Below are 57,671 nucleotides of genomic sequence, written 5' to 3'. Positions count from 1 at the left end.
ACGCATCGCCGTACTAGGCGCGACAGGCTCGATTGGCGATAGCACATTAGCAATATTAGCGGCGCAACCGCAACATTATGAAGTCTACGCATTGTCAGGCTACCACCGTTTAGATAAGCTGTTTGCGCTCTGTCAGCAGTTTTTGCCTAAGCGCGTCAATGTGCCAACGGCAGCTGTGGATGATTTTGCCAAAAGGCTCAAAGCAGTAGGAATTGATAGTGATGTAGTAGGGGGCGAGGAAGGTCTAGTAGATATAGCCACTGATTCACAAACTGATACTGTTGTTGCTGCCATCGTAGGCGCGGCAGGACTGCCTTCTACCTTAGCAGCAGCACGCGCAGGTAAGCGTATTTTGCTCGCCAATAAAGAAGCGCTGGTGATGGCAGGGCAGGTAATGATCAATGCGGTCAAAACACATAACGCTACGTTGTTACCCCTCGATTCTGAGCACAATGCCATTTTTCAGTGCTTACCACTTGCTATTCAGCAAGACAATACGCAAATTCATCAGCCAAATCATGGTGTCCGTAAACTATGGTTAACAGCCTCTGGTGGGCCATTTTTGCAGCAGTCTTTTGAACAGATGCAGCAAGCAACTGTCGCAGAGGCAGTCAAGCACCCTAACTGGTCAATGGGTCAGAAGATATCTGTCGACTCAGCCACAATGATGAATAAGGGGCTTGAGCTGATCGAGGCTTGTCATTTATTTGATTTGCCTGAAAATAAAATAAATGTGGTCATTCATCCACAAAGTATCATTCACTCAATGGTAGAATATAGCGATGGTAGCTTTTTAGCACAGCTTGGCAGTCCAGATATGAAAACCCCAATTGCCCATGCGCTCAGCTATCCTAGCCGTATCGATAGCGGTTCGCAGCCATTAGATTTATATGCACTTAGTGGTTTGGAGTTCATCGAGCCTGATCTGCAAAAATTTGCCTGCCTACGTTTGGCTCGTCAAGCAATGCAAGCAGGTACGCAGGCGACTATTGTATTGAATGCAGCTAACGAAATTGCAGTAGCAGCATTTTTGGATGGACAAATTCGCTTAACTGATATCGCTGATATCAATGAGCAAGCCTTAAACGATATACAGCTGCCACCATTAACTGAAACGGCTGATATAGAAGATATATTAGCCATTGACAAGATAGCACGTCACCTTACGGATAAACTTGTGGCAAAGTTGGCGTAATCGCGGCAATCATTAGCAATAGATAGTCTCTTAATTAAAAGATGGTGCTAATAAACGATATTAGTGAAGATGTCGATGTTAATGTTGATAAAAGATACTAAGCAACAATACTGAGAAAAGATCATGACGTTTTTATTAACGCTTCTTGCGGCAATATTTGTCTTAGGTCCACTCATTGCCTTACATGAGTGGGGGCACTATATCGTGGCACGGATGTGCGGCGTCAAAGTATTAACATACTCTATCGGTTTTGGCCCTAAACTGTTTGGTTGGACCAGCAAAAAAAGTGGAATCGACTATCGTATCTCGGCATTGCCACTCGGCGGCTATGTCAAAATGCTTGATGAGCGTGAAGGCAATGTCGCAAAAGATGAACGGCATCTTGCGTTTAATTATCAGCATCCGCTCAAGAAGATTGCGATTGTCGCCGCTGGCCCTATCATGAATTTCATCATTGCCATTGCGCTCTTTTGGGTGTTGTTTATGACGCCGTCTGAGCAGTTGGCTACGAAAATCGGGCAAGTACTGCCAGATACCCCAGCTGCGATGGCGCAATTACCTGTTGGTGATAAGATTGTTGCGATTGATGGACACGACGTACAGACGTGGGAAGGTATCAATTATCGCCTTGCAGGACGGATGGGTGAGACAGACAATGTGAGTATTACACTACAGTCAGACGCCCAAACCAATCAGTCGATCAAAACCTATCAAGCACCAGTCACACAATTTATGCAGGGTGATGCACAAGGTAAAGATGCATTGACCAGCTTTGGTATGTTACCGTGGCAGCCACAGATTGCCCCGATTGTCGGTGAATTGGCGCCTGATGGTGCGGCTAGCCGTCAAGGTCTACAGGTGGGCGATCGTATTACTGCCATCAATAATCAAAACATTGACGATTGGATTAGCGCCACGCGTATTATTCGTGATAATCCCGAGGTGTTACTTAATTTTACCGTATTGCGTGATGACAAAACGGTGCAATTGCAAATTATGCCGCAAGGTAAAAAAGACAACTTGGGTAATGATTACGGTCAAATTGGCGCCATGGTAGACCAGACTGAGATTGTTATTCCTGATGCTTACAAAACCACCGTGGTTTATGGCCCTGGCGAGTCATTGGTTAAATCATTTGAAAAGACTGAGCAACTAGCCGTGATGACAGTAAGCTCGATGGGAAAAATGCTCTCAGGTATGATTGGTCTGGATAACTTGTCAGGTCCGATTACCATTGCCAAAGTTGCCAAGCAAAGCTTTGATATCAGTTGGCAGATGGTATTATCGACGGCTGCATTGATTAGCCTGAGTCTTGCTGTATTGAATCTTTTACCGATTCCAGTATTGGATGGTGGTCATATCGTTTATCATTTTATCGAACTGATTCGCGGTAAACCGCTCTCTGAAGGGGTGCAAATGGTGGGGTTAAATATCGGTTTACTCTTACTGGCAGGTTTCATGGTGTTAGCAATTGGTAATGACATCAGTAGGCTGTTTTGATCGGTTAATGAGTAATATAATCAATAAAGCACGATATACTAATGGTTTAATGGCGCTTACGCTTTGATTGTTGCTATTATACGCAAGATACTTTGTGTCATAGCCTCTGTACTAATCGTAATTTTTAGTTTATTTTGTGATGCTTTTTATATAAAGTGTTTTGAGTCAGCCACGCATGGAGTTGCGACTTTGTGCAAATGGGCTGGACAACATGTGCTTTTTAACTTAACTTTAGCAAGTTTTTTATTGACGGATAGTGTTTATGCGTACGCCTTTATTTATGAGCGCGGCTGGGTTGCCGTTAGTTGTAACGATGATGAGTATGCCGGTACAGGCTGCAGAATTTGTAGTGACTGACATCGGTTTCAATGGCTTGCAACGCCTAACCCCTGATAGCCTCTATCCGGTTCTACCTATTACGGTAGGAGATACGGTAAATGACAGTAGCTTAGCTGCCAGTATCAAGGCACTGTATGCGACTGAAAACTTTGCTGATATTCAAAGCCGTGTCGAAGGTGGCAATCTAAGGTTTGATGTTATTGAACGTCCAACCATTGCCGAAGTGAATTTTGAAGGTAACAAACTCATTCCCAAAGAAGGGCTTGAGCAAGGCCTTGGGAATGCTGGACTGTCTGTCGGTAATGTACTGAAGCAATCGACCCTGCAAGGCGTTGCTAATGAGCTACAACAGCAGTATATCAGTCAAGGCTATTACAACAGTAATATTGAAGTAGATCAGACAGTACTTGATGGTAACCGCGTCAAGCTTGATGTGCGCTTTATCGAAGGTAAGCCTGCTAAAGTTGTTGATATCAATGTGATTGGTAACAAACATTTTAGTGATGAAGAAATCAAAGATGTCTTTGCTGTAAAAGAATCATCATGGACACGCTTACTATCAAAATCTGATCGATATGCACAAGAAAAACTGGCTGCCAGTTTAGACAATTTAAAAGCATTGTATCAAAACGATGGTTATGTGCGTTTCGCAGTAGATAACGCGGTACTTAATATTAGTGAAGATAAACGTAGTGTGTTTATCGAAGTCAGTTTGAGTGAAGGGGAGCAATATCAGTTTGGTGACGTCAATTTCTTGGGTAAGCCTACTTTCGATAATAACGAACTAGAAGAGCTGGTTACTTTTGCGCCTAATGAAAAATATTCACAAGCCAAACTGGATGACACAACAGCCGCGCTCAAAAGACGCTACGGTAACGAAGGGTATTATTTAGCTCAAGTTAGACCCGTACCACGCATTAATGACGACACCAAAATGGTTGACGTGGATTATTATATCGATCCTGCACGTCCTATTTATGTTCGCCGTATCAACTTCACAGGTAATATCAAAACTCAAGATGAAGTATTGCGCCGTGAGATGCGTCAGTTGGAAGGGTCTCTTGCCTCTAGCGAAAAAATTCAACTATCGCGTACGCGTCTTATGCGTACCGGTTTCTTCAAAGCTGTTAATGTTGACGTAAAACCAGTACCCAATCAGCCAGATCAAGTAGATGTCAACTATACAGTAGAAGAGCAACCTTCTGGTAGTTCAACGATTGCAGCAGGTTACTCGCAGAGCGGCGGTGTTACTTTTCAGTTGGATTTAACCCAAAATAACTTTATGGGTACTGGTAACCGCGTTAAAGCCGCACTATCACGTTCAGAGACACGCGATTCGTATAGCTTAGGATATACCGATCCATACTTTACAGAAAATGGCGTCTCGCAAGGCGTGAGTGCTTACTATCGCGAAACCAAATATGATGATAGAAACGTTAGTAATTATGTCACTGATGCCTACGGTGCGACATTAAATTACAGCTATCCTGTGGATGAGACCAAGCGTGTCAGTGCTGGTCTAAATGTTGATAATACGTCAGTTCGTGGTGGTCGTTTCCTTGGTATATCAAACGCGCAAGAAATCATTGATGATGGTGGTACTGTTGAAAACTTTACTGGGGATTTTGAAGGTCGTACTGGCTTTAAAAATGACTATCAGACTTACAACTTGCTGTTTGGGTGGGATTACAGCACATTAGATCGCCCAGTGTTTCCAACCAAAGGTATGAGTCACACTGTTGATGCCACCATTGGTCTTGGCGATGCTAATTATCAGAAACTTGTTTATAGCGGCAATGTGTATTACCCGCTTTATAAAGACTTGGTGGCGCGTGGTTATACGAAACTGGGTTATGGTAACGACTTACCATTCTATGAGAATTTTTACGCGGGCGGTTATGGTTCAGTACGTGGTTATGAATCTTCAACGTTAGGACCTAAGTCACAAGGCTACTTCGATGCCATCAGTTCTGATAGACGTTTTAAAGATGAAGAGGTCGGTGGTAATGCGTTAGTTACCTTCGGTAGTGAGCTGATCTTACCGATGCCGTTTAAAGGGGATTGGGCAGATCAAGTGCGTCCAGTACTATTTGCTGAAGGTGGTCAGGTATTCGATACGAGTGATAAAGAAGATCGCACTTTTATCGACCCTAATACTGGTGATCCTGCTGTGAATGCAGATGGTTCTGAGATAAAGCTACTAACTCAAGATAATAATTTCCGTTTTAGTGCAGGTGCAGGTGTGACTTGGTATACACCAATTGGTCCAATTTCACTCAGTTATGCCGTACCTTTTGGTGATAAAGAAGGGGACGAAACTGAAAAAGTCCAGTTCCAGATTGGTAATACATTCTAGATCGTCAATATTATCTAAATATATCTAATCGTTCTCAAATATTTGTCTAAGTAAGTTAGAATGTCATTAGTTCCCAGTAGGTCGTCAAAACACATTGTTATTTTGACGACCGTTTTATATATAACAATAGTCTATTAATAGTCATTATGATAACGATTGAGCAACTTATCACTCGGATTGAGCAGCGTCAGCCCATTATCAATAAGGCTGATATTAGTGCTGAGCAGTTACGTCACCCATTTAACAGTGTTGGAAGTTTAACCACTGCTGACCAAAAGCAGCTAAGCTTTTTGGCAGACCCTCACTATATCTCTAGTTTGTCCGGTAGCCAAGCAGGTGCAGTATTGGTCACCCAAGAGTATCGTGACCAAGTACCTGAGTCAGCCTTAGCGTTGGTTGTCTCTAACCCATACCTAGCTTACGCTAGCGCTAGCCAACTATTTGCCCGTCAGTCACTATCTGCTGGAATCCATCCTAGCGCTGTGATCTCTGATAGCGCTGTGATTGGTGATGATGTCAATATTGGTCCTTTTTGTGTCATTGGCGACTATGTGCGAATAGGGGCGCGTAGCTCACTTGATGCCCATGTGGTGATTGAAGCGCATTCTGAGATCGGTACTGACAGTGTTATCAAATCGCAAGTGGTTATTGGCCATGATTGTGTCATTGGTAACTACGCAAGATTGCATGCGGGTGCGAGTATTGGTGCCGAAGGGTTTGGCTTTGCTCCTACCAACAATCCTAGTGTTTCAGGCTGGGAGCGTATCGCTCAGCTAGGCCGTGTGATTATTGGTGATTATGTACGCATTGGTAGCCACACCTGCATCGATCGCGGCGCCATTAATGATACGGTTATTGGTAATCATGTTATTATTGATAATTTGGTTCAAATTGCCCATAACGTACGTATTGGTGATGGTACTGCCATTGCCTCCCAAACGGGTATTGCCGGCAGTACGACTATAGGTAAACGCTGCATTATTGGTGGTGCTGTCGGTATCACAGGGCACATCGAAATTACAGATGATGTGGTTTTATCAGGTATGACCATGGTTACCAAATCTATAAAAACTGCTGGTTCTTACTCTTCTGGAACTGCTGCTATGCCAACTGCTAATTGGCGCCGTGCAGCGGTACGCTTTCGTCAGCTTGGTCGTGATTAATGCGAACACATACAAACAATAAACATCCAAAACATAGCAAGGAAGCCTCATTATGAGCAATAACCATATAGATATCCCAACTGATGAAGACATCAAAAGCTTGGCTGAGCAAGGTCTTACCCTGCCACTGACGTATCATACGATTAAGCATTATTTACCACATCGTTATCCTTTTATGTTGGTCGATAGAGTGGTTGCTTGTACACCAGGAGAGTGCATTACGGGTATCAAAAATGTGACCATTAATGAAGAGTTTTTTAATGGGCATTTTCCTGACGAGCCAATCATGCCAGGGGTATTGATGGTAGAGGCAATGGCACAGGTTTCAGGCATACTTGGGTTCATTACTGCAGGTCTGACTTCAGAAGATGGCTATCTGTATTTATTTGCTGGTGTGGATAAAGTACGTTTTAAACGCCGAGTCATTCCTGGTGATCAACTCATCATTCGTGCCAAGACAGTGATGCAGCGCCATGGTATTTATAAGTTTGATTGTACGGTGCATGTCGAAGACGAACTTGCTGCGAGTGCTCAAATCATGATTGCGCGTCAAGAACAGCAAAAAATCAAAGACAGTAAAAGTGCCTAAGTTGGTAATGAGTTAGCATTCATAAGGCGCTATATCGAATCGATCTTCACAATTATAATGAGCTATTATATTGATATTTAACAAAGCAGCGGATATTGGCCTCATTCATGAAGCCAAACCAGCTGCATTTGGCTGACTATTTATTTGCATTAAATGATACAAGGGCCCACATCATGAGTCAGATTCACCCTACAGCACTCATCTCACCATCTGCACAGATTGATGAGACTGCCATCATTGGTCCTTACTGTATCATTGGTGATGAAGTGTCAATTGGACCACATACTGTGTTGCATAGGCATGTCGTTGTAACTAGGTTGACTCGTATTGGCGCGCATAACCAGTTTTATCAGTTTGCGAGTGTTGGAGAAGATCCTCAGGATCTAAAGTATGCAGGTGAGCGTACTTGGCTCGAGATTGGCGATCACAATACGATTCGCGAAGCTTGTAGCCTACATCGCGGTACTGCACAAGATAGTGAGCTGACCAAGATAGGTAGTCATAACTTGTTAATGGTCAATACTCATGTGGCGCATGATTGTGTGATTGGCGATCATAATGTACTGGCAAATAATGTGGGCGTTGCAGGTCATGTGACTATCGGTAGCCATACAATCATCGGTGGTAATTCAGGTATTCATCAGTTTTGTACAGTAGATGATTACAGCTTAATCGGCGGTGCCAGTTTGATTTTAAAAGACGTGGCAGCGTTTACGATGGTGTCTGGTAATCCAGCAAAAGCTCATGGCCTGAATATCGAAGGCATGCGCCGAAAAGATTGGTCGAAAGAAACTATTGATGTCTTACGCCAAGCGTATCGTACCGTCTTTAGATCGGGTCTGACCACAGCAAAAGCGTTGGAGGTTCTGCAAGGTGAGCTACTATCTCAAGAGCCAAAAGTCCAATTACTGATTGATTCACTACAAAAAAGTCGTCGCGGGGTGGTGCGTTAAACACATATTGAGCTACCGTAGAAGCTAGGCTAGATAGTTGTTTTTTACAGTTTTAATCTGCCTAAATTTTATTAATAAAAGATAATATTGTCAAAAGCCATAACCAATTGTTATGGCTTTTTATATTTATGAGTACTTGACTTTTTTGGTCGCTTAGCAGAAACTGAGCGTTTATGATATTGTAAACAATTCTTTCTTAATGTTACGGGGCACTTCACATTTAAGTGTTCACTAAATAGTTTGATAGTAGTAGTGACTATTTATGATGATCAAGGAGGATTGTCAGTAGCGTTATTTGAAGTACGAGGACGCAAAAAATGGCTATCAATAAACAAGAACATGCACAATGGAGCTCAAGTTTTGGCTTCGTGTTAGCGGCAGTAGGTTCAGCAGTTGGTTTGGGAAATATATGGAAATTTCCATATATGGTGGGCGAGAGCGGTGGTTCGGCTTTCGTTATCGCTTATTTATTCTGTATCGCGCTAGTCGGTTTTCCAATACTAGTTGCTGAATGGCTCATTGGTCGCCGTGGACAAAAAAACCCAGTCAACACGTTCGCGGATGTGGCTGCTAGCGAAGGTAAATCTCGTAGCTGGACCATCGTTGGTGCTACTGGTATTTTGGGTGGCTTTTTAATTCTATCGTTCTATAGTGTTATCGGCGGTTGGGCACTTAACTATATTACTAAGGTTGCGTCAGGCAGCTTTACAGGTCAAGACAGTGATTCAGTGGCTGCGACCTTTGATGCGATGCTAGCATCAGCCGGTACATTGACGATTTGGCACACCGTATTTATGATTTTGACTGCTGTCATCGTTGGTATTGGTGTAACGAGTGGTATCGAAAAAACAGCCAAGATTTTGATGCCACTATTGGGTGTGATCCTTTTTGTTATCGTTGGTTACAACGTAATGAATGGCGGTTTTGGTGAGGCAGTTGCTTATTTGTTCACGCCAGATATGAGCAAGCTGACGGCTGATGTTATGCTTGCAGCATTAGGTCATGCCTTCTTCACGCTATCGATTGGTATGGGCATCATGGTTGCTTATGGTTCGTATTTGGGCCGTGAAGTGAACTTGCTAAAAACAGCACGTACTGTTGTTATCTTGGATACGGTTATCGCTTTGGCGGCCGGTCTAGCCATCTTCCCAATTATCTTTAGTAATGGTCTAGATCCTGCGTCAGGTCCTGGTCTAATCTTTGTCAGCTTACCGATTGCTTTTGGTAGCATGGGTGCGGGTACTATCATTGGTGCATTGTTCTTTTTGCTTATCACCTTTGCAGCTGTCACTTCATCTATCTCATTACTAGAGCCAACGGTTGAGCTGCTAGAAGAGCGTACATCAATGAGCCGTACTGTATCGACTATCGTTGCCAGTACTGTGATTTGGCTATTAGGTATTGCCGCGTTGCTATCGTTCAACCTATGGTCTGAATTTACTATCATGGGTAATGGTATCTTTGATGCACTAGACAAGATTACCAGTAAATTCCTATTACCTCTAACAGGTCTTGCGGCCATCGTATTTGTTGGTTGGAAAATGGATCAACGTAGCATTCAGCAAGAGCTTGGTTTATCTAATGCTACATGGCAGCTTTGGCAAATTGTTGCAAAGTTCATCGCGCCAATCGCTGTGATCGTGGTATTTGTTACCTCACTGATGGGCTAATAGTTATTTATAATGATTTAGACATTTAAATCATCAAGCGATAAAAGCAGCACACATAAAAAGGGCTTAAGATAATTCTTAAGCCCTTTTTATGTCTAATAATATCAATAAATACTAAAATGGATTAACGTAAATTTAACTCAGGAACGGTTTGTCCACGCTTACTATAAAATTCGCTAACGAATTCATCAAACTGATCTTGCTCAATGGCGTCTCTGATACCTTGCATCAAACGCTGGTAATAGCGTAAGTTATGAATAGTTGCCAATTGTGCACCCAGCATCTCTTTACATTTATTAAGATGATACAAATAAGCACGGCTGAAGTTTTGGCAAGTGTAGCAATCACATTCAGGATCTAATGGGCCTTCGTCGTTACGATACTGGCTATTACGGATACGCACCACACCAGCATTGTCTGCATCGCCCGTCACAAAGTAATGACCATTACGAGCATTACGAGTTGGCATCACACAATCGAACATGTCCACACCGCGGCGTACGCCTTCAACTAAATCCTCAGGCTTACCAACGCCCATTAGATAGCGCGGCTTATCTGCTGGCATATCATCAGGCAGGTAGTCTAGGACGTCTATCATCTCTTCTTTTGGCTCACCAACCGAAAGACCGCCGATAGCATAACCATCAAAGCCGATATCTAGCAGACCTTCGAGTGATTGCTGACGCAAATCAGGATACATACTGCCTTGTACGATACCAAATAATGCGTTGGTGCTGCCCAGTCTATTGTGCTCATCAACGCAGCGTTGTCCCCAGCGTAATGATAGCTCTAGAGACTTTTTCGCTTCATCATGAGTCGCTGGATAAGGCGTACACTCATCGAACTGCATGACGATGTCTGAGTTCAAGCTGTATTGAATTTGCATGGATTTTTCAGGAGAAAGAAATACTTTGGCGCCATCGATAGGCGATTTGAAGTTAACCCCTTCTTCGGTAATTTTACGCATGGCACCCAGACTGAATACTTGGAAACCGCCTGAATCCGTCAAAATAGGTTTGTCCCAATGCATAAATTTATGCAAGCCGCCAAATTTGTCGATCACTTCCGTGCCTGGGCGTAACCAGAGATGAAAAGTGTTGCCTAAAATGATATCAGCACCAATGGCTTCGATATCACGTGGTAGCATACCTTTGACCGTACCATAAGTACCAACAGGCATAAAAGCAGGCGTTTGCACGTCGCCATGATTGAGATGAACGGTACCGCGGCGTGCACGCGTTGCACCGCTGGCTGTTTTATGTAAGACAAATTGCATATGTTAACCGATATATGAGCTATGAAAATGGCGCTAATTATAGCATTGTTAGGTTTTTTTTTGGACATGGATATTTACGGGCATTCATACACCTGCCTGAGTCATGAATCAACATCACTTTGCATAACCAAAAGACACAGACAACCGTCATGCCCAGTTGGTACAGTAAAATCACAAGGGTGATAGTTTCACAATCATCAGGGCATACTTCAAATAATTAGGAAAATAATATGAAAAAGACAGGTTATTTATTACTACTGGGCGGCTTGGTATTGATATCAAGAAGCGCTATGGCTTCTGAAACAGAAGAGCCTGACTATGCGCTATTGGCACAAACAGGTAATTTTGAGCTGCGTCGTTATGAGGCGCAACTGGTCGCTCAGACATGGATAAGTGGTGACAAAGAAGACGCCAGCCGTGCAGGATTCAAAGTGCTGGCAGATTATATCTTTGGTAACAATACCGCGCCCACGGGCGGTAGTAGCAAAATTAGTATGACCGCGCCTGTGACGATGCAGCCCGATAGTCAAAAAGAGGCGGGTGAGTCACAGAAAATTGCGATGACCGCACCAGTGAGCATGCAACAAGATGACGGCAAATGGCGCGTACAGTTTACGATGCCCAGCAAATACACAATGCAAACCTTACCGAAGCCGAACAACCCAGACGTTGAAATTATAGAAGTACCTGCACAAACTTATGGTGTCATCAAATTTTCAGGATTGACGGGTAGTAAAAAAGTCGCGACTAAAACGCAGGAATTGCGAGCGTGGATGGAAGAACAAAACGTAACCATCACGGGCGAGCCTGAATTGGCCCGTTATAATCCGCCTTGGACATTACCCTTTATGCGTCGCAATGAAGTGATGATCGCTTATGAGCAAAAGTAATCGTATGATCGGTAGATAATAGGGCTATCAATCACAAGTTAAGAGTATAAAAAAAGACAGCCATGGCTGTCTTTTTTGTGTGATATCTGAATCAATTTGTCTAGCTGTTTTGCTCACGAACAATATTAAGCATACGGCGCAATGGTTCTGCTGCGCCCCACAGTAGCTGATCACCAACGGTAAAGGCACCTAAATACTCAGGGCCCATTTTAAGCTTACGTAAGCGGCCTAATGCAACTGTTAATGTACCAGTCACTGCGACTGGCGTTAAGCGGTTCATAGTGGCTTCTTTATCGTCTTCGACCAAGTCTAACCACTCGTTGCCGCTATTTTTTAGGGCGGCTTCAATCTCTTCTAGAGGGATGTCTTTTTTGAGCTTGATGGTTAGACCTTGCGCATGGCAACGCATTGCCCCGACACGTACACACATACCATCGATAGGAATCGTGTTAGCTTCGTCATTACCAAGAATCTTGTTAGTCTCAACGCCGCCTTTCCATTCCTCTTTTGACTGCTTGTTTTCTAACTGTACATCGATATAAGGAATCAAGCTACCAGCAAGCGGTACACCAAAGTGCTGTGTAGGAAAGTCTGCTGAACGCTGTGTCTGAGCAATTTTCTTATCAATATCAAGAATGGCGCTAGCAGGGTTGGCTAGTTCATCTTGTACAGCGTCATGCAAAACACCCATACCTGAGATAAGCTCACGCATGTTATTGGCACCAGAGCCACTAGCCGCTTGATATGTCATCGCGCTGACCCATTCAACCCAGCCCTTATTGAATAGCTCACCAATCGCCATTAGCATCAAAGATACGGTACAGTTGCCACCGATAAAGTCTTTTTTGCCATCAGCTAGGGCATCATCAATGACGCTGCGATTGACTGGATCAAGAATGATGATGCTATCGTCTTTCATACGTAGCGTACTTGCTGCATCAACCCAATAGCCAGTCCAGCCGCTATCACGTAGTGGTTGGTAAACTTTCGAAGTGTAATCACCACCTTGGCAAGTAATAATCACATCACAAGCAGCGAGTGCTTCGATATCATGAGCATCTTTTAGTTGGCCAGTTTCAATACCGTCGAACTTTGGCGCATCACCACCAGCATTACTGGTTGAAAAGAAGACAGGCGTAATACCGTTAAAGTCATTTTCTTCTTGCATACGTTGAATCAATACTGACCCTACCATGCCGCGCCAGCCTACCAAGCCTACTGTTAAATTACTCATGAAATTCAGTCCTATTGACAATTATTTGTTGCATCACCAACCGATAACAATGCCGTGAATGGTACAAAAAAGCAAGGCGTTTTGGCTATTATTTACTCGTTTTCTATACACTATTAACTATGTGTACTATAACTTTACGTTATTATTAGAGTCGCGCTTAGGTATTGGCAAAATATATTTGGTTGTCCGTAAAGGATAAGGCTCTCGATAAAATACTTATTATTTTGATTGGGTAGGTATTGTAAATTTTTATGGCAGTTGTTGCAGAATCGCGACTCATATATAGGCGAAAATCTTATGAAATGCTAAAGTAAGCTTCTAGCATTAATACTTGACGTCAGTTCAGTTAGAACTCAGTTCATTTAAAACAATGATGTGTGTTGTCATGGAATGAATGGCATATATCATCATTGGCCCCATTATCATCTCAATAAACGGTTATTACATACTATGGATCTCTCACTATTATATTACAGCTTACAATGGCTAGCAGGATTCATCGCATTTGTAACGATCTGGGGTTGGGTGCCACTTGATAATTGGTGGGTACGTGGCGTCGAATTCCCACGTATTCAGATAATGGTGCTTGGTGTCATTGCATGGGTTGGCATGATCATGTTTTTCTCAGAGTGGCAACTGGGTCAATGGTTATTATTTATATTGCTTAGTATCACGTTAGCGTTCCAGTTAAGAATGGTATTGCCGTATACCAAGCTATGGAAAAAAGAAGTTCAAAAAGCAAAAGACAAGCCAGAAGGGCAAGTACATCAATTAAAAATCATGGTTTCAAATGTGTTAACACCCAATGATGAAACACAAAAATTGGTTGATTTGGTCAAGCATAGACAGCCCGATATTTTAATTACGCTTGAAACTGATAAAAAGTGGGAGAAAGCCTTACAGCAAATTGAGTCTGATTATCCATATACGGTGAAGGTTCCGCTGGACAATCTATACGGTATGCACCTGTACTCTAAGCTTGAGCTCATAGATCCTGAAGTAAAGTACCTAATGATTGATGACATACCTTCTATTCATACGCAGTTACGCCTGCAAGGTGGTCGAGTGATTTGGCTATACTGCTTGCATCCTATGCCTCCAAGTCCAACTGAGGCTGATAAATCTACCACGCGTGATGCTGAACTGTTGATGGTTGGCAAACACATCAAAGAAAATGAGCAAACCGCGATATTGGCTGGTGATCTCAACGATGTGGCATGGTCAAAAACCACGCGCCGCTTTCAACGTATTTCTGGGCTACTAGATCCTCGTATTGGTCGACACTTTATCAACACCTTTCATGTTAAATATCCGTTTCTGCGTTGGGCATTGGATCATATTTTCCATAGCGCTTGCTTTACAGTAGTTGATATCAGACGTATGCCGTCTATAGGATCTGATCATTTTCCTGTGATGACGACTTTACAATATGAGCCAGAGGAAACAAGTAAGCAAGAAGGCAATGCGCCTACTGCAGAAGCAGAAGATGTAGCAGAAGCAGATAGCAAGATTGAAGAAGGTAAAAAAGAAGGCAAGAAAATGTCAGATGAACGCAGAGAAGCGCAAGGCAGTTTTAGTTGAGAAGGAGTGCGACGTATAGGTCAAAGTTTACTCTTATAACGTAAGCATATGCTTACGTCAAATAAGGTCTTTAGCTTCTATTCGTACCAAATTGATTGTCCTATAATACATTTATCAACACAAGGATACGCAAGGATGCAGTGTTGAGACGGTATCAATAAAAGAACAGGTCAGCCCGCTGTCTTATACGTTACTGTTTATGACTTAGGATGAGTCAACATGGAAGAGAGATAATAACAATAACATGAAGCACTGAAGCCCCGAACCAATCGCCCTAGGTTCGGGGCTTTTCTTTGTGCGTTATTTATTGATTTGTCATGTTCCTGCCATACACAGCTAAATAGATTAGTTTAACCGCCTATTAAGTTAATTGTACTTAGGCGGTTTGCTATCCATTATTCTAATTAACTGGCAGTCAGTTAATTTCTAAATAAAAAAAGGGTATATGCATTGGCATATACCCTTTTTCTGTGCAAGCTAATTAGTATTATTAGCGCTCAGTGTATTAACTTATTACTAGGCAATTAAACGTAAGTCTTTAACCGAGTACTTGGATGTAAGCACCTGCACGCAATTCTTGCAACCAGTCTTCTTGTGCTTGAGGCGCTAGGCGTTGATATAAAGCTTGGCGTGCCATATTGCGACGATATTGCTCGCTGACATCCTGCTGACGCTTACCGTCAACCTTTAGGATATGCCAGCCGAATTGAGTTTTGAATGGAGCAGAGTAGTCACCAACGGCCGTGTTTTTCATTGTGGCTTCAAATGGACCCACCATATCTTCTTCACTGACCCAATCAAGATCACCACCGCGGCCAGCCGATCCTGGATCGTCTGAATAGGTTGATGCTAAGGCAGCAAAATCAGCGCCATTACGCAGTTGCTCATACAAATCATTAATTTTCTGTTCAGCCAGTGCATCTGTCTGTAACTCATCGACTTTTACTAAGATATGACGAGTATGCCACTGTGGAATCAGCATGGTATCACTGGCTTTTTTATCAGCCAGCTTAACGATATCGATACCTTCAGGCGTTAGTAACGGCTCACTGACTGCACCAATATCGAGGTTGGTAATTTTGCTTGATAGCTCTGTCGGTAGGGAGGCCGCTTTGTGAAAGCCCATATCACCACCTTGAATAGGAATAGGATAGCTACCTTGGCTTGCAGCAACAGCTTCAGAGACATTGACATTTGGTGCAAGTAAACGAGTACGCAAATCCTGTGCAACTTTTAGCGCTTCCTCACGCTGAGCTGCTGACAGACGGCTGTAGTCATCTATATAAGGAACGCGTACATGCACAGTTTGGTATTCACTTTGGTTCAAACGTTTTGCTTCAGGCGACGCCAAAAATGCATCAATATCTTGCTCGCTAATGCGTACTCGGCGACTGATTTGACGCTGCTGCAGCTCTTGAATAGCAGCATCCTCGATCAGTTGAGCACGTAATGCGGCATAGCTACCAGGACGCGCGGCATCTAGGCGTTGCTGTAATGCTGAGATGCTATTAAGCCCTTGAGATTGAGCGATTTGAGCAAGGCGTTGATTGATCTCGGTTTCATCAGGAGATAAACCGACACGTTTTACCATTGATAGTTGCAATTCACGCAAGATAAGCGCGTTTAGTACCTCTGACTGCAGTTGCGCTGAGTTTGCAATAGGTTCTCCTGCTGCTCGTGCGCGGGCTTGGGTTTGTGTAATGGCATCGACCAATTCACTTTTTAGGATAGCGTTTTCATTGACTAAAGCGACAATACCATCGGTGCTATTGGCAGGTGTCAAGCGACTTACTGCATTCTGATTAGCAGTAGTCGAGGCTTGTGCTGTGGCAGGTTTCACAGTCGCTGCTTGAGCACCTAATGTCAGTACAAGACTGGCACTCATAGATAGCAGTACAGCGCGGCTGGTTTGACGTAAAGAAAAAAATCTCATGATGCTCCTCATCAATGTCATCGCATCGGATGGTAGTCGGTCAACGCAATCCAATACTTAATAATCAGATATTTGACAGCGTAGCCCATAGTAGGGTTATAGATAATATCTTATAAATATTTGTGCAAATAGTGCTGTAATCTAGCAAAAAATCTCGTTAGTCTTTCCATGCAGTTTGGACAGGTTCAAAGCCTAATATCTTATCAGAGAGCAGCCGTGTTAGGCGGCTACTGCCACTGCCAAGCCCATTTAATCTAATTTCTGCCATAATAGCTTGTGTTGGCTCGTCTTTGACGTTTAAGTCATTATAGTAACGGCGACCATAAACTGCAAAGCCAAAACAGCAATCTTCATAATCAACACCGATGAGTGAATCGAGCATCTTGTTACGATTATAGTCATACTGACCTTGAGCCAATATCCGCCAGCTATTATTGATAGGGAAAACGGCAGAGGCGGTAAATGCGGACAATGGTAACTGATCAGTGTTTTCATCACGCTGACGCTTAACGTAGCCCACATTGAACAAACTATTGTCTGATGGCTGATAACGTAACTCAGTCGTAATATAGTTCAAATCATAGTCGTTAGTCAGCGCACCGCTCACATCAACCCAAAAATTGTTATAAGGTTGGGTGCTGGTATCCCATACCATGCCTGAGGAAGAAGAGTTGAATACTCTTTGTTCATCATCAAGCGTGACACGACCATCATCTATATAGAACTGTTCTGCAATGCTACCATCAAAACGTGTCACACCCGTTGCATCGATGTAACGATAATTGACACCAGGCGTAATAGAGTGTAAATCTTGCAGGCGATCATGGCCTAAGAACCAACTGTCTGAAAATAGCTGCTCATAGTTAATAGACGCAATACGAGTATTGAAGTTAGGAATATCATTTTGGTTTTTGTACGGTGAATAAGTGTATTTCACCCGCGGGCTAAGCAGGCGATAGCCACCCATGGTGTCATCAAAAGCACCGAAGGGTGAGCCTGCTTGGTAGAAATTCAGACCTGCATCAATACTGGCTTGCGGAACGAAGACTGATTGGCTACCATCTCCTTCACTAATGTTATTGTCTGCCAAGCTGTCTTCATCATAGGAAGTATAAAGATGCTGTAGGCTTAGCTTCGGTCTGATATAGCCCCAAGACTTCTCCATCGGATAGACGGCACTTATTTTGTTATAAATGCGTGCACCGCTTTTTTCATCCTCAGAGCCATCATCAATAGACTTCTTAAAATAGGCAGAATCATGTACACCAGTGATATCAAAGTTCTTCGCCCACGGCAGTCGATAGTTGAGCTTTAGTTGTGGTAGGCGTGAATAGGGTTTGTCTTTATCCTCTAGAGCCTCACCATTATCAGTAAACGCATCTAACGTTTGAAAGGTTTCTACTTTTAACTCACCATCGACGTAATCATTATAATAATTAACTCGAGCACGCCTTGGTAGATTGATCGTGTTATCTGATAAACCTAAAGTGTCAAAATCGTTAAGATAGTCTGCGTCTGATACATAGCTATATTTGGCATCACCACTTAACCGCGGAATACTTTTGGATGACCAATAATGATCATAAAAAAAGCTTTTACGATCTTCGTCATTATATTCTTTGTCATTGGGCAAATATGAACCGTTAAAAATGCCTTCTCCATAGTTTTCGGTCAAATAACGGAACTCACCTGAGACCATAGGATTACGGTCGGTGTATACATGCGTATTGAGCGTGGCATCGTAGTTGGGCGCTAGGTTGAAGTAATAAGGAACATCAATCTCAACACCGCTCTCACTACTCACGCTAGCACTTGGTAATAAAAATCCGCTACTACGACGACTGTCTATTGGAAAGTTAAAGTAGGGGAGATAAAAGACGGGCACGTCAGCAATGCGAAAAGTCGTATTATAGGCTTCACCGCGTCCTGTATCAGTATTCAAATCGATACTTTTGGCATCAAATTGCCATTTACGATTCGTGGGTGGACAGGTGCTAAACATCACCTCGTCCAGCTCGTACTCACTATCATTAGGCTTGTTCAAGCGCTTAGCGTAGCCGTGTGCTTGTAGTTCAACACTAGCAAAAGCCACATCGTTGGCTGTTGATTGTCCAGTTTCAGTGTTATAGTTTAAGCTGTCTGCAACCCCAATCAGACCACCTTTTTTTGCTTTCTCATTAAAGCTGGTTTGAGCGTTACTCGGTGCATTGCTACGTTGCAGTGATTGTCCTGTCGCCTGATCGGTAAACATGACTCTACCTTGTGCAGCAGCCACACCATTGCTTAGATCAATCACAACTTTTTCTGCTTCGATATGCTGGGTGCCTTGATCGACTTTCACATTACCTGATAGCTCAGCATAGTTGATATTATTGTAATAGCCGTAGTCTGACTCTGTGAATAAAGGTGCTTTATTGTTGGGAATACTGTCAACATCAGGCACTGGTTGTCCATTTGCACCGCCAGCCTCATTCACAGCACGCTGATAATTAGGGTTGCTCTTTGGATAGACCCATTGACCTTCACAGCGTTGTGCACTATCTATAGCGTTTGGTAATAATCGTAAGTTCTTACCGACTTTTGGAATGGTCTGCGCTGTAGGTGCTAAAGTACTCTGTATATTCTCTGACTCAGCATCTTCTGTATTATCTACGTCATTTGAGACAGGAGTCTCTGGTGTGAGCTCATAGAATTCTGCCAAACGCACTAGACTGTCTTGAATGCTTTCATCACTGATGTCTAGCTGACGTTTATCCGCTACGGTATTTTCAGGTGTCATAGCATTAGCGCGTGTGTCGCGGCTTACCTGATCGCTATCCGTCATATCTGATGGTTGTATCGACGCGGTATTAGAAGACTCATTGATCTCGGTGATATTCAAAACATCATCGGATATGCTGTCTTCTAATGTAGCATCGCTTGCGAAACCTGTGTCATCAAAATCAGAGGCAGGAATCGCTCTTTGAGAATTATCGACCTGTGAGCGCGCGTCTTTGTAACGGATATCGTTGTAATCATTGCCTTGAGTGACATTACTGTTATTGGTATCAGAGAGGTAGCTGCTCGTACTACCAGCACTTGATGGCTCAGTTGTCTGTGTGTCAGCATCGTTGATGGCAGCACTAACTGTTAGGCTAGATAAGCCTAAGGCACCAAATAAGATCAAACGAATGCTTTGGTAAAGCGGAGAATATAACAAGGGCACACCTATGATTGCAGAGCCTATTGGATTGCGATACTGAATTGCATAGTCGTATTATTCAACAAGACAGAGTTGTTAATGAACGGCTAAAAAATCACTCATCGATAGCGTCATCTCAAGAATTTGGCTGTTTTACATATAATGACGACTAATCATAGTCAAAAAAAACCAAATCAGCTACACTATTTACCAAAATTTATAATATAGCCAAGCTGCTTTTAAATGAGCGAAAAGATTCAGTTTAGCGCTAAATTACTGAATGATATCTTGATATGTCTACTGACGCAGTTGTTGCGGCTTAAGATATGACCATTTTAGCAAGTATTTGCCTGACTTATCACTACTTTAATTATTTATGATTTATATTTAACCTGCGATGCCCATTATGACTGATAAAACCACTATAGAGCCTGACATGACCGATAACAATAACGACAATCGCCAACAACAACTCGAGCATTGGTTGCAGCAAGTATTTGTAGATAAGACCTTTAATCTAGAAAGTTTACCGGGTGATGCGAGTGCACGCCGCTATCATCGTATTCAATTGCTAGAGGCTGATGGGTCAGGAGATACGCGTTATATCGTCATGGATTCTGCTGATGAGCAGGATGCCATGCGGCAGTTCATCAATGTTGCCAAGCTCATGTCGCCTGCAATCAATGTGCCGACGCTCATCGCACAAAATCTAGAAAAAGGTTTTTTGGTGCTACAAGACTTTGGTGCAGTAGAGTTTGCTCATTTGCTGACTGATGCAACACCAGAGCAAATCGATGACTATTATCAGCTTGCCATGCAGACGTTAGTAGCGCTGCAAACGGTGCCAGTCGAGACTGCAAAATCTCAGTATCAGCTGCCAGATTACGATACGGCGTTATTAGATCGCGAAATGAACCTGTTTAGTGAGTGGTTTATCCCTTATATCGGCGTAGAGCTGAATGAGAAGGTATGGGAAAACTTAAAATCGGTACTGATGAATGAAATCCTGCTGCAGCCACAAGTCATTGTGCATCGTGACTATCATAGTCGTAACCTCATGCAAGACCAAGCGGACACATCGCGCTTAGGTGTGATTGATTTTCAGGACGCCGTAATCGGCTCTTATACTTATGATTTAGTATCATTGGTACGCGATGCTTATGTTGAATGGCCAGAGCGTCAAGTATCTGCATGGATTAACGACTTTTGGCAGCTACAAAAGCAACAATCGCTAACCACAGCCGATAATGTGGTTCAGCTTGAAAACGACGTCAATGTAATGGGTGTACAGCGTCATTTAAAAGTACTAGGGATTTTTATTCGATTATCTGAACGCGATGGCAAAGATCGCTATTTGGCCGATATTCCCAAAGTCATGCGTGATTTAATTATTGAATTAAACTGGCTGGCTGAACAAGGTAATGATGCGATCAAGCGCGCCGTCCTACCTTTTAATCAATGGCTAAAAGATGCTGTCGTACCTGCATACAAAGGTAAGTTTGTTTCAGCGTAGATGATGCTCAATCAAATTAATGATATAAATAATAAAGATAGGAGTAAGCATGTCTAGCTCTACGATTACACAAGCCATGATCTTGGCTGCTGGCAAGGGTACACGTCTGCGACCATTAACACTAGAAACGCCCAAGCCTTTGGTTGAAGTAGGTGGACAGCCACTTATTGTCTGGCATATTAAAGCACTACAAGCCGCAGGTATTACCGATATCACGATCAATGCATCATGGCTGGCGGATAAGCTGATGGATACCTTGGGCGACGGTGCGCAATATGGAGTCAAACTACATTGGTCAGTAGAAGGTGATGAACCGTTAGAGACGGCAGGTGGCATTTTTCAGGCATTACAGTCAGGCAAGCTGCGAGACGAGCCATTTATTCTCGTCAACTCTGATGTTTGGACGACCTATGATTTTGCCCAGTTGCGAGACTATACATTAGGAGCGGATCAGCGCGCGCATCTGTTGTTGATTGACAATCCAGAGCACAATGATGGTGGTGATTTTGCTATCAATAATGGTCTTGCCAGCGAGCAGCCAGTTGGTGATGCGGACAAATTTACTTTCGCTGGTATTAGCGTGATGTCTCCGACGTTGGTAGAAGGACTAGTATCAGGACAGCCTGCCGCATTGGCACCTCTACTTAAGCAAGCGATGATTAAATTCCAGATTACTGCTGAAGTGATTACTGATAACTGGATCGACGTTGGTACAGCTGAGCGCTTGGCACAAGTGAATGAGTTTATTGAAAAAAACGATGTCGATAACCATCAAGGTCGAGTAAATTCATAAGATAAGCAAAAATACATTGGTAAACACAAAAAAGCAGCGTTGATCATTCAACGCTGCTTTTTTACACAGATTATTTCTATATCGTATCCAATCTTTACCAATAGAAATGAAGAGTGAATATAAGGACTAGCAAATTGAGCACGTAGCACACAGGTAACGATATTGTCTGGTAACCGTATTTTCTGATAGCTATATTAAACGCCCATTGCCAGCTTAATCAATTGGGCAATCGTAAAAATCGTCAAAAATCCTGCGGCATATAAGCCCAGAAACCAAGCCCATTGTCTTTGCTTTTTACTCAAATGTTTTTTGCTGAGATTTTTCATAAAGACCTCTTATCTGACAAATTGAGCATAGGTGCCACAAAAATATGTAGCACCTGCTTATCTCATCACTAGCTGCTTGTCATTTACAATGACTAGTACATATGTTCGTGATCAGTTTTGCCCTTAAACACATAGTACGCATAAGCAGTATAACTTAAGATGATAGGTAACATGATTACCGCACCCACCAGCATAAATGATAGCGATGTATCGGCAGCCGCAGCTTCATGTAGAGTCATCTGATAGGGTACGATATAAGGGAACATCGCCACACACACACCAATATAACCCATCAAAAATAGCGCGACAGTCAATAAGAAAGGACGATATTCACGCTCTGTGGTCAAATCTTTACGCATGATAAAAAACAATATGAGTGCAATAATCGGCATCGGCGCTAAGTAAGGTAAGCGTGCTAGGGTGAACCAATTCTCAAGCGCTTCAATGTCTGAGAAGTACATAAAGATCGTCACGATAATCATTGCGACAACCAGTGCTGACAATAACCACCCTGAGATTTTTCTTGCCCAGACCTGCAAGTCATGTTCTGTCTTTAAGATCAGCCACGTCGAACCTAATAGCGCATAACCAATGATGACTGCAATACCACTGACCATCGAAAAGGTCGTGAGCCAGTCAAAGGGGCCTCCGGTGAACAGACGGTTACTGGCGTCAAGACCATGTACCAACGAGCCAAGCATCACCCCTTGAAAGAAGGCAGCAGTGATTGAGCCAATAAAAAACAAAGAGTCCCATATGTAGCGATGCGTGCTAGATTTAAAACGAAACTCAAACGCCACGCCACGCAAGATCAAACCAACCAGCATCAAGAATACAGGCAAGTATAGCCCTGTCATGATGATGCCATAGGCGACTGGGAAAGCTGCGAATAGACCGCCGCCACCCAATACCAGCCACGTCTCGTTACCATCCCAGAATGGGGCGATAGAGTTCATCATGCGACTACGGTTTTTGTCTGAGCCTGCAAACGGAAATAAAATACCACAGCCTAAATCAAAACCATCAAGCAGTACATAAATAAAGACTGCAAGCGCAATCAATCCGCCCCAAATTAAGGGTAAGTCTAATACATCACCGAAATTAAACATTAGCGTAACCCTCCATCATCGATGTCATCTGCTGGTGTGTCGATATCTTGCTTGGTAGTGTGACCAGCAGGATCATTATCTCCGCTCAGCGTGCGACCTTGACCTTCGGTTACTGAATGCTCGTAGAAATTATCTTCGGCAGGATCGGTATAAGGTTTTGGCCCTTGACCAATCAAGCGCAAGATATAAAAGCTACCTGCACCAAAAACAAAGGTATAGACGATAATAAAGCCGATCAATGTGGTGGCAACTTGTTGGGCCGCTACGGGTGACATACTTTCAGCTGTACGGATTACACCATAGACTGTCCATGGCTGACGACCTGTTTCGGTGACAAACCAACCGGCAAGTAGCGCGATAAAGCCAAGCGGCGTCATCATCATCCATGCACGGTGGAACAGCTTGCTGTCAGGATTGAACTGCTGTTTTTTGAAGTATTTATAGACACTGAATAGACCCACAAGCACCATTAACATACCAATGCCAACCATAATACGGAAGGCCCAAAACACAATAATAACGTATGGTTGGTCTTCTGGTGCCCAGTTTTTGAGACCCTTCACTTCACCATCTAATGAATGGGTGAGGATCAAACCTGTGACATAAGGGATTTTTACTTCGTATTTATTGGTTTGATTTTCTTGATCAGGAATCGCAAAGAGACGTAATGCCGCGCCGCGCTCATCTTCCCAGATACCTTCCATAGCTGCTACTTTGGCAGGTTGATGCTCGAGGGTGTTTAGCCCGTGCTCATCACCAATCAACACCTGTGCAGGTGCCACAAAAATCGCCATGATCATTGCCATACCCAACATCACGCGGCCATGTTTTCGGTGTTCGATGTGCTTTTTGGATTGTAGATAATAAGCACCAATACCACCGACCACAAAAGCAGTCGTCAAGAAAGCAGCGGTCATCATATGTGCGTAGCGGTAAGGGAATGAGGGGTTAAAAATAATCTCAAGCCAGTTGGTTGGATAAAGCAGACCATCAGCACCCATCATGAAGCCTTGCGGCGTCTGCATAAAGCTGTTGGCGGCCAAGATCCAAAAACCTGATATCAACGTACCGATAGCGACGGTTGCAGTGGCTACAAAGTGCATGCGCTTACTAACGCGGCCCCAACCAAAGAGCATGATGCCCAAAAAGGAGGCTTCTAAGAAAAATGCAGTCAGTACTTCATAAGCGAGCAGTGGGCCTAAGACGTTACCCGCCTTGTCGGAAAAGACTGCCCAGTTGGTCCCGAATTGGTAAGACATTACCACCCCTGAGACCACACCCATACCAAACACCACGGCAAATATTTTTACCCAGTGTTTGTAGACTTCCGCAAAAACAGGATTGCCTGTTCTTAACCAGCGAAACTCAAGTACGGTCAGCCAGCTGGCAAGTCCAATAGAAAAAGCGGGAAAGACGATATGAAAAGAGACAACAAAAGCGAACTGGATGCGCGCGAGTGTCAGCGCATCGAGCTGGTCAATCATAAACGTAGCGAACATAAACGGTTACTCTCATCTGTTAGCTGAATAGCGCTGGCTTCCGTACAACGCTCAAGTAACTGTCCGTAACTGTACATAAATCAAGGTGACAAAGATTACGGGCAATGGCTCAATGACGCAAAACTTTACTTTAGCAACATCAGGCATAAATTGTGGCTAAGCTTGCGACTCACTGTTTAGCTGAATTGAATAATTTATGTACCTATAAATTCATATATTACAGTCATGTGCTGTATATATTATGCGCTTCCCTAGATAGTCACGCAACCCATACCGTTAGACAGCTACATACCTATGAGTCAGAAAAATAATCATAAAACACTCTTGAAAATAAAATTAACGTTATGAATAACAATGACTTGGGAATAGTGAGTATTTTTTCATAAAACATCTGTTCTGTTTATTACTTGGTGTCCCATGCATTAAAACATTCACCAATAACAAAAACATACATCATTCTTGTAACTGTTTATGCAAAATTCGTCGCAACGTTAAAATAGTTTGTGGATTGGTTTGAATACTATGACCGCCATTGATAACTGTTTCAGAGGCGGCGCCATCTAAGTGAGCACTGGTATAGGGAACAATGCCGTCTGATAAACGTTGGGTTAGGGCCTGACTGATATTTTTATCAACAGTGACAGCAGCGACAAGTGGCTCAGCAGGCAGCTCTGATGTGTCATCTGACACGCTGACACTTGCGCGCTCATCTTTAGCGTCTTCTTCTACCGCTTGCGATAAATCAATTTTTGCACCGTCAGGCTGTGCTTGAGCCAGTCCTTTGGTGATATCAGCATCATTGTTGGCAATAATTGAATGATAAGTCACACGGCTATTAATCGTCAGATCTTTGGTTAATTCGATAAAAGAAGATTTGTCACTGAGCTGACTGGCGCCATTTTGTAGATATAAAGCGCCCAATGGGTTTTGCGCCAGATCCCCTTGCGTGGCAATCGTCGCTAAGTTATCAGTCACAGTCTTGACCAAACCGACTGGTAAATAGACAATACGGCGCAGCGCCCGCGTAAACCAGCGGTCTGCATAGTCAGTGCCGCGAAAAGGTGCAGATAAAAAGACAGCGGTGTCTACTTGTGGCAAGGATTGTAGCTCAAACCGTTTTTTTAATTCCTTTTCACCAAACGATTCTTTTAGAGCATCGCGGATTTGCCGTTTCTCGCTACTAGAGAGAATGTCTTGATCATCAAGTCTGTCCAAATCATCGACCAAATTGTCATCGGACAGCATCATGCGCGCGATAATGGCTCCCATGCTGTGGCTAATGATCACGCTGTTTTTACTGGCGCGATTTTGTCCGGTTGGGTCCGTCTGCTCGTAGGTAGTGTTGATTAATTGCTGAATCTGATAGCGGTTTTCTAAAATAGGCAAATTGGTTGGATAAAATATTTGCCAAACTTGGTAATTGTCGCGCAGCTTATCATCATTGAGAATATCGTTGGTGAGATTGACCCACGTGGCTGGGCTAGAGGCCAAACCATGCAGCATAATGATGACACGCTTGTCAGGGTCATAAGGTTCGAGCATAAATAGTTTGGGTAGACGAGCATCTGGCTGGCGCGTGATGAGGTTCAAATAACCCACACTATCCAACTGGTTTTCTGCCAGCCACATTCCATACCCTGCTGAGAAATTGGCTGCTAACGGATAGTTATCGTTAAGAATGTTGACGGTTTCAGTTTGGTATGGATTGTATAGATGAATATCGAGCTGGCGACTGCTCAGTACATCCAGCACACTATCACCACTTGGTTTGATCAAACCAGTCAGCAGTAGATGACCGGTAGGATAAATGCGTGAGCTTGGCTCGCTATCCTTTGTATTGTCATTCTCGTTGGCTAATCGACTCGATAGTGATGATGCCAATAACTGGCGAATCGTGGTGGTATAACGATCATCCAGTGAGGCAACTAAGCTGATACCTAAACCGGGACGTTTGCTAACAGAGTTCAGCCCAGAGAGACGTAGCTCGTAAGTGGAAACTAGGTCGGCTAGCGCAGAGTCTTGCTTATGAGCATTTTGCAAATAGTTGTTTTCATTGGGCAAATAGATGCCGAGGTCATAATCATCTACTTGTACTTTCATGACCTTGACTTGGTCGATCGCTTTACCTTTTAGCGGTGCTCGGTTAGCAATCGCTGCTTGATCGCTACTATCGCGCTTGGCAGAAGGGATGGTTAAGTATTCCACTTTTGTGCCATTCATCAATTTATCTGAGTTTTCGGTCGATCGATAAAGCTGCGTAATGACATCATTGCTGGCAGCGTTGTAGATATCTTGGGTCTGAATATCGTTGTCAGTTGGGATGCGGGTTTGCGCATGAGCACTACTATAGCTTTCATCAGCACCCTCAAAATCATGAGTCAGACTGTCATAAAACAAATAGGTATAGCTATATTTAACCGCATCAAACAGTCTGTCCTGATAATTGTTTAAGCAAAGAGTGGTCTCTTCTTGTTGCGTTTTGGCATCATCGTCGCTCAAAGGCGCATTGGCGTAGTATGGGTCAAGTGGTGGACGGGCAAGTGCATTGCGGCAGTTTTGTGAGTCAGCAAGCTGACGCGCTTTTGCGTAGTGCAGTTCTGCAAAAATCGCCAGTGCAGGTCGATAGTGTTTATTTAAAATGCTATCCGTGAGCTGAGTCAAGCACAAGTCGAATTGCTGCATACAAGCTTGCTCGTTGAGACCTGCCGATAGCAAGGCAGATGCCGTATCGCTGCTTAGTTGATTATCAGTGACGATATTACCGCGCTGTGCTGAGATGGTCTTGGCCGATGCTTGTTTTTCCACCGAGACGACACTACAGGCTGATAGCAGCATTGCCGCTGTCAGTAATGCGACTGAGGCGATAGGCAGCATTTTTTTATTGGCTTGCATTACCGTGTTTTTGCTAGGGCTAGCAGAAGTCATAGGTCAGTCCGGTAAAAAAGTAGTTATGAGAAAACCAGCAATGGAAATACTCTTGGTTATAATAGAGTTTAGCGTAACTTTTGATATTAGACTATTTTATTTGAAGGGTTATAACCAAGCGTTATGTATCGAATGACTTTTTCAAGTGATGGTTATTGTTTTGAGATACACTTAAATTTTTGGTTAAAAAGGGCATTTATTTAGACAAAGTAGAAAAAGACAAGGTTCTGTGCAAGCAGGTTTCTATTAGGCACAAAAAAGCTAGACACAAAAAAGCGCCTTTGCTTTATATTCATAAAAATAAAGGCGCTAGGTATTCTAAGACTATAAAATTATTTGTTTGTCTTCAGTATAGACAAACAGTACCAATTTAGGCACCTGGTTTGACATTGATATCTGGTGCAGGGATGTCCCAAATGTAGAATTTGCCATCTTCAACCAATTTAATTTGTTGAGGAATCACGGTGTTGTTAGGGTATTTTGCTTCAAGACGACGTAGGCGCTCTAGGGCGTTAGCACGGCGATCACTGAGCAGGTCTGACTGTGCCAAGCTTTGCTCTGCTTCGGTATAACCTAGCGATACGGCGCGGTCTAGATATTTTTGGCCTTCTTTAAACCCGCCACCTTCTGATAGCATCATGCCATATAAGAAGTTGGCTTCACCGCTATCTGGCTGAATTTTGATGGCACGGTCAACATACTGTCCGCCGCGTACCGTGTAGTCTGAGCCCAAGTCTAGATTACGACCCATACCATTTAGCTTGGCTGCGCGAATCAGTACATCGTAAGACGCATTTGGTGATTTGGCGTAAGGCTGGATCCAATCGGCCAATACTTTGATTTTTTCGCGAGTGTAATGGCGCTGAGTGCGGTTAGGAAAGTTTGGTGGATAGTGACGAGCATTCGGTGAGACGTCTGCGATGAAATCATCAAGCAAGCTGACGTCGAGCTTGTCAGTACCTAGGCCTTTTTGTTGTGGAATCAAGACGGTTTTGATAAAACTCACATCTGAGAGCTGTACTTGTGGTGTTGGAATATTCGAGAGCTGACCACTGCGCAAATCAATACCAGTCGCAGTCATCGGGCCTGGCTCATAGACGCGAGTGGTACCGCTGATCACAGGGGCGTTAGCCGGATTCATCATTTGCGATGCTGGTGGCTGAGCGGCGCTGACAGGTACACGATTTGGTTGAGTACTGCTTGATTGCATCATCTGCGCTGCCTGTGCCGTGCTCAAAGGCGTACGGTTAGGCTGAGTGTTGCTTGACGGCATCATTGGTTGAGTACCAACTGATTGAGCGCTATTAGAAGGCGTAGCATCTGTTGTGCTTTGAGCTGTACTGGCCGTTGCACCTGGCCTTGCCAGACGAATCACACGTTTGCTGGAATCTATAGCGCTCGGTACAGCAGGTGTTGATGTAGCAGCAGTGTCGGCTTCTGCGGCATTCACAGGCGCAGAAAGCATCATTGCACAGGCGGCCGCGAGCGCAGTCAAGGTGGCAAGCTTCGGTGACTTGGGAGACGCGCTATTAGAGAGAGTTGCTTTCATAAAAATCATTACCTTATTTAATTTATTTAGTCGTTATTTATTCATTAATCGGTTGATAGTCAGGATATATGTTTGCTGCAAAATCGTACAAATTTTTAATACCCTAGCAAATTAAGCTTTGCGCTATCTGTGGTAGGATTGTTACTCGCTAGTGTTGAGCAAATCTAGCAGCGTTAGTTAGACCAGCCATGCCATCGACGAATTTATTATATTTGCCTCTACAAATGATAAGCGGTCGCCTTCATACGGTTGGCCATCCAGCGCATCGTCTGACGTACAGGTGGTGACAATGCAGCGCCGCCACTCGCCAGTGCTAGTTCGCGATGATGTCGCTCCTCGATATCCATTTGTGCCAGTATTTCTCTTGAGCGCTGATCATGTTCGGGTAGTTGATTGATATGATCTTGCAGATGCTCGCTAACTTGTGCTTCTGTCTCTGCGACAAACCCCAAACTAAACTCATTTGAGATGGCGCCTGCAACTGCGCCTAGGCCAAAAGACATCCCATACCAAAGCGGGGTAAACACACTCGCATGGCTACCCAGCTCATTTAAGCGCGTCTCGCACCAGACCAGATGATCGACTTCTTCTTCAGCAGAGTTTTGCATGGCTTGCTTGACGCCACTGTCTTTGGCAGCAAATGCTTGTCCATGGTAGAGACCTTGCGCACATACTTCGCCGGTATGATTGATACGCATCAGTCCTGCGACATGACGCGCCTCTGTGATGGTCAGTTCAGGAATCTCGTCACTACTCACTGGCAATGGGCGCGTACTGGGGTTGGAATTTGGCACGACAGCTCGTAATGCTTTGTCGACCCCAAGTAATAATTGGTCGATTTTGGATAAGGGACGCAGGGCCATGGTTCACTCCTGATGGCGTTAAATTCTATCAATAAAATAAGACTAGTGACTGCTCTAGGGCAATATTCCTATGCACAGCTCTTATGCACATTACTATAGCAAACAATCCAAATTATCGGCATCACTATTATTACCTTGATAACGCATCGATTGCTATCGTTATTTAAGCTCAATATGGCTTGTTTATGATATGGCTTATTTATATAACCATTTCATCATTGGTTTGGATAACCGCCTGTTTGATATGCCTATTTAGCTTAAGGTACAAGAAAACACCAAAAGCAATATTGAGCACACCTGTTACCAAAAATAGCTGCGGTAGACTTAGCCCTAATGCATTTAAAATCACAATCGCAAAAATCGCTGATGTGACCATAAATATCGCATTGAATATGTTGTTGGCACCCACGATACGCGCGCGATGGCTCTTCGGCGCATAGGCCTGCATCGAGGCATATAAAGGCACAATATATAAACCGCCACTGAATCCCAATAAGAACAAATCAGCAAAAACGCGCCAGCTCCCACTGACACCAAATAAATCACTGATACCAAGTAATGTGTCATTATTCACATTTATGTTTAGGCTTGAAAGTGAAAAGTACAAATCAATAGCAAAGATACTCAATCCAGCAATACCAAAAGGCAATAGGCGCAGGCTCACTTGGTTTTTGGTCAATGATTTGCATAATAGTGAGCCTATCGACACGCCTACCGAAAACAGCGTCAATAGAAAAATCACCACCGATTCATCACCATGCAAAATAACTTTGCTGAACTCTGGCACTTGGGTCAAAAACGTCGCCCCATAAAACCAAAACCAGCTGTTGCCAAGAATGACAAAAAACAAAAATGGCAAAGAGTAGAGATAGCGCACCGTAGACAAGCTGGTGGTAATAATATTCCAGTTAATCTTAAGATCAGGCTGCATAGCTGGCATGTTAGGGATATAACGTGCTGCCAGATAACCCAGCACAGCAACGACCAATACGGTGGCGCTAATCCAATACAACGAGTGTGATAGCTGAGTTAAGATACCAGCGACAATCATACCAACGAGAATAGCCAGAGAAGTGCCCATTTGAAACAGACCGTTGGCACCGACCAGTTCATCTTCTTTCATCGCCTGTGGTAGATAAGCGTACTTAATCGGTCCAAAAAAGGTCGAATGCGTGCCCATCAAAAACAACGCGACAAATAAAAGGGTGTACCATTCAAAAACAAAACCAACTGCAGCGATTGCCATGATGACCAGCTCAAGCACTTTGATAAACTGCGTGAGCTTGGATTTTTCATACTTATCAGCGATTTGTCCTGCCAATGCTGAAAACAAAAAGTAGGGCAGTATGAATAACATCGCGGCCAAATTGTTTAAAATACTGACTTCGACGCCCAATTGACTGGCAGCGGTATAAGTCAGAACCAGTATGAGTGCTTGCTTAAAGATATTGTCATTAAACGCACCCAAAAACTGGGTAAAAAACATGGCGCTAAAACGGCGGCGCTTAAATAGCTGAAACTGATTGGACATGAACGTTCCTACAGATGAGACGCGGCTGATAAAGTAAGAAGAGGCGCTGAACGCAGCTTATAATGCGATAGCAATCATCAATATTATCAAAAACTTATCGAAATACAGCATAGGTTTTATCAATATTAAGCCGTATAATAGCAAGGCTTAGGTAAAAATACATGAAACCTGCGCTATGATTTGATAATTAACTAAGTTATGATTTGTAAATTTTATATGGTTGCATTAAAAGGTGCGAGCGACGGTAAAGGTGAAGGCCTGCTATCAATCAAGACTGTTTGTATGGTGTCACCCATCGAGTGCTGAGATTTAATATGCGCTAGAGACTTCCATCATGACAAGCAACGTAGTAAACCATTAATTTCAGCCCACTGCTATAAGTTTATTCACCGGTCAGACTTGGCGATAATCATCGTTAATAATAGTATGCCGCGTGAAGGGATAGGACGTAAACATGACCCAGCCGCCTTCAACTCGAGCACGCAACATATTAATGAGGCAGCGTGACAGCGTGAGTATTCAGAACGATATCAGCATCCAAAGCACTCATGTCGGTACTCCCCGTATTCATTTTAAGCGCTCAGCGTTCTGTACCGCGCTAGCTACTAGCCTAGTCAGTGTTGCACCTGCGGCATTGGCTGAGACAACCGACACAAATATCACGAATCCATCGACTAGTAATCAAGTCGCTAAGACTGAATCAGCTAACAATCAAACGGCTAATAACACATCAGGCACATTATCAGACGATGATACCCAGCTCGATGCTGCCCTAGATGCACTACGTTTAAAAAAGGCAGTGGAGCAAGGCATTATTGATCAGTCGGTCTTGGATGACTATAGCGAACAAACACTAGGTATCAAAAAATCAGGCGCTAACTCGTCATCTTCTCAGAATGACAGTGCCCGAAATAATAATCAGAATAGTGGCCTGCAAGATTCAAATCGTTTCGACGAAGATATGTACGCAGAAGGCATGCAAGCAGACCTATCTAACGATGATTTGTTGCAGCAAGCAACGGCGATACAGCAGCAAGGCTATCAGATGATGACGCCTGAGCAGATTGATCGTGAGTTGGCTGCGATGGATTTGCAAAACGCTCAAGATATTGACAGCATTAACAATGACAGTGCTTTTGATACGCCAATTGCTACACTAAACGACACAGCGCCGCCCATCGGCTTAGATGTTGAGCTAGATGCGACCGACTTATCTGCACCTAGCAATCTTGACACATTAGGCAAAAGTGAAGCAGCAGCAGAACAGGCAGCCACAGCTGAAATTATGTCACGTCCCATTAACGTGAGTGACTCTGTCAGTAGTGGCAATGTCAATGCAGCAAATGGTATTAATGACGAGATAATAGCGGGTAATAGCGATATAACCGATGGCGGTAACATGCCCTCAGATGTGATTGATCCTGAAGACTACCTACCGGATTATCAGAATGATACTCAGGCCGTCAATCAAAGCATCGAGCAAGCTGATCAGTCAAAACCACTCGCACGTAATAAAAGCAATATTGTTAAACGTCTTTATAACCGATTGTTCAATGGCGGCGCAATGGCATTGCCTAGTGTGGAGACCACGGTTTATATACAACAAGCTGCTGGCGAAGCCACGGTTAATGGTCAACCAAAACTCATCAAAGCTGACAACGATATTCAGCCAATGAAAAACATTAAAGCGGCCCTCGATGACACCTCAGTGCGATCGGTCATTGATTTTACAGCGGCGCTGCCGCGTCTGCGCCAAACAGCATTAGATGCTGCTAAAGCAGTGGGTTACTATGATGTGACGCTTAGTCTACGTCAGCCTACGCGTGATACGATCAATGTGGTTATCGAAGAGCTGGGCGAGCCTGTTACTGTAGACAGCCGTATCGTTGATATCCGCGGTGAGGGCGGTGAGCAAGAAGAGTTTGTCGCGCTTGAAAAAGAATTACCACCGCAAGAAGGTGATATTTTTAACCACCGTGTCTACAAGAGCAGCAAAGCCGCGCTTGAATCTTTGAGTAATACTTATGGATATTTCGATCAATATTGGTTGAACAAATCTGTCGATATTATCTTACCAGACAACAAAGCGGATATGTCTTTGGTCTACAACACAGGCGACCGCTACGAATTTGATGATGTTGTTTTCTTTACCTATGACAAAGAAACTAACACGCTGACACAAGACCCTGACAAACTCCCAGTAGAATTGTCATTATTGCAGCAGTTGTATGAGTTTGCGCCAGGCGATCCTTTCTATCGTCCGTCAGTGACAAAGTTTAGTAATGACTTATCAGCGACTCGTTATTTTAATATGGTCAATGTCGAATCGATATTACCGCCAGATGACCGGAGTGAGGCCAGTACATTGGCATTTGATAATGCACCTGCCAATAGCAATGCTATATTGGATGAGGATGTTGATAATGATGGCATCTCAGATATGACTGGAGATAACGCTACTCTAGCAGCATCCAATAATCGTTTGGCTAGTACAGAAGATAAGGGTAGTAGTACTGGCGTAGAGAGTGAAAGTGCCTTGGGTGACGGTAGTGGAGAGACTGTCAATGAAGCTGATATTGCTGCTATCGAGTTTGAGGCTGATGAAGAAACGCTTGATAAGCTACAAGCCGTTAAGCAAAAAGCGGAGCGCCTAAGTAACTTACCTGATAATCGCGTACTAGATGAAAAAGACCAAGAAGCTGATAACTTATTAGGCAAAATTAGTGATTCAATTAGCAATGTTGCCCAAAAAATATTCCCTGATGATGCAGACTTCACCGTTGATGAGGATTTCGTACCGCCAACGCTGGCAGGACGTAAAACACCACAAGACGTTGTGACAAGCAAAAAAGTACCGTTATACGTTTTTGTATACGCTGACAAGCCACGTGATGCTCAAGTTGGTTTGGGTTATGGTACTGACACAGGCGTTCGAGCAACCGCCAAGATAGATTATAATCTGCTTAACCGTCAGGGCTATCAAGCAGGCGCAGAAACGGAAGTATCCAGAATCAGCAAAAACGTCGCTGTCTATGCAAGCCGCCCTTGGAATCACCCGCTCAATGACAAATTAGATGGGCGTCTTACTTATGAAGAAGAAGTCATTGACCAAGGCAAAGGTAACTTCGATTTATCTACCACCACATTAAAAGCGGCTTTGGCACGTAATATTCGCCGTGATAGTGGTTGGAATCGTAGCTACTCTATGCGTTATCGTTTAGATGAGTTAGAGACTGGTGTTGACGGCGCTGCGCGTGATGATTTACCTATCCGCTTTACCTCGTCAAACCCTAAGCAGCAAGCATTGCTGTTTGGCTATGGCATGAATAAAACCGACACGGATAGTGCGACCAATCCAACGCGCGGTATGCGTCAGTATTATTCGATTGAAGCAGGTGCTGACAAAGCGCTGAGTGATACTGATTTGGCAATCGTGCGTGCTGGTGTTAGCGGTATTTATAGCTTTGGCGATGACAAAAAACATCAAGTGCTTGGTAGTTTGAATGGTGGTTATATTTGGGCAGATGATTTTTATGATGTGCCGTATAAATTGCGCTTTTTCGCAGGTGGCGACCAAAGTATTCGTGGCTATGACTACGAGAGCTTATCGCCACTAAATGATAAAGGCTATCTGACAGGCGGGCAAGTACTGGCGGTTGGTAGTGCAGAGTATAACTATGAGTTCAAACCAGGTTTTCGCGGTGCATTCTTTACCGATGTTGGTAACGCGTACGACAAAGACTTTGATGCTGAAACCAAAGTTGGCGTCGGCGTTGGTGTGCGCTGGGCCTCTCCTGTCGGAATGGTACGTGTCGATGTCGCGGCAGGGGTGACAGAAGACAATATTCCTGTGCGATTGCATTTCTTTATTGGCTCACCGTTGTAGATGCTCGCTTTATCAATGTACAAACAGACTGCCTAAACCGTTTTATTCATTACTTATCGTACCGATTGCTGGTCATCACTTTTTAACGTAGTTGAGTGTCATGCTGACAGAAAATACCCCGCCTAACAATGCACCAGATGAAGATCCAGCACAGCGCGATGCTCGTGCGGTTAGGCGCTGGTATCCGCTATCATTTTTACTCAAACTACTGGTGCTGGTTATTATCGTACTAGCGATTATGTTTGCGATATTTTTTTATGCAGCAGGTACTGATGCGGGTACTAAGTTCATTTTAGAAAAAGTCAGCGCCGAGACAGGTATCGATTTTAAGTATGGGCGTGGTAATCTGCGTGACGGTATTTGGGTGACAGATATCGATATTGAGGCCACTGAAGATCTTGAGATTTTGGTGGACAAAGCCTATGTCAAAATAGGCTGGCGTGCGGTATTTGCAAAAGAAGTGCATCTGAGTGATGCCGATATACAGACCATCGAAATTCTGAATAAGAAACCAGCGACTGGCGAACCGTTTGATTATAAAACCCTAAAGTTACCAGTCAATCTACGTTTCGATCAAGCAAAAATTAAGAAAATCATTTATAAGCAAGTAACCAAAGATCCTATTGTTATCAATAACATTACGGCTCGCGATCTGACATGGGTTGGCAGCACTGTGACGGTCGGTCGAGGCAGCTTACAATATGCTGATATTGTAAAAGTCAGTGCCTTACAAGGTGAGGCAGATTTACAAGGCGACTACCCACTGGATCTGAGCGCGATTGTAGAGGTGAGTGCGCTTGAAAAAGCTTATATCGATCCATTGAATATCACGGCAACAGGCTCGCTAAAACGTACGGTTGGTAACGTGCGTAGTCGCTATAACGACAGCGACGTTAGCGGCGATTTTGTGGTTCAGGGCCTAGATGCAGGCGCACCGTTTCAGGCAAAACTGAAGTGGGATGATATTTTGGTGCCTTATGCAGATGACCAAAACATTCACCTAAAAAGTGGTATGGCTACGGCATCAGGCGTTATCTCTGAGATAAGGCTGCGCATCAATACAGAGCTGACTTCTAAAGATATTCCTTCGGGACATTATCAAGGGCGCGCGGTCATTGCAGACAGTCAGTTGCGTATTGATCGTTTAGAAGCCGACGTTCCGTCTGGGCGTTTGGTAATACAGGGTATATTAGGTTGGAAAGATAGCTTTAATGCGACGCTGCGTGCGGCTGGTAGTAACTTTGATATTCGCCGTGCTATTCCTGACGACTATGCTGATTTTAAAGCGTATGCTCCGCAAACGCTCAATGGCAGATTATCGCTACGCTATCAGCAGCAGAACAGCAAAGGTAATACGCAGATTGATGCAGATTTGCGTCAGCGCGATGGTGAACATATCAATGCCAATATGATCCGCGGTAAAACCTCTCCTAAGTCTAAGCAAGTGGCACCTTGGTACGTTGATGCCACATGGCAAAATTTGATCCGCCGTGATGTACCAAGCATCGGCAATATTGACAGTCCTCGCGGTCAGGCAGATGTCATCGTTCGTGGTTCTACTGTCTCAGTTAATGCCAATGCAGTGATCAATGAGCTCAACGCGGCGCCCAAAGGCAACTATGATGTGCGCTTGCGTAAAGCGGGCGACGTCATTGATATCAACCGCCTCAATTATAATGGCATCGTAGGCGACCTATCAGGCACCGGACAAATTCAGCTAGCAAATAAAAACCGCCCACTGGCGTGGCAAATCGATGCAGTGACCAAGGGTTTATTGCCTAAAGAGTACCGTAGCGATTTACCACTTGAGCGTTTAACAGGGCGCTTGAGTGCTCGTGGTCGATTGCTAAATATCACCAAAAATGGGGTGAGCGGTCAGCGCCATATGATTACTGTCAATAATACTGACTTGCAGGCACAGCTTGATGCCACGCAAAACGGCCGCGCGATCGGTATAACAGGTAGCGGTGATGCCAGTGTCGATATCGTGGGTGGTGAGTTGTCTGTATTTGACGCACGTTTTGATGGTCAGATCGATACAGCAGACGTACCAAAAGGTCGTCTATCAATTGATGCAGCGGGGACGCCAGATCTGATTAGTATCCGCAAACTAAATTATAATGGTGAAGCTGGAGGAGTGAATGCCAAAGGCGTCATTGATTTGCGTAACAATATCGGCTGGACTGTCGATGGTCGCTTTGACAACTTCAATTTGGGTTACTTTTTACCCAATAATCCAGCAATCATCACAGGTGATCTAACAACCAGTGGCGAGTGGCAGGCTGCGCCTAAAAACAGCCCAAATACCACAGGTACATTACAGCGTTTTGCCGTGAATTTTGATGGGGTCTTGGATGCCGAGCAATTACCAGCAGGTAAGCTCAATATTGAGGTAAGTGGTGATAGCCAACTGATTCGTATCAAGCGTTTCCGCCACGTGGGTGCAGCAGGTAGTATCGATGCCACAGGTACGGTCGATGTGCGTCAAGGCATTGCGTGGGACATCAATGCGGTGATGGATCGCTTCAATATCGGATATTTCTTAAAGGATACACCAAGCCTTATCACGGGTACTATCGATACGGATGGGCGCTGGGGCGATACACAGCAAACGATCAATATCAAACAAATCAATCTGAGCGGTATGCTGAAAGGCCAGCCACTTAGTGCTAAAGGTAGTTTGGCCGCAAAACTGCGCTTGCCAAAAGACTTAGCCAGTTATTTCAAACGTCTACAAACACAAGATGCCCAAGCACAGTATAAGCAAGTGAATGCATTGATCGATAGTTTAAATGCTGACAACTTGATACTGCGCTGGGGTGACAACTATGTCACTGCTAATGGTAATGCCAAACAGCTACAAACCAAAATTAATATCACAAGCTTAGATCAATTATCGGACAAACTTGCTGGCAAAGTAACTGGTGGAGCGACTTTGTCTCAACCAGCAGGTCAGGCACTACCAACGATTTATATCGATTTGGTCGGTGAGCGCATTGCACTACCGGGTTTTATTTTGCGTCAAGGTCGTATACGTGGCAAGTTGGTTAATCTAGCCAATAGTCCAAGCCAGCTTATCGTCAGCGCTGAAGGTCTGGATGCTGCGGGACAAAGCTTCGATAGTGTTAAAGCTTCATTTAACGGTACAGAAAAATCTCATGTGGTTGATCTCAATGTGGCCAATAAGCAACTGGACATTGGTGCCAGACTAAAAGGTGGGTTTGATCGAAATACGCTACGTTGGTCAGGGGTCATCGGTAAAGGCCGCGTTAAATCCAGATACGCTACCCTAAATCAATTACAGCCAGCACAGCTGATTGTGAATTTGCCTAATAATCAAAATGGCAATAATACAGATCTCAAAGTACAGTTGGCTGCACATTGTTGGCAGGCCGCGGACCAAACGGGCAAGCTATGCTTACGCAAGAACTTAGTTGCTTCTCCAGCCAGTGGTGAGGTCGATGTGGCATTGCAGAATTTAGATACGTCATTATTTTCAGTATTCTTACCAAAGGATATTGATTGGCACGGCAAAATTAATGGTAAAGCCATTGTCGGTTGGCAACGTGGTCGTCCGCCAACCATTAACACGACACTATATTCAGATAATGGCAAAATCGGCTTGATTCAAGACGGGGATAGCACGCCTGTAACACTGCCTTATAAGCGTGTTTCACTAATCGCCTTGTCGGTGCCAGAAGGTATCAAGCTGCGTACCGACATCAATACGGGTCGCGGTGCGCGCGGTTATGCTGAAGTCGTTGTTGATCCTTATAAAACGCCGAAACCAATCTCTGGTGCGCTCGTGTTAAATGAGCTTGATTTGGCCATCTTTAAGCCTTTCTTCCCAGGCATGCGAGTACTAAAAGGCAACGTTACAATGGCAGGAGGACTTGGCGGTACGCTAGATAAGCCGCAGTTTTATGGTGATGTGAAACTCTCTAATGGTCGCATTGCCATGCTAGACTTGCCAGTGAACCTGACCAATGTTAACACACAGGCCAAAATTCGCGGTACGCAGGCGACTATTGATGGTACGTTCAAAAGCGGTACAGGAACAGGCACACTGACAGGTACGGTCAATTGGCAGCAAAAGCTACAAGCCAAATTGAGTGTTGTTGGCGAAGGGCTCGTCATTACGCAGCCGCCTTTACTAGTGGCTGAAATCAATCCTGATATTGACATTATCGTACGTCCAGGCGACCGCTATGTGGACATTAAAGGGGCAGTCAGCGTGCCGTCAGCAACCATTCGTCCACCAGAAGCCAGTGAAGATATTGTGACTCAATCTGAAGATGTGGTTGTGCTGGATCGTCGTTTGATTGGTAACATCGATGATGTATTGGCAATGTCAAAACCTTGGTCTATCAATGCTGATATCGGTGTCGATTTAGGTGATGATATCAACTTCCGTGGTTTTGGTGCCGTCATTCCATTGGCTGGTGCGATTAATATTAACCAAAATGGCACGGGCATCATGCGTGCAAAAGGAGTGGTTCAGGTCTCACGTCGTACCAACATTAATGCTTTTGGTCAGAGCCTAGAGCTCAATTATGGTCAAGTGCGCTTCAATGGCGATGTCATGAAGCCTAGCTTGAGTATTGAAGCTGCAAAAACCATTAATGGTAAAACAGTGGGTTTTCGTGTCAAAGGTACAACTGAAAGCCCAAATATCATCGTCTTTAATAATGCAGGTTTGACCCAGCAGCAAGCAATGAATGCTTTGGTCACAGGCCGAATCGATAATAGAAGCGCCACACAAATTAGTGAGCAGGGCTTCAAGTCACAAGTGACCAACAACTTGGCAGCCGCTGGACTGAGCTTTGGGCTTAGCGGCACACGAAACCTTACCAATCAAATTGGACAAGTTTTTGGCTTACAGAGTTTGACCGTTGATGCCTCAGGCAGTAGTGAAGATACCAATGTCAATGTCACCGGTTACGTGACCCCTGACTTGTATATTCGCTATGGCGTCGGTGTTTTCAATGCTCAAAACAGTCTCTCTGTTCGCTATCAGTTGACTCGCCGTATCTACGTAGAAGCCAGTTCAGCGGCCGAGAATGCGGTAGACGTGGTCTATAGTTGGCAGTTTTAAATGACGTATTTAGTAGGCGGTTAATTTATAACGAACATTATTAGAAAGCGATTTTTATTATTGCTATCCAAAAAAAAACGCCTTGTAATGAAGGCGTTTTTTTATAAGTGCAGTGAGCTTAGTTTAAAATTATTTGGTCAAAATCAATCGGTTGTTACGAGTCAAACGTAGTCGATACTCTTCACCTTCATGCTCAATACGTACTTCTTTGGTCAGGGCAAATAGATGCTGCGACTGTAGCGTTGGCAGACGATTTTCACGGCAGTTTAGATAACGAGAGATAACCATACTCATGGTGAATTCCTTTTGATAAGAAGTGGCTTAATAAAGTAGCTATGTCGTAATGGGCTTTAACGATAATAATTATCATTTAGATTGAATAAATTTGCAAGGTAATTGATAAAATAAAATGCAGTCATTGTGTAAACTTATATGAGGCTGGCGTCACAAACTGCCACAAACTGCCACAAACCGCCGATATTTGAGTTTTTACCTATATAAAAATCTTGAGAGGCTTGTTGGAATGATATGAAATCTATGCAGGCTCACCAGAATATACAAGCAAACAATTAAAAAGCGGCCAAAACAGACCTAACAGAAGAGGACAATGCTATGCCAAGTGAAACCAACAATCAGGCAAAAACTAAAGACATAACCATCGTCAATGTTGCGGTTGCCGTTATTCATTATGAAGACAAGTATTTGCTTGGGTTCCGAGATGCGGCTCAGCATCAGGGCAATCGCTATGAGTTTGTAGGCGGTAAGATAGAGGCTGATGAGTCAGCAGAGCAGGCATTGATTCGGGAGGTCGTTGAAGAAACAGGTATTAGTATTGCTCAAAATATTATCGTCAAGCTTGGGCGTTTGCATCACGACTATGGTGACAAGCAGGTGAGCTTGCAGGTGTACAAAATTGAGTTAACTGCACAGCAGTATGAGCAGCACAAAGACTGTGAATATGGCCTAGAAGGGCAGGCAATGACTTGGGTTGATAAGTCTAAGTTACTAGCAGGAGAGTATCATCTGCCCGCTGCCAATAAAACTATTTTGAAGTGGCTGAAACTTCCTGCAAAAATAGCGATTACGTATCCACTTGCTCATTTTTCTGCCCAGCCAAATTCCGCAGCAGCATGGGTACACTATCATCGAGAGCGGTTGGCACCAGAGTCTTGGGTTTATATCCGACTAAAAGCGTCTGAGTCAGAATATATTGCCGAGCAGCTAATGGATGTGCGTCCAGATATCCTAGCGATTTTGCCGTACGACAATGACTATCAGCACGCCAAAACGACAAGTACAGATGCATTGGTAGAGGCAAAAACCAATCGTTCGATTGTCGCTAGACACCTGACGCATTCGGGACTAATGGAATGGTTCAATGTTACTCAAGATATTACAGACTCTGAGCAGTTGCTCTGTATCTCAAGTGAGCATCCATTGATAGTCAGCTGCCACGATATTACCAGCATTCTTGCCGCTAATAAACTTGCGAGTATGCGCATACAGCAGCAGTTGCCGCCAGTGATTGGCACTTTTTTGTCTCCTGTACTTATAACTCAGACGCATCCTGATACGGTACCACTTGGCTGGGAGGCGTGGTCAGCTTTGGCGCAGTTAGCTGACATGCCAGTCATTGGTCTGGGCGGCTTGGCCCCTGTCATGATTGACCAGACATTAGCGCACGGCGGTGTCAGTGTCGCAGGTATTCGTCAGTTCCACGAATAAAAAACCAGAAATGAGTGCCAATTAAGCAGCAGTACCATTCACTTGACTATGTTTGCTTATTAAAATAAGTAAGTATAAATAACTGATTTTTAAGTTATTTATCCAGTCAGTAACTATGTGATTATGATGTGTGCATACCAATGCATAAACACATAGTTATTTACAAACCGTTGCGTTTCCCTACATTGCACTACTGTTTTAATAGTCCAGCTGCCCTTAACATATATTGCATATCTACAGCACATTGATTCTGATTTTTATCAGTGAACTGATTACTAACGAATTTATCAAAAATTATAATAAAAAAGAGCGTTTGTAGCAGCAGAGTTTGGATCGATAATTAATTCTAAAACTCAGGTTTATTATAGAATCAATTCGGATAAATGATGTAGATAACGTATTTTAACAGTCACTATTAATAATGGTATCCCTATGAAAACCAATAAGTTACCTGATTCAGCATGGTCTGACTCACGGGCAGCTGGTTCTCAATCTCAGCAGCCTATACAGTCAAACAGCTATAACAACGGTCGTCATGCACAACAGACAAAAAATGCTAGTAATGATGCAGACTATAGCCACAAAAAACTGAGCAATGAAAACTTGAACGGCGAATATTCGCACCATCTGGCAGAAGATATGTCTTCGCAAGACAGCTATTTTGGATACAAAAGCGCCGACAAAAGCCTTACTAAGGCAAAAGAGTCCGCTATGAGTAACAGCAAAACAAATCAACATCTGAAAAATAGCGATAAAGAACAATTCAACATTGCTAATGGCTACAAGCGATCAGCAATGCTGAATAAAGACGAGCCGCTAATCTCTGAGCTTGTAGACGACCAAGCAAGTAATTTGCAAGACAGCGCTAAGCAAATCCTCGATACATCATCAACCACTATCAACTCGTCATATAAAGACATACCGGAGCGTATATTTATGAATGGACTTATCAAGCATACAGGCATTGCGTTAGCGATCATCATACCGCTAGCGGCATTTTCAGCCTATGCTGCAACGCCGCCCACTAATATGGCTACTGCTAGTAATATGCAAGATAATGCGATGAGTAGTGAGACAACGACGCAAATGTTATCTGTTAAGCCAAGCGATATTATCTATAAGTCTGCAAGCACGCCAACGACAGTGGATAGTGTCGATCTCAATGAATACGCTGGGACATGGTATGAGATCGGACGTTTACCGATGTATTTTCAACGTAAATGCGTAGGCGATGTAACGGCAAACTATACGCAAAAGACTGATGGCTCAGGCATTGTCGTCACTAACAAATGCGTGAGCGAGGATGGTTCAGGTATTACGGCAGAAGGTTTGGCAAAGCCAGTAGATGAAAGTGGCAGCAAACTAAAAGTGACGTTCTTACCGAAATGGATACGCTGGATTCCAGTGGGCCGTGCTGACTATTGGGTGCTAGCACGTGATGCAGACTATAAAACTGCGCTAGTAGGGACACCTGATAAAAAATACTTATGGTTATTAGCACGTTCGCCAAATATCAGTCAGGAAACGTATACTAAATATCGTCAGATTGCCCAGCAACAAGGATATGATTTGAAAGAGTTTACATTGACGTCTCAGAGCAACCAAACGGTGAACTTAGCTCAATAATAGATACAATGAAAATTATTGCTTCAATTAATTAAGCTCTATGGCAATTATCATTTAAATAACGTTCTAATAAGGCAGCATATATGGCTGCCTTTATTTTTATCTTTGTCTATATATGAGTCTGTATATAACAACAAAACCTATTATGCACACTAGCTAATCGGTTACTACTGGCAAAATGAGGCATTTTAGGCTAAAATCTAGGCGATTTGAATACTCTGACGTCAAGAACTGATATTGATAGTGGTTGATTATCCTATTAAAGTCACCACTTAGAGCATACACGACCTATCTTATTTATATTTCTTCATATTTTATCGATCATACATTACTGACCATAAGGATGTTTCTCGTGAGCAACGCTGATACCTTACGCCAATTACATCAAGACCACTTGAAAAATTACAACAATCAAGAGCAACAAGCTATTGAGCTTATGGGGCTATTGAGCAAGCTCTATAATGAGCAAGACGTACAAGTGACTTTATTTGGTGAGACGCTAGATTCTACCTCAGTTGGTCAAGTACTTGCACTACATCAAAAAGTAGCATTACGCGACCAAGGTGCCAAATCTATCGATATTTCTGATACTTTAGCAATGGTAAAAGTTATCTCAGAAAATACTGATATCCAAGCCACTCGCATCGATGTTGGTCAATTGATTGCTAACGATACTGACTTACAAACGGCTCTACAGTCTGTCAACAACGCTGGTGCCGTGAATGGCGCAACGGATGTTGTACTTTACGGTTTTGGTCGTATCGGTCGTATCTTGACTCGTCTACTATTGTCACAAGCGTCAAGTGCAAAAGGTCTGCAACTAAAAGCCATCGTTGTGCGTCCAGCTGCAGCTGGTGACTTGGCTAAGCGTATCTCATTGCTTGAGCGTGACTCAATCCATGGTAGATTCTTAGGCGGCATCACTATCGATGATGACAATAACGGCATGATTGTGAATGGCCGTTTTGTACAAGTCATCTATGCTAAAGACCCAAGTGAAATCGATTATACTGCTTATGGTATCGACAATGCGCTAGTTATCGACAACACCGGTATTTGGAAAGACGAAGCGGGCCTTGGCAAGCATCTACAGTCTACTGGCGTGAAAAAAGTACTCCTAACAGCACCTGCTGGTGGCGATATCAAAAACGTCGTTTATGGTGTGAACAATGACACTGTTGGTGACGATACTATTGTTAGTGCTGCGAGTTGTACGACCAATGCGATTACACCGACATTAAATGTACTAAACGATGAGTACGGTATTGTAAATGGTCATGTAGAGACTATTCACTCATTTACCAATGATCAGAACTTGGTTGATAACTATCACAAAGCAGACCGCCGTGGTCGTAGTGCGGTGATGAACATGGTTATCACCAGTACTGGCGCAGCAAAAGCCGTTGGTAAAGCATTACCAGAATTGAACGGTAAGCTAACGGGTAATGCTATCCGTGTACCGACACCAAATGTCAGCCTAGCCATCTTGAACTTGAATCTAAAAACAGCACCAGCAAGCGCTGACGCGTTGAATGAGTTCTTGCGTAAGATTGCTAACAGCAGCACGTGGCAGTCGCAAATTGCTTATACCGATTCTACAGAAGCCGTATCTACTGACTTTGTTGGTACGACTCATGTTGGTATCGTTGATGCCCAAGCCACTATCTTGACTGATAACCATGCTATCGTATATGTTTGGTATGACAATGAAGTCGGCTATAGTACTCAGGTATTGCGTTTAGCAACGCAAATGGCAGGTATTAGTTACGCTCAGGTTCCAGCATAGATTGCTCAATACGGTAGAGTAGTAACGTTGTACTGAGCATATCAAAACGATGTTCATTTGAGGACTCTGCTATAGTAGATGCGACTTTGAATAGCTTGGTATCACTTTAACTGTCATACTTAAACACCCGATAGTCCGATTGATTATCGGGTGTTATTGTCATCATGGGTACTAAGTAACCTAGTGCAACTTGGTTTTTATACCGTGCTCATTTTGTCATAAGAATATAGCACAACCCTAAAATACAACCGTTGGTTGTAACCAGTTTATAGACTGGATTGTGAATTAAGGAACGTAAGATGCGATTTATTGATGAAGCCGTCGTAACGGTAAAAGCAGGTGACGGTGGTAACGGAATCGCCAGTTTTCGCCGAGAAAAATATGTCCCACGTGGTGGACCTGATGGTGGCGATGGCGGTAAGGGCGGTGACGTCTATGTCATTGCAGAGGACAACACCAATACTCTAGTTGACTATCGCTATACTCGTCGTCATGACGCTATGCGAGCCGAGAATGGTCACAGCAGAAACTGCTCAGGCAAGGGCTCTGATGATCTTTATTTACCAGTACCAGTTGGTACTACGGTCGTTGATACCGAAACCGATGAAGTATTGGGTGATTTGATTGAGATCGGCCAGACACTACTGATTGCTAAAGGTGGCGATGGTGGTCTGGGTAATACCCATTTCAAAAGCTCAACCAACCAAGCACCGCGTAAAGCCACGTCAGGTTTTGAGGGTGAATTAAAAGTTCTTAAGTTTGAGCTAAAGGTCGTGGCTGATGTTGGCCTGATTGGTTTGCCTAATGCTGGTAAATCGACCTTTATCCGTCAAGTCTCTGCTGCTAGACCAAAAGTGGCTGATTATCCATTTACCACGCTAGTACCAAATTTGGGTGTGGTCGATATTGGTCGTCATCGTTCGTTCGTGATGGCAGATATTCCTGGTCTTATTGAAGGCGCATCAGAAGGTGCAGGACTTGGTATTCGCTTCTTAAAACATGTTGCACGTACGCGTCGTCTGCTACACTTAGTTGATGTTAAGCCTGTCGATGGCAGCGATCCAGTCGAAAACGCCCGCGTTATCCTAAATGAGCTTGAGCGTTTTTCACCTGAATTGGCCAACTTGCCGCAGATTTTGGTATTAAACAAAATTGATCAGGTCAATGATGAAGACTTGAACGCGCTTTGTACACATATCGTAGCAGAGCTTGGTTGGACAGGTATGGTCTTCCGTACAGCAACGCTGACTGGTGAAGGCGTTGATGCAGTAAAATATCATTTGATGAATGATATTGAGCTTGAGCGCGAGCGTGAAATAGAAGATCCTATATTCGCTGAAGCACAGAAAGAGCGATTTGAGCGTTTAGAAGCCGAAGTGCGTCTAAACACTGAAGCACAGCGTGAAGCATATCGTGCCGCTCGTAAAGCTGCGCGTGAAGGCTTAGATTTGTCCGATTTGGATGATGACGATGATGGTGTTGAGGTAATGTACGTTCCTTAAGCTAGTATGCTTAAGCGGTTTTACTTGAATTGTGAATTTAATCCCTACAATCAATTGATATGAAAAAAAGGAGTTTATATGGCAGATGGCATAGCAAACACGGCCGAAGAAGCAAGATTTGTTAAACAATCTCGCAACTTTGATATTCAGCGCGTTATTGTCAAGATTGGCTCATCATTATTGACAAATAATGGTCGAGGGTTGGATCGTACTGCCATATATGAGTGGGCAAAGCAGATTGCTAAGCTGCACAAAAAAGGTGTTGAAGTGCTGCTGGTATCGTCAGGTGCCGTTGCTGAAGGTGTGGTACGTATGGACCTTGAGGAACGCCCTAAAAAACTGGCAGCATTACAAGCCTGCGCTTCTATTGGTCAAATGGGACTGATTGAAACATGGTGGTCAGCATTGATTCAGCATGGTATTCAAAGCTCACAGCTCCTATTGACTCATGATGACTTGTCCAATCGTAGCCGTTATCTCAATACCACAGGCGCGCTAACGCAACTATTAGAATGGTGTGTGCTACCGGTTATTAACGAAAATGACACCATTACTATTGATGAGATTAAATTTGGCGATAATGACACGTTGGGTGCGATGGCAGCCGCGATGGTTAACGCGGATTTGTACATCATCTTGACCGATCAAGAAGGTGTGTTCACTGATAACCCACGTGACAATCCTGATGCTAAGATGATTCGTCAAGAACGTGCCATGGCTGATTATTTATTTGATATCGCAGGTGACGGTGGCAAGCTTGGACGCGGCGGTATGTTGACCAAGATCCGTGCTGGTCGTCTTGCAGCAATGGGTGGCTGCCCAACCGTTATTGTGAGCGGTGCTATCGATGATGTGATCACTCGTGTTGTCTCAGGTGAGGCAGTCGGTACACTACTGACGACTAACGAAGAAGATAAAATCATTGCTCGGAAACAATGGCTTGCCGCGCATTTGCGTATGTCAGGTAGCTTGGTCGTTGATGCAGGTGCCGCAAAAGCATTGACTGAACATAATAGAAGCTTACTACCAGTAGGCGTTGTAGAAGTTCGTGGCGGCTTTGATGAAGGTGATGTGGTAGAAATTGTTCATCAAGACACTGGTGAGCGTATAGCCGTTGGTCAGGTAAATTTCTCATCGCATGAGGCGCACCGTGTTGCCCGTGAGCGTACAGAGAAGTTTGACAAAATCTTCGGTAGTAACGAAGACCGTGTGGTGATGGTGCATCGTGACAATCTTGCGATAACCGTATAACGTATTCATGATATAGCACAGCTGTTGCTTTTATAGCTTATCTATGATTTTAGGTAAGCTATAAAAAGCTATTGAGATTTGCTTCAAGCTTAAGCAAGACTGTTTATATCTTATAAATATTTATTATTATTTTATTCAACCTATTTTATCCAGCACAGTATCCATCCATAAATATGGATACTGTGTTGTTTTGGAGATTTGTACATGAGTGCTTCAGACAAGAGTGACTCGATTCAGCAGCAATTTGCACCACTAAAAAATGACAGGCTGCTACGTGCATTACGCTTTGAGCCCATCGATACTACGCCAGTTTGGATGATGCGCCAAGCTGGTCGTTACTTACCAGAGTACAAAGCCACTCGTGCTGAAGCCGGCGACTTTATGAGCCTGTGCAAAGATACAGATCGTGCTACTGAAGTGACGCTCCAACCGTTACGTCGTTATGACTTAGATGCGGCTATCTTGTTTAGTGATATCTTGACCATTCCTGATGCCATGGGCTTGGGTTTGTATTTTGAGACTGGCGAAGGTCCTAAGTTTAAGCATCCGATTCGCGAACAGGCTGATCTTGATAGATTGCCAGTACTTGAGTCTAACGATTCTCTTGACTATGTAATGCGCGCTGTGACCAGCATTCGCAAAGCGCTAAATGGTCAAGTGCCTTTATTTGGGTTCTCTGGTAGTCCATGGACGCTTGCTACGTATATGATAGAAGGTGGTAGTTCAAAGGATTATCGTTATACCAAAGGCTTTTTGTATAGCAATCCTGATTTTTTACATCAGCTATTGGACAAGCTTGCGACTTCGGTCATTGACTATCTCGATGCACAAATTGTTGCTGGTGCTCAGATCGTACAAATATTTGACAGTTGGGGCGGGGCGCTTGGTCATCGTCAATTTATCGAGTTTTCGCACAATTACAACAAGCGTATCGTGGCTGAATTAAAGCAACGCCATCCACAAGTACCAGTGGTATTATTTACTAAAGGTGGCGGATTATGGCTTGATATTCAGGCTGATAGCGAAGCTGACGCTTTAGGTCTAGATTGGACGATGCCGCTTGACCGCGCGCGTCAAGTACTGACTGAGAGCCAGCGTGAATTGACCAAAAAACATAAGAAGCTACAAAGCAGTAAAGCCATTCAAGGCAATTTAGATCCAGCAACGTTATACGGATCACCTGCCACCATCCGCTCTGAAGTGAATGCGATGCTTGATCGCGCTTATGCTAATGGCGAAAAAACTGGCTACATTGCAAACTTAGGTCATGGTATTACCCAGTGGGTGAATCCTGACAATGCCAAAGTATTTGTCGATGCGGTACATGACTACAAGATCTAAAAGCTACGGTATTCAAAGCTATGGTATTCAAAGCCATAGTATTCAGAGACGGTAGGATTGACAGACTGGCCTTATGTTTATATGGCTTTGCGAGCTAGATAAAAATATAGAATTTATTAGATATAATGAGTGCTTACTAAGAATAAGGGATAATTTATGATTTCAGCAGCGATTGTCGGTGGTACAGGTTACACAGGTATTGAGCTTATTCGCTTACTATCTGCTCATCCTGAAGTGTCTATTGATTTGCTAACCTCGCGTAGCGAAGCTGGCACTCGCGCTGATGAAATATTCCCAAGCTTACGCGGTATCTCAGATATTGTTTTTAGTGACTTAGGTGACAATACGCTTGCGGCACTTCAGAAATGTGATGTTGTATTTTTTGCGACCCCGCATGGTGTTGCGATGAAGCAAGCAGAAGCGCTGACCCAAGCTGGCGTAAAAGTCATCGATTTGGCGGCCGATTTTCGCTTACAGTCATTGACGGAGTTTGAGCACTGGTACAAACAATCTCATGCCTGTCCTGAGCTATTAAAGACAGCAGTTTACGGTTTGCCTGAAATCAATCGTGATAAGCTTGCCAGCGCTTTATTAGTCGGCAACCCTGGCTGCTATCCGACTACTGCGATTTTGGGTTTAAAACCTGTTATCGAAGCACAAAATGAGCAAGCAGAAAGACTAGTCGAGTCTCGTATTGTCATTGATGCCAAATCTGGTGTATCAGGTGCTGGTCGTCAAGCGTCACTGGCACTTAATTATGCGGAAACAACGGATAATTTTAAAGCCTATAGTGTAGAAGGTCATCGCCACTTGCCTGAGATTGAGCAGGGCGTGGCGCAGTTGCTAGATAGCCAATTTGCCCATCGTATTCGCTTCTTACCGCACTTAGTGCCTATGATACGCGGCATGCTGAGCTCGATTCATATGGAGCTGACTGATGCAGGTGCGGCTATCGATTGGCAGCAAGTGTTTGAGGACAGCTATGCATCAGAAGGGTTTGTTGATGTCATGCCAAAAGGTATTTATCCAGACACGCGCAGTGTGCGTGCTAGTAATCGCTTACGTATCGCGGTACATCAGGATAATGAGCGCGCTGAGCTGACGGTCATTGTAGTGCAAGATAATTTGGTGAAAGGTGCTGCAGGGCAGGCTGTTCAAAACATGAATGTGATGTTTGGATTTGATGAATCGATGGGGCTGAATTTTGCACCTATCGTACCTTAACCTCGGCTTTTTTGCCGCTAAGTCATTCATATTTATGGTACTAGGTATTGATTATAAATTCCGCTATAATAACTTGCCTTTACTCTTAAGAGATACCATCTAAATGCGTGTTAAGCTTGAACGACGCTTTTTTTCAAAGTCATCACGTCTATCGTGTCAAGATTCTGTTCTATATGATTTGGCGTGCAAAACGCATTCCGACAAAAATAGTAATGGTTTTATAAGTGATATCGGTAGCACTCAACGAGGCGCGTCTACATTAGTATTGGCCCTATTTGTAGTAGTAATATTAGTGACTGCCGTGGCTGGATTGTTATTCGGGCATAAGCTGGGCTACCAGCGTGGTTTTCATTCGATGGAAACGCAAGCCCAGCAAGCGATTATCGATGGTACCGAAGCGACAAAAGCGCTAGAAGACCTGCGCCTTAGTAACAAAATCGCGACCAATCAAGCCGCGACAGCCAAGCAAGAGCTGGCCATAAGTCTCGCAAACCTAAAAGAGCTGCGTGAAAACCAGCAATCATTGACAGTAGAAAACAGGCAGGTCTCACAGCTTAATGAGATATATGCTGATGTGATTACTGAGAAAGGTGGCATGCCGCTACAAATATTGGGTGCTAAGATTGAGCCGCTGCCCGAAAATGCTTTTGAGTATGGTTTTGATATTGGTATGCTCAGTAGCGACGGCCAAGCCAAACGACTCCAGCCAACCTTGACGTTACTCAATAATGATGACCTTGTAGAAGTGCCCTTAGATCCTGCAAGCTATGTGATTGAAGGTATTGTTCGTATACGCGGTCGTTTTATGATGCCTTCAGGTTTTAAACCTTTACAAGCAAAGCTGAGCTTGCAAGCAGGTGGCCAAACAGTAGAGCAGTTGTATGATTGGAAGCTCGGTGATAATGTTGATAACATGCTACCATCACTTTTAGACTTGCCAGAAGTTGATGAAAGCCCGATTGTTCCCTAGTAAATACAAGTCTTAATAAATACCAAACAGCGATGATATAGTTGAAAACAAAGCACCATAGCTATATATAGTCATGGTGCTTGATGTTTCATCGCCTGCCTAGCTAACCTCTCTTATTCCAAACTTACCTTATAATTATACTTTGATTATGATGAAAAAAATGATATTACAAGCTACGCCAACGGTTGCTGATTGGCATTTTCCAAATATGCCTGCCCATCGTGCACAGGACGGTGACACAGAGGGTGAAACGTCGCCGCAAGCAGATGTGTTGGTTGCTGAGCCAGAAGTCGCTAAACCGCCTATGTATGCGGTGGTTATATATAATGACAATTACACGCCGATGGAGTTCGTCGTCTATATTTTGCAGTCAGAGTTCCGCCATAGTATGGACTCTGCAGTAGAAATTATGCTGACTATTCACAATAGTAGCAAAGGTATTGCTGGTATTTATCCCAAGGATATCGCTGAGACCAAGGCCAAAAAAGTAAATAGTCTGGCACATCGTGAGGGCTATCCACTATTGACCCAAATCGAGCCACATCAAGGCGAGTAAAAATAGAGTAAGACACCTTATCTTGTTCTCACATCAGCTCTCACTACTATACCTAATCGTTTTTTGTTCTCATCCAGTCGTTATAGCAGCTCACTCTCAAAGTGAGCTAAGCCATCTTTTTTTACAGCCTCGCTTTAGATACCTGTATTTGATCAAGCATGTCAGCAAGTATATCGCTCTTATAATCTTGATTTTATTATAATATATCCTTATATACTAATTAGGCTTTTCAATAATTTTTGCAACCTTTCGATCACTCGTTATTAATACCCTCGTCCATCTACTTACCTTTTATCCACATTAGCTCTTTAAGCTTCAATCGTCGCTCTCACATTCTTCTTTATATGCTCGTAGTATGCTTTGATACACTTTAGTCTGCGTTAATAGATTGACTCTGTCGAAGTATCGTGTTGATATAAAGAAAAGCGACTATGAATTATCACAATCACTGCTAACTGATAGATAGATTACAGCATTCGTCACACAGTCTATGGTCCAAATGATATATCCATGATTTTTAATTATACGAATCTTACCCTTGAACAATCGATCTATCGCCCTGATTTACTTACTAACTCATTCATAAAACTATCAATTATAAAGATAGATATAACCGTAGGAAGTTGTTATGTTAAGTCGTCATCTTGAAGTTTCTCTACGTTTAGCAATGACGCTTGCGCGCCAGAAATCGCATGAGTATCTTACTGTTGAACATTTATTATTGGCGCTATTAGAAAATACTCACGCTGCCAATACCCTGACTGCCTGTAATGCCAATGTGTCGGCACTGCGGTCTGAGCTTGAAGCGTATATCAATAAGCATACGCCAACCGTCGATGTAGACACGGAGCAGTCACCGCAGCCAACTCAAAGTTTTGATCGCATCTTGCAACGCGCTATTTTTCATGTGCAGTCTATAGGTGGTGGTCGATTGGTAGAAGGCTCTGATATTTTAGTTTCTATGTTTTCAGAGCATGATACTTACGCGGTCTATCTGCTTAAAAAACAGGGTATTAGCCGTCTTGAGCTGACCCAATATTTATCGCATGGTCAGGATAAAGAAGAGCCATCTGAGCAGCGTGCTTCTATGACTGGCGAACGCCGCAGTGCGTCTGAAAAAACCAGCAAAGATCCACTAGTTGAGTTTGCTACCAATCTAAACCAACGTGCTGCTGAAGGCAAAACAGACCCATTGATTGGACGCGCTTCTGAAATTGAACGCGCCGCTCAAGTTTTATGCCGCCGCCGCAAAAACAATCCATTGTTAGTGGGTGAGCCTGGCGTAGGTAAAACCTCTATCGCTGAAGGTTTGGCGTGGTTGATTATCAATGATAAAGCACCAAAACCTCTTAATGGTTGCGTGATTTATAGCCTTGATATTGGCTCATTGATTGCGGGAACTAAGTATCGCGGTGACTTTGAAAAACGCATGAAGTCGTTGCTTGATGCGCTTAAGAAAAAGCCAAATGCTATTCTTTTTATCGATGAGATTCATATGATCATTGGCGCAGGCTCGTCAATGAGCAGCAATATGGACGTATCGAACTTGATCAAGCCAGCGCTTGCCAACGGTGAGTTACGCTGCATTGGTTCAACGACCTTTACTGAGTACCGTCAAGTGTTTGAAAAAGATCATGCGCTATCACGTCGTTTCCAAAAAATCGATGTGAAAGAACCAAGTGTAGACGATACTATCGATATTTTACGTGGTCTCAAGCCTCGCTATGAGGAATTCCACAATGTTGAATATACAGATGAAGCGTTAGTCACGGCAGTACAATTATCAGCCAAGCACATACACGAGCGTTTTTTACCTGATAAAGCCATTGATGTGATCGATGAAGCAGGTGCATATAAGCGTTTGGGCGTCGTTCCTGATGTCGATGATATCGAAGCTGAGGAAAGTTTTATTGCGGATTTAGAGCAAGACTTTGATGCACAGATTGATGCTGATGTCGAAGGTATCGATAGCGACGCAGACAGTGATAATGAAATGCAGGACGAAGCAAAAACTGCTAAAGCGAACGATCGTGCCAAGTCGACTGATGGTGCAAAAGCTTTTAAAGCGCAAAAACCACTGATGAAAATCGATGTGGCGGATATCGAAGCTATCATTGCTAAATTGGCGCGTATTCCACCAAAATCTGTATCGAGTGATGATAAGAGTATTCTTGAGCACTTGGATCGTGATCTTAAGCACTTAGTGTTTGGTCAAGATGAAGCGATCGCGACGCTTGCCGATGCGATAAAACTGTCTCGTGCAGGACTAAAAGCACCGGACAAGCCAATTGGTTCGTTTATGTTTGCAGGTCCGACAGGTGTAGGTAAGACAGAGGTCTCTCGTCAGCTGGCCAATCTATTAGGCGTAGAGCTAGTACGCTTTGATATGTCAGAGTATATGGAAGCGCATACCGCATCACGTCTAATCGGTGCGCCTCCAGGCTATGTCGGTTATGATCAAGGTGGCTTGCTCACTGAAAAAATCAATCAACATCCGCATTGCGTATTGTTGCTTGATGAGATCGAAAAAGCGCATCCTGATGTCTTCAACTTGCTATTGCAGGTGATGGATCATGGTACGTTGACGGATAATAATGGCCGTGTTGCTATCTTTAAGCAAGTCATCATTATTATGACGACGAACGTTGGTGCTGATAGTATCAGTCGCTCGTCAATGGGCTTTACTCAACAAGATCATAGCCGTGATAATACCGAGTCGCTTAAGCGTGTCTTTACGCCAGAGTTCCGTAATCGTCTGGACGCGATTATCCAGTTCAATCCACTAGATACCTCAGTGGTTGTGTCAGTTGTTGACAAGTTCTTGGTTGAATTACAAGTGCAACTTGATGATAAGCAAGTGACACTAGAAATTGATGATGACGTACGTGATTATCTGGCTGATAAAGGATATGATCGCCTCATGGGTGCACGTCCAATGCAGCGCTTGATTCAGGATGAGATCAAAAAGCCATTGGCAAGTATGATTTTGTTCGGTGACTTGGTAAATGGTGGCGTTGTTCATTTGACTTTAGCCCCTAAAGCCGATGATACACAAGATACTGATACAGTGAAGTTAGATAAATCTTCGCAAAAAGGTTCACCTGATAGTCGGATTGTTTTGACTGTGGTCGAAACTCATGAGCCACGTTCAGACTCTGAGTCAGTGGCTAGCTAAAACATTTAGTTTGAATATAAGAGTAACGGCTACCGTAACACTACGGTAGCCGTTTTTTTGTTGCTATAATTCATCAACAAAGCTCATACGGTTTTTTGTTACTATTAGCCTTTAAAATAAGCCAATCATTGAGCACTCGTTTCATAACAAATATAAAAGGATCTACCATGGAGCTGTTTGACGAGCCGACAACCAAAACGCCAGAGCAAAAGAAGGCCATTTTAGACAACGTCCGTCTGCCAGCAGATTGGAAGGCGGCATTAGCAGATGAGTTAACGTCCGAAAATATGGACAATCTACGCGCATTTTTAAAAGAAGCTTATCAGTCAGGTGATAGCATTTATCCACCTGCGCCTTTGATGTTTAATGCGCTTAATCTCACGCCTTTATCGCAAGTTAAAGTGGTGATTTTAGGTCAGGACCCTTATCATGGGCCAGGGCAGGCCATGGGATTGTCATTCTCTGTTCCTAAAGCGATTCCTAAGCCGCCATCATTGAACAACTTGCTCAAGGAAATGACAGATGACATCGGTATCGCACCTTCAAAACATGGCGACCTAACTTACTGGGCGCAGCAAGGTGTTTTGCTACTAAACAGCTCACTAACTGTGCGAGAAGGCGAGCCAAACAGTCATCAAAATAAGGGCTGGGAGCAATTTACCGATGCAGTCATTGACGCAGTTAACGAGCAGACAGAACATACTGTATTTATTTTGTGGGGCAGTAAAGCACAAAAGAAAGGTAAGTATATCGATACCGACAAACATCTTATTTTGACCGCCGTGCATCCTTCACCGTTGGCTGCCAACCGCGGTGGATTTTTTGGTACTAAGCCATTTTCTAAAACCAATGACTACTTGGTGCAATATGGCCAAACGCCCATTGACTGGCAGCTACCGCAATAAATGCTAAATATTATGAATAGAAGTTTATCATCTTATTTTTTAGCGCCGAGCGAATTGGAGGGTATACCATTTGCATCTCTTATGTTTTGGACACTGCAAGATGGTAAATGGATGCAAGAAGCGCTTAGACTAGCGAGCCAAGGCGCTAAGCTGGGTGAAGTGCCAGTAGGCGCTATATTGGTGCATAATCAGCAGATCATTGGTCAGGGGTTCAATCAACCGATTGGCTGCCATGATGCGACGGCACATGCTGAGATAGTTGCGTTGAGAGAGGCCTGTCAGCGTCTACAAAATTATCGACTGCCACTACAGACAACTTTGTACGTGACACTAGAGCCTTGTACGATGTGTATTGGCGCGCTCATTCACGCACGTGTTGATAGGCTAGTATATGCGGCGAGTGAGCCACGTGCTGGCATGGTAGGCAGCCAGATGGACTTATCAATGCAGCCCTTCTATAATCATAGTATCCAAGTTCATAGAGGGCTGTGCGGCGAGCATAGTAGTCAACTGCTAAAGACGTTTTTTCGTGAGCGCAGGCGATTAGCGAAACAGAATAAAAACAGCGCCTAATTTAAAATGATGGTGGTGTTCTAAAAAGTATGCTGGCATCAGACGTAGCCATAATTGACATAAAAGAACACCAGATCGAATACTTTAA

37 protein-coding genes (1 of these 37 running past the window's edge) are annotated in these 57,671 nt (G+C 43.6%); 25 read left to right on the top strand and 12 right to left on the bottom strand.

The features are described 5' to 3' along the window. The 7 genes from ispC to ACHUET_RS10235 all read left to right on the top strand — a co-directional run. Positions 1-1,195, top strand: partial view of a 1-deoxy-D-xylulose-5-phosphate reductoisomerase gene (gene ispC, locus ACHUET_RS10265; protein WP_394212575.1) — the 3' portion only. 14 nt of this gene lie to the left of the window's left edge; only the last 1,195 of its 1,209 coding nucleotides appear in the window; its start codon lies beyond the left edge, outside the window; the stop codon is at positions 1,193-1,195. Positions 1,196-1,318: 123 nt separating this feature from the next. Further along, complete coding sequence (rseP, locus tag ACHUET_RS10260; protein ID WP_201601344.1) at positions 1,319-2,695, top strand: RIP metalloprotease RseP; 1,377 nt, start codon at positions 1,319-1,321, stop codon at positions 2,693-2,695. A 262-nt stretch (positions 2,696-2,957) separates the two neighbouring features. Next, a complete protein-coding gene (gene bamA, locus ACHUET_RS10255) occupies positions 2,958-5,390 on the top strand; it encodes an outer membrane protein assembly factor BamA (RefSeq protein WP_394212573.1) in 2,433 nt (810 codons plus the stop codon). 146 nt (positions 5,391-5,536) lie between these two features. Next, positions 5,537-6,553: a UDP-3-O-(3-hydroxymyristoyl)glucosamine N-acyltransferase gene (gene lpxD, locus ACHUET_RS10250; RefSeq protein WP_394212571.1), complete on the top strand. Its 1,017-nt coding sequence runs from the start codon at positions 5,537-5,539 to the stop codon at positions 6,551-6,553. Positions 6,554-6,605: 52 nt separating this feature from the next. Further along, positions 6,606-7,142: a 3-hydroxyacyl-ACP dehydratase FabZ gene (gene fabZ, locus ACHUET_RS10245; RefSeq protein WP_394212569.1), complete on the top strand. Its 537-nt coding sequence runs from the start codon at positions 6,606-6,608 to the stop codon at positions 7,140-7,142. 173 nt (positions 7,143-7,315) lie between these two features. Next, positions 7,316-8,095, top strand: coding sequence for an acyl-ACP--UDP-N-acetylglucosamine O-acyltransferase (gene lpxA / locus ACHUET_RS10240; protein WP_394212567.1), 780 nt, complete (start codon positions 7,316-7,318; stop codon positions 8,093-8,095). Between the two features lie 317 nt (positions 8,096-8,412). Then, positions 8,413-9,765: a sodium-dependent transporter gene (locus tag ACHUET_RS10235; RefSeq protein ID WP_371531162.1), complete on the top strand. Its 1,353-nt coding sequence runs from the start codon at positions 8,413-8,415 to the stop codon at positions 9,763-9,765. Between the two features lie 124 nt (positions 9,766-9,889). Here the strand turns inward: ACHUET_RS10235 and tgt are convergent, their stop codons facing one another. Continuing rightward, positions 9,890-11,041 (bottom strand): tRNA guanosine(34) transglycosylase Tgt, encoded by a 1,152-nt coding sequence (gene tgt, locus ACHUET_RS10230; protein ID WP_371531163.1) that lies wholly within the window; start codon positions 11,039-11,041, stop codon positions 9,890-9,892. A gap of 230 nt (positions 11,042-11,271) precedes the next feature. Between tgt and ACHUET_RS10225 the strand changes: the two genes are divergently transcribed. Beyond that, positions 11,272-11,931, top strand: coding sequence for an SOUL family heme-binding protein (locus ACHUET_RS10225; RefSeq protein ID WP_394212564.1), 660 nt, complete (start codon positions 11,272-11,274; stop codon positions 11,929-11,931). Between the two features lie 100 nt (positions 11,932-12,031). Here ACHUET_RS10225 and asd read toward each other — a convergent pair whose 3' ends face one another. Continuing rightward, positions 12,032-13,165, bottom strand: coding sequence for an aspartate-semialdehyde dehydrogenase (asd, locus tag ACHUET_RS10220; protein ID WP_394212562.1), 1,134 nt, complete (start codon positions 13,163-13,165; stop codon positions 12,032-12,034). A 450-nt stretch (positions 13,166-13,615) separates the two neighbouring features. On the opposite strand from asd, the gene ACHUET_RS10215 reads away from it, so the two are divergent. Then, on the top strand, positions 13,616-14,746 hold the full coding sequence (locus ACHUET_RS10215; protein WP_394212560.1) for an endonuclease/exonuclease/phosphatase family protein: 1,131 nt from the start codon (positions 13,616-13,618) through the stop codon (positions 14,744-14,746). Between the two features lie 538 nt (positions 14,747-15,284). On the opposite strand, the gene ACHUET_RS10210 is transcribed toward ACHUET_RS10215, so the two are convergent. Further along, a complete protein-coding gene (locus tag ACHUET_RS10210) occupies positions 15,285-16,679 on the bottom strand; it encodes a peptidylprolyl isomerase (protein WP_394212558.1) in 1,395 nt (464 codons plus the stop codon). Positions 16,680-16,836: 157 nt separating this feature from the next. Further along, complete coding sequence (locus ACHUET_RS10205) at positions 16,837-19,878, bottom strand: LPS-assembly protein LptD (RefSeq protein WP_394212556.1); 3,042 nt, start codon at positions 19,876-19,878, stop codon at positions 16,837-16,839. A 379-nt stretch (positions 19,879-20,257) separates the two neighbouring features. Here ACHUET_RS10205 and ACHUET_RS10200 point away from each other — a divergent pair, with 379 nt between their 5' ends. Then, positions 20,258-21,373, top strand: coding sequence for an aminoglycoside phosphotransferase family protein (locus ACHUET_RS10200; RefSeq protein ID WP_394212555.1), 1,116 nt, complete (start codon positions 20,258-20,260; stop codon positions 21,371-21,373). A gap of 49 nt (positions 21,374-21,422) precedes the next feature. Continuing rightward, complete coding sequence (gene murU / locus ACHUET_RS10195; RefSeq protein WP_394212554.1) at positions 21,423-22,166, top strand: N-acetylmuramate alpha-1-phosphate uridylyltransferase MurU; 744 nt, start codon at positions 21,423-21,425, stop codon at positions 22,164-22,166. Between the two features lie 194 nt (positions 22,167-22,360). Here the strand turns inward: murU and ACHUET_RS10190 are convergent, their stop codons facing one another. The 7 genes from ACHUET_RS10190 to ACHUET_RS10160 form a co-directional block, all read right to left on the bottom strand. Then, a complete protein-coding gene (locus ACHUET_RS10190) occupies positions 22,361-22,492 on the bottom strand; it encodes a hypothetical protein (protein WP_263281220.1) in 132 nt (43 codons plus the stop codon). Between the two features lie 92 nt (positions 22,493-22,584). Then, on the bottom strand, positions 22,585-23,601 hold the full coding sequence (cydB, locus tag ACHUET_RS10185; RefSeq protein ID WP_394212552.1) for a cytochrome d ubiquinol oxidase subunit II: 1,017 nt from the start codon (positions 23,599-23,601) through the stop codon (positions 22,585-22,587). Next, positions 23,601-25,100: a cytochrome ubiquinol oxidase subunit I gene (locus ACHUET_RS10180; protein ID WP_394212550.1), complete on the bottom strand. Its 1,500-nt coding sequence runs from the start codon at positions 25,098-25,100 to the stop codon at positions 23,601-23,603. Before ACHUET_RS10180 ends, cydB begins: the two co-directional genes overlap by 1 nt. A 453-nt stretch (positions 25,101-25,553) precedes the next feature. Then, positions 25,554-28,025, bottom strand: coding sequence for an esterase/lipase family protein (locus ACHUET_RS10175; RefSeq protein ID WP_394212548.1), 2,472 nt, complete (start codon positions 28,023-28,025; stop codon positions 25,554-25,556). A gap of 370 nt (positions 28,026-28,395) precedes the next feature. Then, on the bottom strand, positions 28,396-29,574 hold the full coding sequence (locus ACHUET_RS10170) for a tetratricopeptide repeat protein (RefSeq protein WP_394212546.1): 1,179 nt from the start codon (positions 29,572-29,574) through the stop codon (positions 28,396-28,398). Positions 29,575-29,792: 218 nt separating this feature from the next. Further along, positions 29,793-30,431 carry a 2-polyprenyl-3-methyl-6-methoxy-1,4-benzoquinone monooxygenase gene (gene coq7, locus ACHUET_RS10165; protein ID WP_201599869.1) on the bottom strand — a complete coding sequence of 213 codons (639 nt, stop codon included), beginning with the start codon at positions 30,429-30,431 and terminating at the stop codon, positions 29,793-29,795. Between the two features lie 205 nt (positions 30,432-30,636). Next, positions 30,637-31,968, bottom strand: a complete 1,332-nt coding sequence (locus ACHUET_RS10160) for an MFS transporter (RefSeq protein ID WP_394212544.1) — start codon at positions 31,966-31,968, stop codon at positions 30,637-30,639. A gap of 454 nt (positions 31,969-32,422) precedes the next feature. On the opposite strand from ACHUET_RS10160, the gene ACHUET_RS10155 reads away from it, so the two are divergent. Continuing rightward, on the top strand, positions 32,423-35,854 hold the full coding sequence (locus ACHUET_RS10155; RefSeq protein WP_394212542.1) for a BamA/TamA family outer membrane protein: 3,432 nt from the start codon (positions 32,423-32,425) through the stop codon (positions 35,852-35,854). A gap of 100 nt (positions 35,855-35,954) precedes the next feature. Next, positions 35,955-40,949 carry a translocation/assembly module TamB domain-containing protein gene (locus ACHUET_RS10150; protein ID WP_394212541.1) on the top strand — a complete coding sequence of 1,665 codons (4,995 nt, stop codon included), beginning with the start codon at positions 35,955-35,957 and terminating at the stop codon, positions 40,947-40,949. Between the two features lie 129 nt (positions 40,950-41,078). On the opposite strand, the gene hemP is transcribed toward ACHUET_RS10150, so the two are convergent. After that, positions 41,079-41,237, bottom strand: coding sequence for a hemin uptake protein HemP (hemP, locus tag ACHUET_RS10145; RefSeq protein WP_227672156.1), 159 nt, complete (start codon positions 41,235-41,237; stop codon positions 41,079-41,081). A gap of 324 nt (positions 41,238-41,561) precedes the next feature. Here hemP and ACHUET_RS10140 point away from each other — a divergent pair, with 324 nt between their 5' ends. The 12 genes from ACHUET_RS10140 to tadA all read left to right on the top strand — a co-directional run bounded on the left by ACHUET_RS10140 (position 41,562) and on the right by tadA (position 57,583). Then, positions 41,562-42,674: an NUDIX domain-containing protein gene (locus tag ACHUET_RS10140; RefSeq protein ID WP_394212539.1), complete on the top strand. Its 1,113-nt coding sequence runs from the start codon at positions 41,562-41,564 to the stop codon at positions 42,672-42,674. A 432-nt stretch (positions 42,675-43,106) separates the two neighbouring features. Then, the gene (locus ACHUET_RS10135; protein ID WP_394212538.1) at positions 43,107-44,300 is read left to right on the top strand and encodes a lipocalin family protein; all 1,194 of its coding nucleotides are present in this window, start codon (positions 43,107-43,109) and stop codon (positions 44,298-44,300) included. A gap of 343 nt (positions 44,301-44,643) precedes the next feature. Next, a complete protein-coding gene (locus ACHUET_RS10130) occupies positions 44,644-46,086 on the top strand; it encodes a glyceraldehyde-3-phosphate dehydrogenase (RefSeq protein WP_394212536.1) in 1,443 nt (480 codons plus the stop codon). A gap of 299 nt (positions 46,087-46,385) precedes the next feature. Continuing rightward, entirely contained in the window at positions 46,386-47,588 is a 1,203-nt protein-coding gene (gene cgtA, locus ACHUET_RS10125) for an Obg family GTPase CgtA (RefSeq protein WP_201599774.1), read from the top strand. 78 nt (positions 47,589-47,666) lie between these two features. Then, positions 47,667-48,839, top strand: a complete 1,173-nt coding sequence (gene proB, locus ACHUET_RS10120) for a glutamate 5-kinase (RefSeq protein WP_394212534.1) — start codon at positions 47,667-47,669, stop codon at positions 48,837-48,839. A 204-nt stretch (positions 48,840-49,043) separates the two neighbouring features. After that, complete coding sequence (hemE, locus tag ACHUET_RS10115) at positions 49,044-50,180, top strand: uroporphyrinogen decarboxylase (RefSeq protein ID WP_394212532.1); 1,137 nt, start codon at positions 49,044-49,046, stop codon at positions 50,178-50,180. Between the two features lie 156 nt (positions 50,181-50,336). Then, positions 50,337-51,404, top strand: a complete 1,068-nt coding sequence (argC, locus tag ACHUET_RS10110; protein ID WP_394212531.1) for an N-acetyl-gamma-glutamyl-phosphate reductase — start codon at positions 50,337-50,339, stop codon at positions 51,402-51,404. A 103-nt stretch (positions 51,405-51,507) separates the two neighbouring features. After that, entirely contained in the window at positions 51,508-52,374 is an 867-nt protein-coding gene (locus tag ACHUET_RS10105) for a hypothetical protein (RefSeq protein ID WP_394212529.1), read from the top strand. Between the two features lie 160 nt (positions 52,375-52,534). Beyond that, positions 52,535-52,930: an ATP-dependent Clp protease adaptor ClpS gene (locus tag ACHUET_RS10100; RefSeq protein WP_394212527.1), complete on the top strand. Its 396-nt coding sequence runs from the start codon at positions 52,535-52,537 to the stop codon at positions 52,928-52,930. A gap of 628 nt (positions 52,931-53,558) precedes the next feature. Next, positions 53,559-56,105, top strand: coding sequence for an ATP-dependent Clp protease ATP-binding subunit ClpA (clpA, locus tag ACHUET_RS10095; protein ID WP_394212526.1), 2,547 nt, complete (start codon positions 53,559-53,561; stop codon positions 56,103-56,105). Between the two features lie 167 nt (positions 56,106-56,272). Then, positions 56,273-57,010 (top strand): uracil-DNA glycosylase, encoded by a 738-nt coding sequence (locus ACHUET_RS10090; protein ID WP_394212524.1) that lies wholly within the window; start codon positions 56,273-56,275, stop codon positions 57,008-57,010. Positions 57,011-57,091: 81 nt separating this feature from the next. After that, a complete protein-coding gene (tadA, locus tag ACHUET_RS10085) occupies positions 57,092-57,583 on the top strand; it encodes a tRNA adenosine(34) deaminase TadA (RefSeq protein WP_394212522.1) in 492 nt (163 codons plus the stop codon). The last annotated feature ends 88 nt before the right edge of the window (positions 57,584-57,671 follow it).

Source organism: Psychrobacter piscatorii, assembly GCF_043641605.1.
GTDB classification, from domain to species: domain Bacteria; phylum Pseudomonadota; class Gammaproteobacteria; order Pseudomonadales; family Moraxellaceae; genus Psychrobacter; species Psychrobacter piscatorii_C.
Note: the sequence above shows the minus strand (reverse complement) of the source record. Positions and strands in the feature narration are given on the sequence as shown.

Coding starts and splice junctions, on each gene's coding strand:
- rseP (WP_201601344.1), top strand. CDS start 1,319: ATGACGTTTTTATTAACGCTTCTTGCGGCAATATTTGTCTTAGGTCCA.
- bamA (WP_394212573.1), top strand. CDS start 2,958: ATGCGTACGCCTTTATTTATGAGCGCGGCTGGGTTGCCGTTAGTTGTA.
- lpxD (WP_394212571.1), top strand. CDS start 5,537: ATGATAACGATTGAGCAACTTATCACTCGGATTGAGCAGCGTCAGCCC.
- fabZ (WP_394212569.1), top strand. CDS start 6,606: ATGAGCAATAACCATATAGATATCCCAACTGATGAAGACATCAAAAGC.
- lpxA (WP_394212567.1), top strand. CDS start 7,316: ATGAGTCAGATTCACCCTACAGCACTCATCTCACCATCTGCACAGATT.
- ACHUET_RS10235 (WP_371531162.1), top strand. CDS start 8,413: ATGGCTATCAATAAACAAGAACATGCACAATGGAGCTCAAGTTTTGGC.
- tgt (WP_371531163.1), bottom strand. CDS start 11,041: ATGCAATTTGTCTTACATAAAACAGCCAGCGGTGCAACGCGTGCACGC.
- ACHUET_RS10225 (WP_394212564.1), top strand. CDS start 11,272: ATGAAAAAGACAGGTTATTTATTACTACTGGGCGGCTTGGTATTGATA.
- asd (WP_394212562.1), bottom strand. CDS start 13,165: ATGAGTAATTTAACAGTAGGCTTGGTAGGCTGGCGCGGCATGGTAGGG.
- ACHUET_RS10215 (WP_394212560.1), top strand. CDS start 13,616: ATGGATCTCTCACTATTATATTACAGCTTACAATGGCTAGCAGGATTC.
- ACHUET_RS10210 (WP_394212558.1), bottom strand. CDS start 16,679: ATGAGATTTTTTTCTTTACGTCAAACCAGCCGCGCTGTACTGCTATCT.
- ACHUET_RS10200 (WP_394212555.1), top strand. CDS start 20,258: ATGCCCATTATGACTGATAAAACCACTATAGAGCCTGACATGACCGAT.
- murU (WP_394212554.1), top strand. CDS start 21,423: ATGTCTAGCTCTACGATTACACAAGCCATGATCTTGGCTGCTGGCAAG.
- ACHUET_RS10190 (WP_263281220.1), bottom strand. CDS start 22,492: ATGAAAAATCTCAGCAAAAAACATTTGAGTAAAAAGCAAAGACAATGG.
- cydB (WP_394212552.1), bottom strand. CDS start 23,601: ATGTTTAATTTCGGTGATGTATTAGACTTACCCTTAATTTGGGGCGGA.
- ACHUET_RS10180 (WP_394212550.1), bottom strand. CDS start 25,100: ATGTTCGCTACGTTTATGATTGACCAGCTCGATGCGCTGACACTCGCG.
- ACHUET_RS10175 (WP_394212548.1), bottom strand. CDS start 28,025: ATGACTTCTGCTAGCCCTAGCAAAAACACGGTAATGCAAGCCAATAAA.
- ACHUET_RS10170 (WP_394212546.1), bottom strand. CDS start 29,574: ATGAAAGCAACTCTCTCTAATAGCGCGTCTCCCAAGTCACCGAAGCTT.
- ACHUET_RS10160 (WP_394212544.1), bottom strand. CDS start 31,968: ATGTCCAATCAGTTTCAGCTATTTAAGCGCCGCCGTTTTAGCGCCATG.
- ACHUET_RS10155 (WP_394212542.1), top strand. CDS start 32,423: ATGACCCAGCCGCCTTCAACTCGAGCACGCAACATATTAATGAGGCAG.
- ACHUET_RS10150 (WP_394212541.1), top strand. CDS start 35,955: ATGCTGACAGAAAATACCCCGCCTAACAATGCACCAGATGAAGATCCA.
- hemP (WP_227672156.1), bottom strand. CDS start 41,237: ATGGTTATCTCTCGTTATCTAAACTGCCGTGAAAATCGTCTGCCAACG.
- ACHUET_RS10140 (WP_394212539.1), top strand. CDS start 41,562: ATGCCAAGTGAAACCAACAATCAGGCAAAAACTAAAGACATAACCATC.
- ACHUET_RS10135 (WP_394212538.1), top strand. CDS start 43,107: ATGAAAACCAATAAGTTACCTGATTCAGCATGGTCTGACTCACGGGCA.
- ACHUET_RS10130 (WP_394212536.1), top strand. CDS start 44,644: ATGTTTCTCGTGAGCAACGCTGATACCTTACGCCAATTACATCAAGAC.
- cgtA (WP_201599774.1), top strand. CDS start 46,386: ATGCGATTTATTGATGAAGCCGTCGTAACGGTAAAAGCAGGTGACGGT.
- proB (WP_394212534.1), top strand. CDS start 47,667: ATGGCAGATGGCATAGCAAACACGGCCGAAGAAGCAAGATTTGTTAAA.
- hemE (WP_394212532.1), top strand. CDS start 49,044: ATGAGTGCTTCAGACAAGAGTGACTCGATTCAGCAGCAATTTGCACCA.
- argC (WP_394212531.1), top strand. CDS start 50,337: ATGATTTCAGCAGCGATTGTCGGTGGTACAGGTTACACAGGTATTGAG.
- ACHUET_RS10105 (WP_394212529.1), top strand. CDS start 51,508: ATGCGTGTTAAGCTTGAACGACGCTTTTTTTCAAAGTCATCACGTCTA.
- ACHUET_RS10100 (WP_394212527.1), top strand. CDS start 52,535: ATGATATTACAAGCTACGCCAACGGTTGCTGATTGGCATTTTCCAAAT.
- clpA (WP_394212526.1), top strand. CDS start 53,559: ATGTTAAGTCGTCATCTTGAAGTTTCTCTACGTTTAGCAATGACGCTT.
- ACHUET_RS10090 (WP_394212524.1), top strand. CDS start 56,273: ATGGAGCTGTTTGACGAGCCGACAACCAAAACGCCAGAGCAAAAGAAG.
- tadA (WP_394212522.1), top strand. CDS start 57,092: ATGTTTTGGACACTGCAAGATGGTAAATGGATGCAAGAAGCGCTTAGA.